Below are 57671 nucleotides of genomic sequence, written 5' to 3' on the forward strand. Positions count from 1 at the left end.
CGATAAACCATGGATAAAACCTCCGAGTGAATTTCGTAAATGCACGGGAAATGTCTGAAAACCGGAATTTCGTATGCATTTATTATATGACAGTAATGACCTAAAATCACTAGTATCAAATGCTACACGTTTTTGAACAGCCACTAATTATTTTTAAAAACAAGGAGCGATTCTCAATGAAAGCAGCAATTCTTCAACCAAATGCCAATGCGCCCGTCTATGCAACCAGTCCAGAGGTGCAGGCACAACCGGGCGAAACGGTGGTGTCCGTCTTGGCCAGCGCCGTCAGCACAGTCACGCGTGCCCGGGCGGCCGGCACGCATTATTCGACCAGCGCGCCGACTGCGCCGCTAATTCCCGGAATGGACGGGGTCGGCCGCACGCCAGATGGCCAGCTGGTGTATTTCATGAGTGAAAATGGGGCCTTGGCTGAACAGGTCGCGGTGCCGGCGCAACGGTTGATCGCCCTGCCCGCCCAAGCCGACACAACGCGCATTGCCGCGAGCATGAATCCCGCTATGGCCAGTTGGATGGCGTTGACCACCCGGCTGGACCAGTCCATTGAAGGCGCCAGCGTGTTGATTCTCGGCGCCACAGGGCAAGCCGGCCGCGCCGCCATTCAGATCTCCCGACACTTCGGAGCACAATCGATACTCGCAGCTGGCCGCAATGCCGACGTACTCGCCACGCTACCTGCGCTTGGTGCCACGCAGACGCTTCAGCTGGAAACACCGGTCAGCGATGAGGTACAGGAGACGCTGTCGCAGGTCGATGTGGTCCTCGATTTTCTCTGGGGGACGCCTGCCCAAACGCTGATGTCGACGTTGCTCACCCACCGCGCGAGCCACGCGCCGCTGACCTGGCTCGAGATCGGCAGCATCGCCGGCCAGACGCTGGCCTTACCTGCCGTCGCCTTGCGCAGTCGCGACTTCACGGTGCGGGGCAGCGGCATCGGCTCTGTCGGCTTGCGCGATTATCTGAAGGAATTGCCGCGCCTTGCCGCCTACCTGACCAGTGGCGAGTTTTTGCCAGGCGAGGTCAATGTGCAGCCGCTCAACGACGTGCAGGCCACCTGGCAGGACACAACACACGGCCGGCTGGTCTACCTGCCGGAAAAATAAATAGTGGCTCCCCCACACGCAGCCGCCTGCCCCAATGCGCAGTCGGGCGCCGCCGAGTAGAGGTGGGAAATGTCGTCGTCCTTCGCACTTAATGGCCAAGTGCGCCATCAACCACTCAGGCCGCGCTACCTGGCCACCCCTAAACGCTCGGGCGCTGCACCCGACAAAAAAGGCCCGACGCTGCCGCCGGGCCCGATCACATTCAGCTCATTACTTCAGAAGTCGTTCGATATCCAAGGTGGTATCCACCCAGCTGTCGTCATAGAACCCAGCTTCATGGGACACCAGCAAGATTGCGCCGGGGTAGGCCTGCAGGGCCTCCGCCAGCGCATTTTTTGTATCCTCATCCAAGTGATTGGTCGGCTCATCCATGATCAGCACGTTGGTCTGTTGCAACATGAGGTCCGCGAGCTTCACTTTGCTTTGCTCACCACCTGACAACATGACCAGCGGCTTGTCCATTTCCTCGCGGGTCAGCGCCGTGCGCGCCATCACCTGACGAAGCGGGCGCTGAGACAGGGCCGGATACTTGGCCATCAAAAATTGCAGCGGGGTCTGTTTTGGCACGGGCCAGTTCAACTCCTGCTCAAAGTAGCCGAACACGACATTTTCGTTGATGGCCACATCCCCAGCCAAGGGCGGCAGCTGACCGAGAATGCTTTTCAGCAGGGTCGACTTACCGATTCCGTTGAATCCTTCAAGCGCGATGACTTGATCCTTGCTGACGGAAAAATTGATTGCGGGTAAAAGCGGCTTCTCATACCCGACCACCAGATCGTTGACGTCGATCAGGATGCGGCTTTGCACATCGAGATACGGAAACTCGAGATGGGCATGCGCCCGGTTGCCCGGCGGCGTGAGTTTGGTCATCCGCGCGAGCTGTTTTTCCCGGCTCTTGGCCATTGTGGAGCGCGTGCCGGCCTTGAACTTACGGATAAAGGCCTCCTGCTTCTTGATCTCGGTCTGCTGCTTTTCGTAGGCCTTCATGTAGGTGTCGTGATCCGCCTGTTTTTGCCGCATCGCCTGCTTGAGCGTGCCAGTGTACTTGGTGATCGTGCCGAATTCGATGTCGAGAATCGCGTTGGTCACGTCTTGGAGAAAATCGTAATCATGGGAAATGACAATGAACGCGCCATCGAAATCCTGCAGCCAGCCGGTCAGCCATTCGATGTGACTGACATCGAGGTAGTTGGTTGGCTCATCCAGCAGGAGCATCGCCGGTTTTTCCAGCAACAGCTTGGCCAAAATAATTTTCGACCGCTGGCCACCTGAAAGCGCGTCGACCGGATGATCGAGGCCGATCGCATCGATGCCCAGGCCACTGGCGACGGTCTCGATCTTGGTATCTACGTCGTAAAACTCGGCGGCTTCGAGTTGTTCCTGCAACTCGCCGGCCTTGGCCAGCAGCTCGTCATCCGGCGTTTCGGCGTAATCGTTGTAGATCTGCGTCATCTTCGCATTTTTCGCGTAGAGGTCCGCGTAGGCCGTGCGCAAAAATTCCATGATCGTCTGGCCCGGCTTGAGGTTCACATATTGATCGAGGTAGCCCACGTGCAGGTGCTTTTGCCAAACGATCGTCCCGGCGTCGGGCTCCAGCGCGCCGGTCAGGATCTTGATCAGGGTACTTTTACCCACCCCATTTTGGCCGATCACCCCCAAGTGGTCTTCGATATTCACTTGAAAACTGGCATCCTGGTAAAGCTGTTTGTCCAGGAACCGCTGGGAAAGACCCGTTACGGTCAGCACACTCATCGGGGCTGCCTCCTTCGTTTATTTTCTGAAAATCAATGATATTAAGGCTAGCACAGCGAGGCGGTTTTTGCAATGAAGGCGCCCGGCTACAGCTGAACAACGTCATAAGCGATCCTACGGCCGGGTGGGCGCCGACCAGGAATTGGCTGGAACGCTCCCAAGCAACTTTGAGCCCGCACAGGTCGCGGTCTCAAAGCTTGCTTTCGGTGTAAGCGGCACAGCCGCTAACACCGACGAGGGGGCTGAGCCATTCCTGGCCGGCGCCCACCCTCACATCCAGCACTCGAGTCATAAATATGCTGACCCAAGCTTAATCAATTCAACAGCCCAACAAAGCAGAGCTGTCAACCCCAGCTTCCCCAAAGCGCAGCGTGTAGTCTTAACTAGTCCTCCTCTAACTGTGCCTTCCAGGCCATTCATTCTGTGGTTCTGCTTCCACCGCGTCTATCGAAGCCTTGGTCAGTATCTGGGGAGGATGCCATAAACAAACACCTAAAAAAACCGAAAATCGTAAAGTCCGTGCTCTTTGTTGAACAAGAGACATCACAGAATAGAACGCAAGCCCACCCACGGGGCCGACACATCGTTGCTCCTGAGCCAAGTCAAATTCCTTGCGTTTTTCCCTGAAGCAAGTACGCTTAAGATAACAAATCAAAGGAGTTGATCTGAATGGCGATCATCGATTCACGACTCACGCATGGCCTGATCGGGTTTGCGATCGGCGACGCACTTGGATTGCCGGTCAAGGGGCAGTCCCTGGCGGCGCTTGCGGCGGATCCCGTGGCGACGATGCGGGGGTATGGCCACTTCGATCTGCCGGCCGGGTATTATTCGGATGAGACCTCGCTCATGCGGGCCAGTCTGGCGTCGTTGAGCCGCGGCTTTGACCCGGCCGACCTGTTGGCGACGTATCAGCATTGGTATCACGACCGCGAGTACGCACCTTATACCGGACCAGTTTTTGAAGTGTGGCCCAGTGTCCGCGCCGCTGTTGAAAATGGGGCGCCGCAGGTCAACACGGCGGCGGATCCGGGTGGGCTGGTGCGCGTGCTGCCACTGGCGTATTTTCTCTATCAGGAAAATGGGCCGGATCTTTTCGGCAACGCGGACGCCATGCAAAAATTACAGGCGTTCTTGGCCGTGACCAGTCCGGACCCCGCCAACCTCATCGCCGCAAGTATCTATGCCCAGGCAGCGCTGTATCTGCTGAGCGACATGACGATCGCCGCTGCTTTGCCGCAAGCCTTGCAGCGGGCGCTGACCTATTTTGCCGATGTCCCCGAGGCGCTCGATTTTCAAGTGCTGACCCAACTTGATGCCCGGCGTGCGCAAACGATGGCCGAGGCGGCACCCACCCCGCGCAATGTGTTGGGCGTCGTCTGGTTTGCGCTGGGCAGCACCAGTGATTACCGCGAGGCGACGCTGACTGCGGTCAATTTGGGCGGCACCACAGATGCGACGGGCGCGCTGACTGGCGGGCTCGCGGGGCTCGGCTATGGCTACACGAAGATTCCGCATCGCTGGTGCCTGACGCTGGTCAAATACAGTGAGATCGTCGATGACATTAATGAGGCCGAAGCCAGCGGGCATTTTCCGACTTACGGCGACGACTGAAGGCGGCGACCACTGATCGCAGCAACGCGCAAAAACGGCAGGACACCGGCCTTCTCACGCGACAAAGGCTGACGCACGGGCCTTCTCACGCGAAAACGCCAGTCGCGGCCCCCGCGACAGCACCCGCCGGATCCCCGCGCACATCGCGGTCCGACCCCCGCAGGACTGCCGCCTGCCGCAGCCGCCTCATCGCACACGTGACTATATAATAGAAGAAATATCAGCACCCACTGTCTATTTTTCCCGTCATCCTTGCTGTGATGCTAGTCGCGGAGCCCTTGCTTGTGTTATGCTAGGGAAAATTAGATGCAAGAAGGTGTGACCGTGGCGGATCGACCAACAGGGGATACACGCGCGACCAATTCGCACAAAAAAGCTTCAAAGATGAACGAAACAGTGAAATGGTTGCTCGAGATGGTCGTGATCATCTTGGTGGTGCTGGTGGGCACCAAGCTGCTCATGAATCACGTGGTCTCAAAAGATGTGGTGCAGGGCACCTCGATGCAGCCGACGCTGGAAAATGGCGACCGCCTGTACTCGTTGCGCAACAAGAGCATCCATCGCAATGATATCGTGGTCATCGATGCCCCGGATCAGCCGGGCCAGCTGTACATCAAGCGCGTGATCGGGATGCCGGGCGACACGGTGGCGGTCCAGGACGACAAGCTGTACATCAACGGCAAGGAGACCAAGGAGCCCTACCTCAAGGCGAGCTTCATGAAACAGGAGATGAAGACCTATGCCGCGCAACAGGGCATCGATCTCAATTCGCTGAAGTTCACGTATGACTTTGACATCGCGACGCTGCCGAGCACCAAGTCGAAAACGGTCCCCAAGGGCTCCTACTTCGTGATGGGCGATAATCGTCTGGTGTCGCATGACGGGCGCGATTTTGGCTTTATCAAAAAGAGTAAGGTCCAATCGGTCGTGGTCTGGCGCTACTGGCCGCTGAATAAAATGAAGATCTTCTGATTGTTACCAAAGAGCTGAGGCATGCGAGTCTCGGCTCTTTTTTTGTACGTTGGCCGCCGCCACGTTTTTGTTTGCCCCCCTAACAATTTTGTCAGCTCGGCGCAAAATCTGTGGACATCCCTGTTGCCTCTGTCATACTTGAGGCATCTATGAAGGAGGCATCAGGGTATGCAACCAGCCATCAAGTTGTCACATGTGCAAAAATCTTTCGGGGCCAAAACGGTCCTCAAAGATGTCAGTTTTGCGATCGATCCGGGCACCATTGTGGGGTACATTGGGCCAAACGGAGCCGGCAAAAGCACCACGGTCAAGATCATCTTGGGGCTGCTTCGCCAAGACGCCGGCACGATCGAGATCAACGGCCAGCCGCTGCGCGAGGACGACAACGACTACAAGCGCCACATCGGTTACGTCCCGGAAGCCGTCGATGTGTTCGATGCCCTGACCGCCCGGGAATACCTCACGCTGATCGGCCAGCTGTACGGCCTCGACGAAGCGGTCGCCGGGGAAAAAGCGGAACAGCTGGCCGCGATCGTCGGCCTCGCCCCGGCCTTTGACCGCCGCATCACCTCGTATTCCAAGGGCATGCGCCAGCTGGTGTTGATCATTGCCAGCCTGTTGCATGACCCCGACATCCTGTTTTGGGACGAGCCGCTTAACGGCCTGGACGCCAACACGGTGCTGGTGATCGAGGAGATTCTGCACGAGTTGAAGAATCGCGGGAAGACGATTTTCTATTCCAGTCACATCATGGACGTGGTTCAAAAGCTCTCCGACCGGATCATTTTGCTCAATGATGGCGAGGTGCAGGCGGACGGACCGTTCAAGGAGATCACCCGCGGCGCCGACACCAACTTGCAGGAGCTGTTCAACGAGCTGACCGGCTTTGCGGAACACGGGGAAAAGGCCAAGGCGTTCGTCGATATCGTGACAGGAGGCGACCGCTGATGGCGGACATTGAGATGCCCAAAGCCTTGCAGTGGGTCCGCCTCCTTCGCCCATTGCTTGAAAAAAACGGAGTGGATTACCGCCAGTATTGCTTGGTCGTCCGCACCAAATATGAAATGGCCGCGCGCAGCCAAAACGGCATCGGCCTGACGATGCAGACTAACGGCCCAAAAAAGCCCAGCGCCCATCCCATGCGCAACAGTTTTCTGGTCAACCTGCTGATCGGTGGCGTGATCGCCCTGCTGATGGCGCTGTATGCCCGGACCTCGCTGATGACCCAGCTGACCACCCTCTTTTCGACGCTGTTCATCATGTTTTTCCTGACAATGCTGACCAGCTACTCGAGCCTCATTCTCGATCCGCGCGACCGCCAGATCTTCACGGTGCGCGGGGTGTCCGGCCGCACCTTAAACCTCGCGCGTCTGTCGATCGTCGGAATGTTTTTGCTGCTGACGATTTTGTCGCTGGGCGGGCCTTCTTTGATTGTGATCGCGATGAGCCAGCAGAATATCCCGCTGGTGCTCGGCACGCTACTGGGCGCCTTGCTCTTGGCGCTATTTTGCTTCGTGCTCTCCCTCTTTTTATACTTGCTGGTCCTTCGCTTCTTTGACGGCGAGCGGCTGAAAAACATCCTGAACATCCTGCAGATCGTGATCGCCATCGGGTTTTACATCTCCGCCCAACTGCCGAATCTGCTCGGCGCCGATGTGTTGGCCAGGTTCAACTTCACCATCCCTAACGACGTCTTTTTCTGGTGGTACCTGCCGACTGTGCCCGTGTGGTTCGCCGGCCCCGGGCTGCTGACGGCGGGCGTGTTTGCGCTAAGCGCCTGGCTGTTGACCGCGCTGGCCGTCCTGGTGCCAGCCGTTCTGCTGGTGATCTACCTCAAGCACGCGGACCGCTTCGAGCAATATTTGGAAAAGCTCGAGCAAAGCGACGCCACCTCCCGGAAAAATGGCTGGTGGTTCACCCTGTCGCGCCGCGTCTTGACCGCCAATTCCGAAGAGGCCACTTACTACACGCTGGGGTGGCGGATGCTGCAATATGAGCGCGAATACAAATTGCGCGTGTATCCGCAGCTCGCTTATGGCCTGATCATTCCCCTGATTATGGGCAGCGCGTTTTTGCGGAACATGTCTTGGGGCATGGCGAAAAATTTTGCGCCGTATTTGTCGGCGGGCCTGATCTTGGCCATTCCGACGGCGTTGATGATGTTGCGGTACGCCTCGCAGCCCGAGGCGATGGGCATTTTCCGCTTCGTGCCGTTTGCCACGCAAGGCCTGCTGCTGCGCGGCATTGTGCTGGCGATGTTCGCCCGGCTCTTTTTGCCGCTTCTGCTCCTCTATCCGCTGGCGATGCTGGCGGTGGCCCCGGCGACCGCGCTGACGTCGGGGCTCCTCGTGCTCACCTTGTCGCTGGCGGTCACCTTCCTGTTTGGCCGCTTCATGGTTGGCAAGGTCCTGCCATTTTCCGCTGAATTCAGCCCGGCAAAAGGCATGCAAAATGGGACCATCGGCTGCGTGACCGTCGGCTTGGCGATGCTGTTGATCTTCGCTGTGATCATGGTCGGCGGCCTGGTCCACGCGTGGTGGCTCGACTTGATCGGCGCGGCCATCTTCGGGGCGATCGCCTGGCTGAGTTGGCGGAGTTATCCGCGCAGCATCATGTACGACCTGCACCTGCAGGAAACTGATTCAGATCAAGACTGACCACGTGCCTGGTATATGCAAAAAAGGACTGCGGAAGTTTTTTCCCCAGTCCTTTTTTGCATGCCGTGGCAGCGCGCCCACCCGGCGTTTTATTCTTGTGCGCGCGCAATGATGAAGTTGCGCAGATTGTCGTAGTACGCCGCCTTCACCAACTGCAGATACGGCTCGATCAACAGGTCGGCTAGATGCAGCGTCACATTTTCCAAAAGACGCCAGCCGATGATCGACAATTCCAGCAGCAAGAAGTCCGTCTTGAAGCCGCGCATCATGGCCCAGGAGCCGACCAGCGCGCGCATCGACCCAAAATGCGGATCCTGCTCACGGCCGTCATAATACAGGTACTCGCCTTGCGCCAGGCCCAAGCTGAGCATCAGCCCCGGAATGACGAAAAGCGAGGTGCCAAACGCCGTCAGCATCGTTGAGACGATGACCAGCAGCAACAACCCGAAAAAGTAGCGGCTATTAAAGGTACGCATCAAGGCTTGAAGTGGCGACACGCGGGTCAGCTTGCCGCGGGTCACATCCAGCGCGGTAAAGTTCAGGCCGGCGCCAAACCACAGCAACAATAGCGATTGTAGCGCCGTACGCGCGGTCGTGTTCCCGCTGTGGCCGAGATAGTAGTCGATGAAGCCATCGGGGTCGCGCAACCAGTTGTCAAAGCCGTATGCCTGAAGCAACTGCAGGAAGACCAGCACCATGGCCACCGCGAAAAACACGTTGATCAGCCATGGCACGATATTTGCTTTGATCAGATCGCCGTACAGGCCCGGCTGGCGCAGCTGTTGCTTTGCCGTTTTTTTCAATTCTCGGCGCGTCTTATAGGCAGTTTCCATTCAGTGGTCTCCTTTTTGTGATCACAGATCAGAGCCCATCTGTTTGATCACATCTTCTGCGGCACGTTCTCCTTCAGTATGGCGAACGCGGATCAGTTTTTGAATCAGCCAAAGGGCGTGGATCTCCTGCGGCAAAAGGCCGAGGGTACCAAGCGACTGGGTCACCGAATCCGCCCGCATGACATAATGGTAATGCGGCGTCCCGGTGTATGTAAAGCGGTGGCCCTCCAGCACGTACTGGACATTGAACAGCGCGTCTTCCATGATCGCGACATGCTCATTGAAAGACAAGTCATGCGCCGTGATCAGCGCGCGGCGATACATTTTATTCCAAGTGTACCCGCGCACCGTCCCCACCGGTGCCAGCAGCCCGCGCAACAACTGGCTTTGCGTCAGCGGGCGAGCCAGCCGATCCGCCGGTTGGTGACTGCGTTCGTTGGTATCGTCGAGAAAATAGGGCGCGATGGCCATATCGGCGCCGCGTTCCATTGCCGCAACCAACGTGGCCACATGGGCAGGCAGCGCCCAGTCGTCGCCATCAAAAAAGGTGACGTATTTACCTCGAGCTTGGGTGAGACCAGCATTGCGCGCCGCCGACACCCCGCCATTTAGCGGGAGGTAGACCGGTTCGACGCGGGCATCGCGTGCGGCATAGGCCGCGATCAGGTCGGTCGTGTCATCCGTCGACGCATCGTCGATCACCAGCACCTGCAGCGCGGGATACGTTTGATGCAGCACACTGTCGAGGCTGCGCTTGAGATACGGCCGAAGATTGAAGATCGGCATGATCACTGAGACTAATGGCGTCAAACCACTGTCACCATCCCTTCCTTATCCGTAGTATACCCGACTTTTCTGTCAGGAAAGTGACAGCGCCAAACAAAACGGCATCTGCGCTCAATTTTCCGCGTCAAGCAACTCGGTCACCGGATCGAACCAGGCGCGCTCGGTGCTGGCAAGCGGCCGTTCCGTGATCAGGGTGTCGATGGCATTCAGCGCAAACCCGCGATACGGCGCCTGAATGTGGAATTTTTCCGTCTCGGAGACCACGACGACCTGCCGTGCACTCTCCGCCAGGACCGCCTTCACCTCGGCATCATTGGCATAGGGAAAATACACCCCGTCCTTGGCGATCGCGGTGGCCCCGATAAACGCCGCATCAAACGCAATGCGGCTGAGCGTGTTGAGATTGGCCGGCGAAAAGAAAAAGCGGCCGTGATGGTTGAGCTCCCCGCCCAGCATGTGAAGCGCCACGCCGCTTTTGACAGAAAGTGCGATCGCGTTGTCCAGCGAATGGGTGTAGATGGTCACGCCATCGGTCACGCTTTGGGACAGCTTCAACAGTGTCGTGGAATCATCGATGAAATACACGCCGCCGGGATGAATCAGCTGCAAGGCGCGCTGGGCCATCGCCGTCTTTTCCTTGGAAAAATGCTTGAGCCGCTCGGTGTAACTGGGCACGGAATGGCCGAATGTCAGCGCTACGATGCCACCGCGGGTGCGACGAGCTTGGCCGGCCGCCACCAGGGCCACGATGTCGCGGCGCGCGGTGTCGCGCGAGACGCCGACTGCGTGCATGATGTCCTCGACGCTGAGTTCTTTGCGCTCGGCGAGCAGCTGGCGGATCTCCTCGAAGCGTTTTTCCCGATACATGGCCATGTGTGGCTGCCTCCTGAATAACCTATTGCTTCTATTATAACTGAAACTTTCGGAAATTGGGCTCAACCTGCAAAACGCGGGGGTTGGGCGAAATGCCCGGTTGAGCGCCGGCCGAAAATTGGCTGGCGACCGAAGTAGAGCGGACAAGCAACTTTGAGCCTGCAAAAACCGCGGTCTCAAAGCTTGCTTTCGGCGTAAGCGGCTTTGCCGCTAACGCCGACGAGGGGGCTTGCTCTGGGCGTTAGGCATTTATGCCTTACGCCCAGACATGTGAAGCGAGCCATTTCTGCCCTCCGCCCACCCTCATATCTAGCTTTGATCTGATAACCGCTTAGACCGTAAAACCAAAACCTTTCCGAAAGTTTCAGAGAAGTTGACGCAATAGATTCTTCTTGGCCACGCCCTATGGCTTCTGGACCAGCAACCAACTGAAAGCCGATGAACAGGCGCCTTCCATGTCCCAGTCCCTCGGTTCTCACCGCCTCACGCCCCTTCCCACAAGCATTTTCTACTGAGCAAGCCGTTTTTTCCGCGTGCCGCCCCGCCTCGCTTTGAAACGTAGCTTGCGATCTGTTGCAATTTTACTAGGACAACAGTTTCCAGATGGCGGTCCACTTCGGCCATCTTGTGTGTCTCATCGTTTCCGCATTCTGTATCTATTTTCACTTTGATACGAAACTACGTGAACGTTATCTAGAGGTTTTGGAAAGCGGTTTACGGCGCGGTTGCTTACGGTTTTTCACAGTGTTTCGTTTGTTTCTGAAGGTTTCGTTAGTTGGAAAATGTTCACGGATTCACAATTGCACGGTAAGGTGAAGACGTTGTTGAGTTCAATTCATGAAAGGTGGAAATACTATGGGTTTGTTAGACGCGATCAAGGCGACATTCACGAACAGTGCCATTATTAGTGCCATTACGTCTGTGATCTTTATCATCCTGCTTGGGTTCTACATGCGAAAGAAAGGGACTTTTGCCGAGAACTTTGGGAAGGTCTTGTCCAAAGTCGTTCTGTCTGTCGCATTGCCGGCATTGGCTTTCAATTCATTCATGGCCGACATCGACTCCAAGACGCTTGCGCAAGGGATGAACGTGCTGATCTGGGGGATCATCATCTATGTGATTCTGATCTTCGTGACCCCGCTGCCGTACCTGGAGTACAAGGGCGATAAGCGGACCACGCTGTCTGTTTTGACCATTTTCGGGTCGACGACGTTCTTCGGGATTCCGATCGTCGGCGCCGTTCTTGGGCCAAAGGGGATCATGTACAGCTCGATCTTCAACATTGGCTACCGAATCTTCCTTTATAGCTATGGCTACATCCGGATGTCTGGGCTGAAGATGGACAAGGACAATATTAAGAAAATGTTCCTCAATCCAGTCGTCATCGCGACGTTTGCCGGCTTGATTCTGTGGCTGATCCAGGGCTCCATGCCGCAAGTCACCGTTGCCGCTGCTACTGGTGGCACCGCAACCGTTGCCTTTTACCGCATCGACCAGACGGCAAAATGGCTCTTCCAGCCGCTGTCTTATCTGGCGAACCTGACCTCCCCGCTGGCCTGGTTGTCCATCGGGATCACGCTTGGCTCCATCTCCTTCAAGGAAGCGGCGTCCGATAAGACTTCCTGGTATTACAGCTTCAACAAGGTCATCTTGGTACCGCTGCTCAACTTGGTCCTGCTGCTGATCTTGAATGCGACGCACATCATGCCCGTCGACTACACGGCGATCGCCACAATGTGCATTATGATGGCCACGCCGACAGCCGCTGTCACCTCTGCATACGCGATCAGTTTTGATCATGAAGCAGTCATGGCCTCGGATGCCTCGCTGCTTTCGACCATTGTTGCCGTTGTCGCCATGCCATTTTGGATCGCGATTCTGCAGATTCTCAATGCCGCAGGACTGTTTTAACACGCGGCACTATATGAACCGGCAGACTTATTTTTAAAAAATAGCGAGCTTATGCCGCTACATAACTGAGTGAATAGAAAGGGTGCGTGTCTGATATGTTTAAGATCGTTGCTTATGGCGTACGAGACAATGAGGTGCCGTATTTCAAGGCCCTCAACAAATACAATTATGAGCTGAAGCTGGTGCCGGAATTCTTGACCCACGACAATGTCGAAACGGCCAAAGGGGCAGATGGGGTGATGCTGCGGGCGAATTGTGTCGCCGATGCGCAGAACCTGGCGAAGTTTAACGAATGGGGCATTCAATATGTGATGACCCGCACCGTGGGCTTCAACCACATCGACTTGAACGCGATCAAGCAATATGGCATGAAGTGCGCGCGCGTGCCTGCCTATTCGCCATATGCGGTCGCGGAGCTTGCGATGACCTTGGGCATGATGCTGTACCGGCACACGGCCCTGGCCACCAGCAATACCAACGCTGGCAAGTTTGCCGTTGATCCGAACACTTTTTCCAAGGAGATTCATTCCAGCACCGTCGGCATTATCGGCGCCGGGAAAATTGGCGCGACTGAGGCCAGCTTGTATCATGGTATGGGCGCGACCGTCCTGGCATATGATCCGTACCCAAGCGACTATGCCCGCCAGTTCGTGACCTTCGTCGAGCAAGACGAACTGCTGGCAAAATCCGACATCATCTCGATTCACACGCCTTATTTCAAGGGCCAAAACGATGATTTCGTCAACGCCGACTTGATCGCCAAGATGAAAGATGGCGTCATGCTGGTCAACACCGCGCGCGGCGAGCTGAATGACTACAAGGCGGTTCTTGCCGCATTGAAGTCCGGCAAGCTCGACGGGTTTGCCACCGACGTTTACAAAAACGAGACCGAACTGCTCGGCCACACGTTTGACGGGGCCTTGGCGCAGGCCGACATGGAAGCCTTGCGCGACCTTTATCCAAAGGTCCTGATGACGCCGCATATCGGCTCTTACACGGAGCCAGCCTTGCACGACATGATTGCCGTTTCCTATGACAACTTCGAGCAAGCGCAGCAGACCGGCCATACCGATAACGATATTCCATTGCCAAAAGACTGATCACGAGTCCATAGAACGCGCAAAGGGCACCGAGGAAAAAACCTCGGTGCCCTTTTGTGTCTCCTCGTACTCATTTTGGGGCTTGAGTTGGCCCCTCTGCTTGCGTTGGCCCCTCATTGTCCGTTAAGCGGTACACGGTGACCGGGCGGCCCACTTTCAGGTACTTGACCGCCCCGCTGACCTCGCCCTGCGCCAGCAGGTAATCTAAGTATTTTTTGGTCGAAATACGCGACAGCTTCACGACCTTGGCGACCTCCTGATTGGAAAAAGGCTGCGCCATTTCCTGCAATTGCTGGCGAATGCGGCCGAGGGTATAGGCGGACAGGCCCTTGGGCAGTGTCGGCTCCGGCGCCGTTTCGGTCGGCGTCTCGGCGACAAATAGCTGGTCGAGGTCGGTCTGGGAAACGGAGCCGTCTCCGCTGGTCATTTTCTGCACCGTCTGGAAGCGCTGAATCGCCGTTTGAAACCGCGCAAAGGAAAATGGTTTGACGAGATAATCCAGCACCCCGTAATCCAGCGCCTCTCGCACATGTCCGAGGTCGCTGGCGGCGGTCAGCATGATGACTTGCGGATGCCAGTTGCGGGCCGTCAATTCCTGAAGCATCTCGGCGCCTGACAGGGTCGGCATGTAGACATCCAGCAAGATCAGGTCCGCCGGCTGACTCTGATAGGCGTCCAGCGCCGACTGGGCATCGCCGAATTCGCGCAAGGTGAGATCCGCGCCCAGCACCCGCCGCAAATATTGGCCATTCAATTCCCGTACCATCGGGTCATCTTCAACGATCATCACTTGGGTCATCTGCATCCTCCTTATCCACCAGTGGCAGCTCCACGGTCATCACGGTGCCGGCCGGGTCGTTGTCCTCGATTGCCAGAAAGCCGTGATGGGCCTTGATCACATCATTCACCAGTGCCAGCCCGTAACCGCGATCCGAGCCTTTCGTGGAAAAATGCTTGGCCAGGATCTTGTCTTTCAGCGCCGGTGCAACGCCTTGTCCATTATCCGCCACTTCCAGCAAAATGGTGCGGCTTTCTTCATCATAATTCAGACTGACAGCGACCGTGCCTGTTTTCACCGAAACAGCATCCAAGGCGTTGTCGATCAGATTGCCTAGGACCTTGATCAATTCGGCCTCAATCTTCGTATCCGTCTCATTCAGCGCCGGCAGCTGGCTGTCCTCGCTGACGGTGAAGGTCTTGCCCTGCTCATGAGCTTCGTTGGCCTTCGCCAGCAAAAATCCTGTCACGGCCGGCAACTTGATGCGACTGTTGAGACTGCCAAACTCGCTTTGATAATCGTGATGAAAATCAAAGACCAGCGTCTGCAGGCGATCGTATTGCTTGAGCTCGACCAGCCCGGAGATCACCTGCAACTTGTTCATGAACTCGTGCTGCTGGGCGCGCAGGGCTTCGATGTACTGCTTGGTGCCAGCCAGCTGGGCGACGAGCTGCTGGTAATCGGATTGGTCATGGACCAGGGCCAACTGCCCCAAGTTGCGCTTGCCGGCCATCAGAGGCGTGGTCGAGACGATCAGTTCCTTGCCCCTGACCGCCACCGGTCGATTCATCGCCTTGGCTTCATGAAAAAGCGCGTCATATAGATCCGTCGTCAGCGCATTGCCGGGCGTCAACGCCGGAAACAGCTGACTGGCCTGGGCGTTGAGCTGAATGATCACGTGCTGGTCATCGATCGCGATCAGGCCATCTGACATACTTTCCCGCAGCGCGGTCAATTCAGTGACCTGGGCCGTGATCTGATCAGGCGTCATGCCCAGCAGCCGCTTGCGCAGATACAAAGAGACCCACGCCGCCCCGAACACCCCGAGCAACAGCCCGATGAGGCCACCGATCAGAATCGGTTTTTGCACCGCGAGAATCTCCGCTTGAACCGTCTTGACGGTGACAGTGATGCAGACGATGCCGATCTGCTGGCCATCTTTGATCACCGGGGTGAAGTAGCGATATTCGGGACCAAGCACGCCGACTGTTTTCGAATAGTGGGGCTTGCCGTTCAACGACTTGGCCGCATCGTCTCTTAATAGGAAGGAACGACCGATCTGATCTTTCACCGGATGCGACCAGCGGATGAGGTCCATGTTCATCACGACCACCGCGTCGACCTGCATCGTGGTCTGAATGCGGTGCGTGTAGCGCTCGATGGCATTATCCGCCGACTCGGGCGCCTGATACGCCTTGAGGTGCTGGAGCACGACCGGATTTTTGCGCACCGCCTCGCCGATATTATGAATGGTCTGATTAGTCCGGGTCTCTTCATTGGTCGCGGTCTGCCCGGCGACGAATAGCCCGGAAATGATCAGCGCAATGGCGACCGTGATCACGATCACCAGCATGATCACCGCGCGAAAAGAGATCCGGCGATGAATTTTGGTCAGCTGTTTCAACATATTTTCTCTGCCTGAGTTCCGTTGGGATACGTCTATCTTACCATGACTGGATTTGTTGTAGGGTGCGTCGGTCCGCGGGATGGTGGAATAGCTAGGTCGGCTCAAACACTTGATGGCGTCCTTTGCCGTCGAGTACTTGAGCCGCCGCATGTTGCCACCATGCGGGCCGGAGCCCAACTGTTACGTCAGGATTGTAAGATGAAGGCTCTGGTGAAAATTTGCACGCACAACGATTTTTGTAAAGTGGGGCGCTGGCCCACGCGAGCCGCCGCTTTTCGGCAAAAAAGCCCACTGTGTGAACGCTTGCACGGAAATATGACAAGTGAAGTGGGAATGTGCCAATATTACAGGAGCATGACATTGTGACAGTCCACTGCGTATTTGTAAACTTGCTGGCACTATCATGACACACCAGCTCGATATACTACTCTCAGATTTAAGTTGAAAAACCGCGAATCACACTTTTGGGAGTGACTTTTATTTTAATGAAGCGAATCAAAATGATGGCAGTCGCGATGTTCACAGTTCTTGGGGGACTGCTCGCGTTCTACTCATCTGACAAACCTGTTGAAGCGATCGCGCGCCCGGCTACCGGGACCCAGATCGTTCAAGCCGATCAAGTAACCTCAATCTCAGACAACGCTGCTGCAAGCATGGCCGCCAACATCGTGGCCACCAACGACTTGCGCAATCAACCGAATAAGATCGTCATCACCGTTGGCGTGAACCCATACGCCGTCGCTGAAGAAAAACGCGAAGCGAAGATCGCAGCCGCCAAGAAAGCCGCTGCGGCCCGCAAAGCTGCGGCTGCCAAGAAGGCTGCGGCTGAAAAGCTCGCCGCACAAAAGGCTGCCGCTGCAAAAGCTGCGGCAGCCCTCGCGGCACAAAAAGCGGCAGCTGCCAAGGCAGCTGCTGCAAAGGCGGCGGCCGCCAAAGCCGCTGCGGCTAGCCAGGCTGCAACGACCACGACTGTTTCCAACACGACTGGTAGCAACAAAGGCACCTTCAAGCTCAGCTTCTACGATCCGGCCGCCATGGGCTCAAGCCTGGGTTATGGTGGTGTTGCCGCTAACCTGTCCGTGTTCCCTCGTGGCACGCAACTGAAGATCGTCCTTTCCAACGGCACAGTTTGGTACCGCACCGTCAACGACACCGGCGGCTTCGCCTATGCGAACCCCAACCAGCTGGATGTCGCAATGCCAAACAGCCAAATTCCATCAGCCGGGATCCTTTACGCAACGGTCTACGTTGTTGGCTGATCACAACTGAATAGCACGATCGAAGCCGGGAGCGCGTCTCCTGGCTTTTTTGATGCGCCGGTGTGATTGGCCCTGGGGTGGTGGTGCGCCCGTCTGGCCTCACCGAACGCAAAAAGGCGTTTCAGCTCCGACCAAATGTGGGCCGTCGAGTTGAAACGTCTTTGCTTTTTCCAGTTTGTCAATGTGCCCAAAATTCGGCCGAATTTTTGTGCATGTTTAGATTTTTTGTCGATTCTCACTTTTTTGAAAAAAGGTCAGAATCGAAAAAAAAGATTCTGGCCCCTATGTACAACAAACACACCGGTCGAGGTGTCGTTTTAAGCATTGCCAGTGTGTTTGCGTGATTATTAGATTAGGATACTGCGGGCGCCTTGCTTGTGGGGCTTGGCGCGATCAGATTTCAACGGCGACAGCGTGATCAAAAGTCGATGCTTACTGCCGGACAACGGTGGTACTGGTAAAACGATGGAACTGTGGAACTGACCCACTCCCCTAATTTATGACACCACTGACTCGGATGCCCTTCATAGCAGCCACTCTAGGTTTGCGTACGGTATCCCCCGCACTGGGTCCGCCTGCCTCGGGGGAAACCGTTCCGTGTGGCCACACCAGAAGCCCCTTCTGCTGTCGATTAATATAGCACCTCGAAAACGCTTTTGTCAACTTTTTATGGCGGCAAGAGTCGTGCCGATAATCCCCATATATTAGGCGTTTTGGCCAATGTCTTGTCAGCCCGTGATATATTTATTTAAAATAACTTTTCCCACCCTCGATCATCAGCTTATCGGTCCCCAAAATCACCGAGGCTTGGCCCAGCGCTCGCTTTCATCGCACCCACCGATCTCTCATCTGATTTTCACTATTGACCCATCTGGCTGGTTGGGCTAGGATTAGCGCAAGCGTAGAAAAGATGAGTACGCTGCCTGCGGACGCCTAGCGAGTCGGACCTGGTGCAAGCCGATCGCCGCATGTAGCTGAAGATGGTCTTGAAGCTGCCCGGGCGAAGTGGTTCGCCAAACTCGGGCCGGGTCCGCCCGTTACCGCGCTGAAGCAGTTTGCTTCATGAGCGGCTGGCGGTGACGTCAGCTGAAAACCGGGTGGCACCGCGAAGTCCATCGTCCCGCAGTTCATTTTGAACTGCGGTTTTTTAGTCTAGGAGGAAAAACAGATGACAAAATTAGCAACGACTCTGATTCAAGGATCCAACGGCAGTGATGACGCCAACACTGGCGCCGTTTCTGCCCCACTGTATTTTTCGACCGCCTTCCGCCATCCCGGTCTGGGGGCCTCGACGGGGTTTGACTATTCCCGCCTGACCGAGCCGACGCGTGCCCTGCTTGAGCAGCAGCTCGCCACGATCGAGCACGGCAGTCAGGCCCTGGCCACCTCATCCGGCATGGCGGCAATCGATCTGGTCTTCAGCACGTTCACCAAAACAGGCGACCAGATCATTGCTAGCGACGATCTGTACGGCGGGACGTTCCGCTATTTTGACACGCGCAAGGCCAATTATCAGATCGACTACACCACTTGGGACGGCCAGGCGATCGAGAACCTGGTGGCCAAGATCACGCCCGCGACGAAGCTGATCTGGTTGGAGACCCCGTCAAACCCGACGATGAAGATCATCGACATTCAGGCCGTTGCGACGGCGGTCCATGCAGTGCGCGACGACATTTTGCTGGCGGTCGACAACACATTTTTGACCCCGGTCTACCAGACCCCGCTGACTGAAGGCGCAGATCTGGTCGTGCATTCGGCGACCAAATACCTCGGCGGGCATAACGACATTCTCGCCGGGGCGGTGATTGCCAAGTCCGACGCACTGGCCGAGGCGTTGCGCGCGCAACTGACCACGACCGGCCAAGTGCTCGACCCGTTCGACTCATGGCTGTTGTTGCGGTCGCTGAAGACCCTGAGCGTCCGGATGCATGCGCACACCGCTAACGCTCAGTTTCTGGCGAAAGGGCTTGCGACCCTGCCCGCTGTCAGCAAGGTGCTTTACGCGGGACAAGGCGGCATGATCAGCTTCTATCTGACGGAAAATACGGACGTGAACGCCTTTTTGCAGCACCTTGCCGTCTGTTCATTCGCCGAAAGTCTCGGCGGGGTCGAAAGCCTCGTCACCGTCCCGGATGTGCAGACGCACCACGACATGCCGATCGCCCAGCGCCGCGCCCTCGGCATCACGCCAAACCTCATTCGCCTCAGTGTGGGTTTGGAGGACAAAGAGGATCTGCTCGCCGACCTGACCCAGGCCCTCGATGCGGCGGGGAAGTAACCACCCGGTGCGCGAAACACCACCACAAAAATAGCGCCTCGCCTCTCCACACAGAAGAAGCGAGGCGCTATTTATTTATGTCCGCTTACTGTCCCACGTTGTACAAGGTATAAGACGGATTGGCCCCAGAGTTCCAATCAAAGCCATATTGCGTGTTCAGGGCATTTTCCTTGGTGATCATATTATTCAGGGTCGTTTTGCTCAGGCCCAGCTCGGTGCGGATGGTGTCCGACGCGGCCTGAAGATTGGCGGTGCTGGCCACTTGGAAGGCCGCATCCCCGATGTAGGCGCCGATTGCCTTGAGCTGCTTGCGCTGCACGGTTTTGGCGCAAGCCCGATAATTTTGGACGATGGCGACAAGGTCATCAAAGGTAAAATTCGTCCGCATACTGCTGGAAAGTGAGTCCATCAGATTTGAGTAGTTGCTGAGCGAGCCGGCAGACAGGGCATTCTTCACGATCGACATGATCACTTCCTGTTGCCGTTTTTGCCGGCCGTTGTCGCCTTCCGGATCCTCGTCGCGCATCCGGGCATATGCCAAGGCGTGCGCGCCATCCAGGTGGGCCGGCCCCTTGGTGAAGGTCTGGCCGCCGGTGTTGGCGTCGGTCCAGGTGAACGGCACGTTGACATCGACGCCGCCGACCGCGTCCACGATCTTGACGAGCCCCGCCATGTTAACGGTGACATAGTAATCAATCGGGATGTTCAACAGATTTTCCACCGTCTTGATTGCGGCCGTGGAATCACCGTATGCATAGGCGGAATTGATTTTATCGATGCCGGTAACGCTGCCTGTGTCGATCATTTCGGCGGCGGTGTCGCGCGGAATGCTAAGCATCGTGGTGCGCTTGGCGGTCGGATTGATGGTCACGACAATGATCGTATCCGAGCGGCCGCGGTCGCTTCGACCAAAGGCGCCGGTATCCGTGCCCAGCAGCAGGATGCTCAGCGGCTTTTTTCCATCAAACGTGGTGTTGATCGGCTTCTCCACCTTGCCTGACTTGGTCTTGACCGGCACATAGGTCTTGGCGACCGCATCTTTCGTTTGGGTAAAAATACGCGCCGCGTAGCCGCCAACCAGCATGACTGCCGTCAAAACAAACAGTGTGATCAATTTGCCGATCAAGTTGGCATTGCGGTGTGGCTTGCGCGTGCGGTTCAATTTGTCATCGTCCATGGGCGGACCTCCGTCTAAAATGGCATAAAATTATTTTACCCGATTTCCCCGCAAATTGCGCTGGGTCGGAAAAATTCGCTGGCGAGTCAAAAGCGGCGAATGCCGTGGTGCAACGGGCGAGCGGCAATGTTACAATTAGATTATTATTAGAAATAGAGGAGATGTCTTTATGCAACAACTACCCACCCGCGATGCTGTCCCAACCGATTCGACTTGGGACCTGACCACGATTTTTCCTACTGATGAGGCTTGGGAGCAAGCCCTCGCCGACGTGCAGGCAAGCGGCAAAAAAGCCAGTGCGCTGGCCGGCACGCTTGCGACCGACGCCGACGCCCTTGCCAGTGGCATCACAACCATTCTTGGCGTGTATCGCCAGCTGGAGACCGTCTATGTCTATGCCAGCCTGAAAAGCGACCAGGATACTGGCAACGCCGTCTATCAGGCCATGAAGGCACGCGCGGCTTCTACGCTGGCTTCTGTGAACAGCGAGCTCGCCTTCATGGAGCCTGAGATCTTGGCGATTCCAGCCGCCGACCTGACCGCTTGGCTGGGTGCCAACGAAACGCTGGCCGGCTACCGTCATTTCATCGATGGCATCACCGCCAATCGCGCCCACATCCGCACCAGTTCCGAGGAGGCCTTGCTTTCCGCCGCGGCCGATGCGCTTGGCGCAAGCAGTGCCACCTTCAACATTTTGAACAACTCAGACATCGAATTCGGGACGATCACCGATAAGGATGGCAACGAGGTCCAGCTGTCGCATGGCAAATACGGCGAATTGATCAGCTCGACTGACCGCCGCGTGCGCAAGGATGTTTTCCAGACCCTGTACAAGTCATACGGCCAATTGGAAAATACGTTTGCGCAGACCCTCACCGGCTCCGTGAAAGCCGACAACTTCCGCGCCAGCGCCCATCATTACGATAGCGCGCGCCAGGCTGCAATGAGCGGCAATCACATTCCGGAAGCCGTCTACGAGACGCTGGTCAATGAAGTGGAGGCCCACCTGCCACTGCTACATCGTTATGTCGCGTTGCGCAAACGCCTGCTCAAGGTGGACGACCTGCACATGTACGACATGTATGTGCCGCTAACTGGCGAGCCGCCGTTGACCTACACGATCGACGAGGCCAAGGCCGAAGCGAAAAAGGCCCTGGCACCACTGGGCGAGGATTATCAGGCCCATTTGACTGAGATCTATGACAACCGCTACATCGATGTCGTGGAAAATCAGGGCAAGCGCTCCGGTGCCTATTCCGGTGGGGCTTACGATACGAACCCATTCATGCTGCTGAACTGGCACGACTCACTGGATGAGCTGTTCACGCTGGTCCACGAAAGCGGCCATTCCGTGCACAGCTGGTACACGCGCCACAACCAGCCTTATGTTTATGGGGATTACCCGATCTTCGTGGCGGAGATCGCTTCGACCACGAATGAAAACCTGCTGACGGACTATTTCCTCAAAACGCAAACGGATCCGAAAGTCCGTGCGTACATCCTGAACCACTATCTGGACGGCTTTAAGGGCACCATTTTCCGCCAGACCCAGTTCACCGAGTTCGAGCACTGGATCCACCAGCAGGATCAGCACCAACGCCCACTCACCGGCAAGTCCATGTCCGCCTTTTACGGGGAGCTCAACGCCCGCTATTACGGCCCAGACGTGGAAAAGGACCCGGAGATCGCCCTGGAATGGGCCCGCATCCCGCATTTTTATCGCCAGTATTACGTCTATCAATACGCGACCGGATTCGCGGCGGCCTCGACCCTGGCCGGCCGCATCAACGATGGCGTCCCAGGCGCCGTTGACCAGTACCTCGGCTACCTCAAATCAGGTAGCTCAAAATACGCGATCGACACCATGCAGGCAGCCGGCGTTGACATGACCAAGCCAGACTACCTCGAAAACGCCTTCGCACTATTTGAAAGCCGCCTCAACGAACTCGAAGGCTTGATCGGGTAACCTAGCCGCAACCAATCTCAATGTACGTAAAAAGCCGTTCAGCGCGCGAAAACGCTGAACGGCTTTTACTTTAGAAAAATTACGTAGTCGCGTGTCCATGAGTGGGGAGTCGATGAGACAATTCGAGGCTCAAACTGAGGGGCGACCATCTTCCGCTGCCCCGCAACAATTGAGCTACCTCAGTCCCGCAGCCGATGAACCCCAAGCGCGATGAAGTAGAAGACGAACTCGATCGCCGCGATGAAGAACGTCACCGGCCAGTTGGTGAGGTACCCCAGCGCCAGGCCGGCCCACACCCCGATCAGCCCCGCCGCAACGGAGATCACGAGCATCTGCGGCAGCGTGCGGCCCAGGTACTTGGCCACAGACGGCGGCAGCGTCAGAAGGATGAACACCAGCAAGGACCCGACGATCTGCGCCCCGATCGACACAGAGATCGCGAGGATCAGGAGAAAATAGATCGAGATCCAGTTGCCGCGAACGCCTTGGGCCCGCGCGCCCACTGCATCAAATGAATCGAAGGCCAATTTTCGGTAGCCAAAGCCCATTGTCAGAAGCACCCCGGCGGCCAAGGCGACCAGCTGCCACACATCCTGGCGCGAAATGCCGATGATGCTACCGAACAGAATCGTCGTCGCGTAACTTGAGCTTTCGTTGGACAGCGAGAGAAACAGGATGCCTAGGCCGATGAAGACGCTTGAGACTGCCGAGATCGAGGCCTCCCGCCGCGACTGCTTGACGGATAATTTGCCCACGGTCAGGCTGGCCAAAATCGTGAACAGCAGCATGCCATCCAGCGGCCTGATCGCCACAAAGACGGCAAAGGCGGCGCCGGCAAAGCCGACTTCCGACAGCGTGTGGGCGAGAAACGACATCCCCCGCGCCGTGACAAAGACCCCGACAATACCGGTCGTGATCGCGATGAAGGTGGCCGCCAGCCACGCATTTTGCATAAAGTCATACGTGAACATCAGTGGGCCGCCTCCTCTTCCTCGCCGCTTTTAAGCTCGTCTGGCATCGTCGCGATATCCATCTGATCGGTGGCCCGCATCTCGTAATGCCCCGGCGTCAGCAGCAGATATTGGTCGGTGTAGGCTTTGGCCAAGCCGAGGTCATGCGTGACAAATAGCACGGTGAGACCTAGCGTTTCGTTGAGCTCCTTGACCAGCCCCATCAATTCCTCTTTCGTGTTGACGTCCAGGCTGGCCGTCGCCTCGTCGAGAATCAAAAAGTTTGGCTGCGTCAACAACGCCTGGGCCAGATACGCCTTTTGCTTTTCCCCACCGGACGCCCGGCCCATGGCGAGATTCCGCCGCTCGAGCAAGTGGGTCTGCGCCAGCGCCTGATGCAACGCCACCTTTTCCCGCTTGGTGTGCCATGGAAACCCGTGCCCCAGCTGATTGAGTTGCACGAAACTGGCAATCGTCAGCGGAAATTCGCTATCGATGTTGCGAAATTGCGGCACGTAGCCCAGCTTCATGTCCGCCGTGAAAGTGATGGTCCCGGCATTTGGCTGCAGCTCACCCATCAAAAGGCGCACCAGCGTGGTCTTGCCCACCCCGTTGGCCCCGATGAGACTGGTCATCGAGCCCCGCGGCAGGGTAAAACTGAGATCTTCATAAAGCGGCCGATCGCGGAAGCCGAAGCTCAGGTGGTCGACGGTCAATAATGGCGCCGTCATATCATCCCTCCAAAACAGTAACAGTTACGATTAATAATTCTATCTTACCCGAGGTTTGCTGAAAATGCCAGTGCCCCACCCGTTTTTTTTCAGCGCGGCGAGGCGGCCCACCGGCGCAAAGCCCGAAAAAAAAGCCGCGCACCGAGGCACGCAGCGTTTCATTTAGTTCTGCTTCAGCTGACTGAGATCGTTGGCCTCACTGAAGTCCAGGTAGATCGTCTTTGGCTTGTCCTTGGCGATCAGAATGTAGCCATGGCCGAGAAACGGCTTGTCGCCACTGTAAGTCAGCGGAAATTCCTGGGCCGGCGCCAAGTCGCCCTGAACGATCATCGCGTACATCTCGTCCTCATCATGATCATCGGAGAAGAACACCGCAACCGGCGCCGTGACCAGCTGATCGGCTTTGCTCATGAGGTGAAGGACGTCAAACAACTGATCGGTCACTTCTTTGGGAAAAACGGCAGCCACTGCCTCGCTCACATGCGAGCGCTTTGAAGACTCATACATCATGTCCCTGCTTTCTGAAAATTGATAGGCTCAGCATACCATATCCGCGCCTACTACAACAGCGGCTGACGCTGAATCGCCGCCAGGGCCGCCGCGGTCGCCTCGTTTTGCCGGCTGGCCTGATGCCACAGATGAAATAATTGGCGATACGCGGCATGGCGCGCCGAATCCGGCTGAACCGCGGCACCCGTGATCGGCGGGACCACGTCTTCGGCTGCCACGACCCAATTCAAGGCCTGCATGCCAATCGCCGCCGCACCCAGGGCCGCCGCCTGCCCGCCTGCTTGAACCGCAAGTGGCAGGCCAAAGATGTCGGCGACGATCTGCCGCCACAGCGGGCTTTGGGTAAAGCCGCCGGTGGCTGTGATCAGATCCATTTCGCCGATCAATGGCCACATCAATTCGGCGACATCCAGCAGCGCAAACCCGATGCCTTCCATCACGGCGCGGGCCATATCCGCCTGTGTGTGTTGCCGCGCAAGGCCCAAGAAGGCGCCGCGCGCTTCGGCCGTCCACAACGGCGCCCGGGCCCCGGCCAGATAAGGTAAAAATAGTAGCCCATTGGCCCCAACTGGACGAGTTCCGGCGGCTTCGGTCAACGCTTCGACGCTGGGTGCCCCGACCAGGTCACGCAGCCACACCAAGGCATTGGCACCATTATTGAGCGGGCCGCCCAGCACCCATTGATCCGGTCCCAGATAATAAGTAAAAAGTCGGCCGCCGAGATCCTGCACTGACTTTTCCGTCATCACGCGCACCGCACCGGACGTTCCGACTGAAAGTGCGAGGCGCCCGGCTGTCGCGGCCCCCGCCCCGAGCGTACTCAAACAGCCGTCACTCGCGCCCGCAAACAACGGCAGTCCCGCCGGCAAGCCAGTCTCCTCAGCCACGTTCGCCGCCAGCCGTCCCACTTCTGCGGTGGGCTCGACCAGCTGTGGCAACTGGGCGCGCGAAATGCCCGCCAGCGCCACCAGATCATCCGCCCAGTCCATCGTGTGCAGGTCAAATAGCGCCGTCGCATTGGCCAGCGAGCGGTCGATCACATAGTCGCCGCCCAACGCCAATAGCACATAGGACTTGATGCCGCACACGCGAACGGCCTGCGTCACCAGCGCCGGTTGCGTCTGCCGAAGCCACACCAATTTGCTAAGGGGCGCCATCGGATGCAACGGCACCCCGGTCCGGGCGAAGATCGTCGCCGCATCCGGCCGGGCCTTGAGCGTTTCCGTTGCCTCGGCGGGCCGATTGTCCGCCCAGGTCATCAGCGGGGCCAATGGGTGGCCCGCCTGGTCAAGAAGCAAGAGACTATGCATCGCTGCGGAAAAACTGAGCCCGCTGATCCGGGCTGGGGCAATTTTCCCCGACATATCGCGCAGGCCGGCCACGACCGCCGCAACGATCGCATCCGCGTCCTGTTCGGCTTTGCCTGTGGCATCTTCTACCATTGGGTAACCGTGTTCCGTTTCAGCAAAAAGCGTTCCATCGGCGCCAAATGCGGCCACCTTCGTGCTGGTCGTGCCGATATCCACGCCTAAGACCACCTGCGGCTCAAGCATGACGTGCCTCCGCCACCGCGACCAGAGCGCTGAGGGGCGCGACGGTCAGGGTGGTCGTTGACTGAGGCTGGGGCGCGTTGATCACCGTCGTATCATCGACCAGGACCGAATACTCGCCGGCGGGAACGGTCAGTTGTTGCGGCTGGTCGCTGGCGTTGACGGCGATGATCATGGTCTCGTTGCCACTCGTCGTTTGGTAGGCGACAAGCGACGCCGCGGCCACCAATGGCGCCACATTTTCCAATAAGGCGTTGGCATCGGGCTGGCGCAGTGCCGGGTGGGCGCGCCGCAACTCAATCAGCGCATGGACATAAGCGACGGTGGCGGGGTATTGCAGCTGGCGGTCCCAGTCGATCGCATTGACCGCGTCGCCGGCGCGATAAGAGTTGTCGTCGCCGTTCTTGGTGCGCATGAAGGCCTGGCCGAGCTGCAAAAATGGCACGCCCTGCGCAAGGAGCACGATGCTGATGGCCAACAGCGCCCGCCGCACCCGGGTCGCATCCGGCTCATCCGGTGCAACCGCGGTCAGTTTATCGTAAAGGGTCAAATTGTCGTGGGCTTCCACATACTGGATGACCTGGTCGGGGCCAAGATACTGGCCTTTCAACGCAGGCACCGCCACCCGCCCGGTCATCTGTGGCGCAAGGGTCGCCCCATTGCCAGCGCCGCTGACAAAGCCAGGGTTGCTTGCGATAAACACATCCCCCTTGGCCAAGTCGCGCAAGTCATCATTGAAAAACGCGATGTGCGGCAATTGACTGGCGTTGGCCTGAATCGCCTTTTGCGCAGCCGGCAGCGGCGTGGCCATGGCCCAGCCCTCGCCGAGCACAATGATGCTGGGGTCGATCTCGTCTAGCGCCGCGCGCACCGCCTGCATGGTCGCCACGTCCAGGATACCCATCAGATCGAAGCGAAACCCGTCGAGCTGGTAGTCTTTTGCCCAATCGCGCACGCTGTCGACGATGTATTTGCGGGCCATCACGCGCTCTGAGGCAAAATCGTTTCCGGTCCCGGTGCCATCGGAAAGGCTGCCGTCTGCGTCGTGGCGGAAAAAGTAACCAGGTTCGACTTTCCCCAGCGCGTGGGTCGCCGCATCAAAGACGTGGTTGTACACGACGTCCATGATCACGCGCAACCCGTTGTCGTGAAGCGTCTGAATCATTGTCTTGAGTTCCTTGATGCGGGTCGCCGGAGTCGTGGCATCCGTCGCATAACTGCCTTCCGGAACGCTGTGATTCAGCGGATCATAGCCCCAATTTTGCTGGGGTACGTCCGGCTTGGTCTCGTCGACGGTGGCAAAATCATAAATCGGCATCAACTGCACATGCGTCGCGCCGCTTGTCTTCAAATAGGCGAGACCACTGACGGCGCCACGCGGGGTATGGGTGTTCGCTTCTGTCAGGCCGAGGTACTGCCCGCGGTGCTGAATCCCACTATTTTCAGCGATGGAAAAATCGCGGATGTCCGCCTCCACGATCACGGCATCCACTGGACTGGAAAAAGCCGGTAGCCGCTCGCCCCAGTTGGCCGGCACCGTGTCTTCGGGCGCTAGCACCACCGAGCGCTCGCCGTTGACGATCGCCGCCTTAGCATACGGGTCAAATAGGTCGTCGCGCGTTTCGTCGGCATGCACCACGGAAAATGTGTAGACCGTGCCGCGCATATCGCCGACAATATCGACCGTCCACACGCCTTGATCCCCGCGCATCATGGATATCGTCTCTTCCAGCACACTGTCCGGCGTCGCGTCGGCATAGCGCTTCAGGGTCACGGCGCGGGCAGTCGGTGCCCACAGCCGAAAACGGGTGAAGGTCTTGCGGTACGTTGGCCCCAGCGGCCCATAGTAGGCATATTGGGCGTCGATCTGCTCTGGTGTCAATTCAGTCATGGTGGTTTGCCTCATTTTCCTTGCGGTGCGTCGCGGCGCGTTCGGCGGCCGGAATCTGGTAGCGGCTAGGCTTGAAGATCCGGCCATCCAAGGCGTCGAGCACCTGCATGTCTTGAAAACTCAATTCGAAATCAAATATTGCGGTGGCCTGCGCCGGGGTAAGCCACTGGCTATCCACGACCGGCAGGAGCCCGCGCTCCAAAGCCCAGCGAAGCGCGAGTTGCTCAGGCAACTTCTGGAACCGCGCCGCCATTTTGCGCAGCGGCTTGAGCTGGTTCAGCTGCCCGTTGAAAAATAGGTCGGTCACCAAGGTCACTTGGCCGGCGTCGCGATCGTGCGCGCGCCCGGCTGCATCCTGGTGTAGCAGGTCGAGCTGGCGCCACACAACAGGCGCGGCGGCCGATGCGGGCGTGTTCGGTGCGGTCGGCGCTGGAATGGTCAGCGTTGGGGTCAGCGTCGCAACTTGGGTCACCGCTTCGCCCAGCACAGTGCGAGTCGCGGTGGGTGCGGCGGGCACCAGGTCATCTGGTCCTGTGATCACAAAATGGGTGAAGCCTGCCGTCTGTGCTTGTCTCAGCGTTTCATCATCTGTGGCACGAAACGCCATGATGGGAATCTGCGTCCCGTTTTTCAGTTGGTACGTATCTGTCGGTCCGGTCAAATGGGCCACTGGAACCACTTCCTTTGGGGTCTATTTTAGCATACACCGCGGGGCTCACGAGACGGGCAACAAAAAACACGCGACCCAATGAAGCAGTCGCGTGTCTGAATCTGATTTACTTGGGTAACCCCCCGCCATCCCGGCCGAAACCAGTCAGCGACGAAAGCGCTACTTCATCAATTCTGCCAACATCTTATCCCCGGCATCCTTGCTGGTGCGAAAGGCGCGGCCGAGTGCCAGTGTTTCATCGGCGATGATGCTTTGGGCGTCCACCACGTGATACGGGTGATCCGGCGCCTTTTCCTGAGCGAAGGAGAGCTCGGTGCAGCCTAGCACGATCACGTTGACGCCGAATTGGTCGTGCATCGTCTTCAAAATCTGATGATACAGCGGCGCGTTGACTTCGCCCTTGGCCTTGACGTAATTGTAGATCAGGTCCGTGACCATCGCCTGCAGGGCTTCATCGCCCAATTCGACGGCGCGGCCGGCTTCCTGAAGTTCATGCGCATAGATGCCATCGGCGATGGTGCCTTGCGTTGCGATCAGGCCAATTTTCTGCTCATCGGGATACTGCTTGTACAAGGTCCGCACGGCTTGGCGCGGCATGTGCAGCAGGGGCACGGTCGTCGCGGCCTGAAGCTCATCGTAAAAATAATGCGCGGTGTTACAGACCATCACCATGAAATCGGGCTTTAAAAGACTCTGCTGCTGAATGTCCGACAACAGGTCCGGGTAAAAGCTCGGCTGGCTGTGATCGAGGATGTAGGTGGTGCGATCCGGCACCGTGGCGTGGTTGACCAAGATGTAATCCATGTAATCCTGATCCTTGGTCGCGTGGGTCCGCTCGGTGAGCAGGCGCAGATAGCTATTGGTGGCTGGGGTCCCCATACCGCCGATCACGGTGAAAAATCGCTTCATCTACTCGCCTTCTTTCAGCGTGTCTGCGACCTGCCCGACCACGACGAGATCCATCGGCCATGGGGTATCGACGCCGCGCACTTTTTGATACGGGTCCGCCCCTTTAGCCGCGACCACGACGACATCCTCTGGCCCACTGGCTTCGATGGCCTCGCGAATCGCTTTGGCCCGGTCAAGTTCGATGTGGACCGTGACTTTGTCATGATCGATTCCGGCATCGATCTCGCTGGCAATTTTCGCCGGATCCTCATAGCCTGGATCATCGGTGGTCAAATACGCCTCGGTGGCATATTCACTGAGCACTTTTGAAAAATCGGCGCGACGGGAGACCCCTTTGTCGCCAGGCGCTCCGATGACCACGCGAATGGCCGGGTCGTGGTACTCCGCCTTGAGAAAATGCAGCAAGGCCTGCACACTCGCATAGTTATGCGCGTAATCGACATAGGTGACCCCGTGGCCCGGGATCTCCTGGTGCTCCATGCGGCCGGGAATGGTGACGTCGGCAATACCAGGCACGGCACTGCGGTTATCGACACCAGCCAGTCCGGCGCCGATGATCGCGGCTGTGGCGTTGCTTTCGTTGAAGTCGCCAATGAGACTCAGATGATACTGGCCGCCGACATTCAGGGCCGCGGCTTTGTCGGAGGCCGGCACCAGGGTGAACTGACTGCGGGTCGTCGACAAGGTCTGGCTCTCGAAGCGAAAATCGATATCAAGATCATCGCGTTTTGGCGTAAAGCCGGCCGACGCAAACAGATAGATACTGTCCGGATAGGTCGTCGTCATCGCCGCGGCGTAGACCTCATCGAAATGTTCAGTCTCCGCGTTGATCACGACTTTGCGCGAGTTGACCAGCAGCTGCATCTTGTTGTGCAGATAATTGGCGAAGGTCGGGTGCTCGTTGGGACCAATGTGATCCGGCGTGATGTTGAGGAAAAAGCCAACGTCATACGTCAGACCAAACACGCGGTTGCGCAGATACGCCTGGCTGGAGACCTCCATCACCAGGTGTGTCATGCCGTTGTCGACCGCTTGGCGCATGTCGTGGAACAAATCCATGCTTTCCGGCGTGGTCAGATCCGACTTGAACCGCTGATCCGGATTCGGGCCGATGATCCGGTCGATCGTGGAAAACAGGGCGACGCGCTTGGGATGGGCCTGTTCCAAAATGCCGCGTGTGAAATAAGCCGAGGTCGTTTTACCCTTGGTGCCGGTATACGCAATGACGAACAGGTCGTCCTGCGGAAAATCATAAAAGGCCGCACTCAAGATTGCCATTGCCTTGGTGATATTGACGACGATCAGGGCGTTCATGCCATTGCCTTCCACGTATGGCTTTTCAGCGACATAGGTGATGGCCCCGTTGTCTTTGGCCATCGAGAGGTAGATCGGCCGAAACTTCGCGCCTTTGCAGAAGAACAGGCTCGGGCCGGAGACTTTGCGTGAGTCATACGCGATGCCGGTCATTTCGGTGTTGATGTCGTTTTGGACTGCACTGCTTTTCAGCAGGTGATGTTCTTTGAGTAAAAGAATGCACGCGTTCAAAGAGATTGCCATATGAAGGCTCCTTATCTACGTAATTGAGTTTCAAACTACTGCGTCGATTATACCATAGCAGGCTGGGCGAAAATTCTTTGGCTCGGGCTTTGGCGTGTCGTTGGTTTGAATAAAACACCCGGGTGGTCTCCAGCCAGAAACTGGCTGGAACGCTCCCAAGTGACTTTAAGCCCGCGAAGTGCGCGGTCTTAAAGCTCACTTTCGGCGTAAGCGGCTTTGCCGCTAACGCCGACGAGGGGGCTGAGCCGTTTCTGGCCGAAGCCCACCCTCACATCACACATTAAAGATACTGCTCGCTATGCCGAAATATTCGACAACCTGCTATTGCGCACAGTCTGGTTTCACTCAGACTCTGTGAGATTGAAGCTCCCGTGTATGCGTACGCCTCATCCGTTGAGACGCTTGCTTCCGTAAACACCGGCATTCAACGCCACGACCCCACAGGCCCTTCCCCACCCGTCGTCACGCTTCCAGTTTTACCACGGTCACTTGGTAGGCGCCGCTTGGGGCTTCTACTGTGACGGTGTCGCCTACTTTGCGGGCTGCGATGGCGCGGCCTAGTGGGGAGTTGATGGCGATGTTGCCTGGGGCCATGCTGGCTTCGGCTTGGCCGACTAGGTGATAGACTTCTAGTTCATCGTCATCTTCAAATCTGAGGGTGACGTGCATGCCCAGGCCTGCAATGTCGGTTGGGCCGGCTGTGACGACTTGGGCGTACCTGATCAATTTGTCTAGGTATCGCAGCCGACTTTCCAGGTGGCGCAGGTCGCGTTTGGCGGCGCTGTAGTCCGCGTTTTCCGAGAGGTCGCCGAGTGCGCGGGCGTCTGCCAGTGCCTTGATGCGCCGAGGTCGCTCCGCTTGTAAGAGGATCACTTCCGCCTTCAACTCTTTGAGGCCATCGGGTGTGATGTCATGATAGGTGACCATATTCAACCTTCCTTTACAGCGGCGCAGTCAATGCGGCAAGGCCACACTCGCGGTTCAGCCCTAAGCGCCCCGCGCCGCACTCTAGAAAAAAAGCGCGCCGTGTGATCGGCACGCTTCTTGCTAAAAGAGATTACTGAAGAAATCGCCGATGCCGCGGAACAAAAGCACAAAGAAGTTTGCCTTTGCGGTGCCGTGGGCCAATTTGACGGAAGCCGTTTCAGTCTTTCCGCCGTTCACATAACCTAGCGTATCGCCTTTAACGGTGATGGTCAAACCGGCAACCGTGGTCCCTTTCTTGACTGGGGCCTCGAGTTCATTCTTTTTGCCAACAATGGCTGTCTTTTTAGTCGCGATGGTGATGTCCTGGGCCGTTGTGGACTTTGGCACCCACAGCGTGATGGTCTTATCGGCCGCAGCCTTCAAAGAGGTCGTGTTCCCCTTTGGCACCGTGAAATCGGTCGCGCCTTTGATCGCCTGTCCCTTTTTCAAGACCGTCATTTGTTTCCAGTTATTCAGCGCGTAGGACATGAGCTTGGTGGTCTCGTCAAAACGCCGGGTCGTCTTACTGCCATTGGCGTGCATGACCACCGTGATGATGCGGTGGCCATCTTTTTTCACCGTGCCGGTAAAACAGTCGCCAGCCGCATCGGTGGTGCCGGTCTTAAGGCCATCAACGGGCAGCTCGGTGCGCGCGGAGATCAGGCCTTTGAGCATCCAATCGAAGCTGTCCATGCGCGTCGCATCACTGGTGCCTGCGCGGAAGGTCATGGTCGGAATGCTGGTCGTGTCGAGGACTTCGGGAAAATCCTTTAGCAGGTGCTGGGCCACTTGCGCCAAGTCCTTGGCCGTCATGGTGTTCTGATCATTTTCGCCGGTGCCGGGATAGCGGTCGGCGGTCAAGGCGTTGTTGGTCAGGCCGGTCGCGTTGACGATGGTCGCGTCGTTGATACGCCACTTCTTGAGCTGGTCGCGCATCATGTCGACGAATTTCACCTGGGTGCCGGCCACGCCGTTCCCCAGCAGCATCATGGCGGCATTGGCGGAGTAGATCAAACTCGCTTGATACAGCTCCTTGACAGTGTATTTGCCGTCTGCCCGCAACGGGACGTTTGAAAGCGAGGTGTCCTGGGAGATCTTGTAGATCCCGCTGTCTGGTGTCAACGTGTCTGTCCATTTCAGGTCGCCGTTCTTGATTGCCTGCAGAACCAGATAGATCGAGATCATTTTGGTCATTGAAGCGATCGGCAGTGGCGTGTCGGCATTTTTCGCGTAAAGCACCTTGCCGCTTGCTTCATCGATGGCAAGGGCAGCCTTTGCGTTGATGGCCACGCTTGTTTCGGCGGCCGCGACCGGCGCCGCTGCGCTGGTGGTGGCGATGCCGCCAAAGCCAAGAAGAACTGCTGCGGCCAAAGTGGCCAGGTGACGCCAGAATTTTTTACTCAAGATCATAACTCCTTCTGTGGGTTGGCCGGCGCCGACTTTTTTTCAAGCGGCTGGCCGACTTTAAGCGGTAAATGCATGACAAACGAGGTGAGTTCGGGGGTGGAGTCGGCGTAAATGTACCCGCCGTGCAGGGTGACGATGCTTTGCGCGATTGCCAGGCCCAGGCCGGTGCCGCCGGTCTCCTGGGAGCGCGATTCCTCGACGCGATAGAAGCGGTCGAATAATTGACTTAGTGAATCATTTGGAATCTGGGCGCCATCATTGGACACTTTCACGACAACTTCGGAACCGATTCGTTCGGCGGTGAGGAAAATATGCTTGGCACCTTGCCCGTATTTCAGCGCATTGACGATCAGGTTGTTGAAAACACGGCCGAGTTTTTCCGTGTCGGCTTCCATCATCAGCGGATCCGGTTTGCCCGATACCGAGATCGCGATCTGCTTTTTTTGCGCCTCAAGCTCAAAACTGGCGGCGAGCTGCTCGAGCATCGCGACCATGTTGAATTCGGTGGTGTTCAGCGGCGTCGTGGTCTGGCGGACCTTGGTGTATTCAAAAAGGTCGTCGGTCAGGACTTTCATCTGCTTGGCCTTGAGATACGCGACGTGGGTGTATTTCAACAGTTCCTCGTCGCTGCGGTACTGGCGATCCTCGATCAGACCGAGATAGCCGATGATCGAGGTCAAAGGCGTGCGAATGTCATGCGAGACATTGGTGATCAGCTCGTCTTTGCTTTGCTCCATGCGCCGCTCTTCTTCCATGGAACCCACGGTCGACTCGACCAGCGCGTTGATCGAATTGATCACCTTTTGCAGATCGGTGTTGACGGCAAAGCGAATCCGGTGATCCAAATGGCCATCCGCGATGTAATGCAACTCGCGAATGACATGGCGCATCTGAATTTGGCGGTACCGCCTGATCAGGCGCCAATACACAACAATGGCATCGGCCAGCAGCATCAGCCAGATGAATAGATACCGCCAGCTCCAAATGTGCTCGCCGTCGCCAAAGGTCAGGACATTTTTGATGCCCCAGATCGAGTTTTGCAGATTCTGATTCATCGCGATGACCTGCTTGAGCAGGACTAGCACCGCAAAGTTCAGCATCAGCAGTAAGATCACCGTGACGACCCCTTCGATCCACAGCTCGGATTTTTCCTTGCCGGTCAGGCGCACTTTCTCGCCCATGATCAGGCCTCGACTTTATAGCCGACGCCCCAGACGGTCTCGATCACTTTTTCGCCGTCTGTGGCTTCTTCGATCTTATCGCGCAAGTGCGAGACATGGACCATGACGGTTTTCGCCGACACGATCGACTCCTGTTGCCAGACACGCTCGAAGATCTCGTCGGCCGAGAAAACACGGTTCGGATGGCTGGCCAGCAGGTATAAAATGCCGAATTCCAGCGCGGTCAGCTGAATCTGTTTGCCTGTCAGGGTGGTCACTTCATGGCTGTCTTTTTTAATGGTCAGCGGGCCGACTTCCAGCACATCGGGCTCGTCGTTAGTTACCTTGCCCTCGGTGCGCCGCAGCAGGCTCTTCACCCGCGCCATCACTTCAAGCGGATTGAACGGCTTCGTCACGTAATCATCCGCGCCGGTAATGAGGCCGCGAATCTTGTCCATGTCGCCGGTCTTCGCCGACACGATGATGATCGGCAGTTCGCTGTCTTTGCGGACCTGCTTGACCACATCGATGCCCGACATATTCGGCATCATGATGTCCAAGATCATCAGCGCGATGTCCGGATTGGTAGCGAGCTTGGTGATCGCCTCTTTGCCGCTGTACGCGAGGACTGGGTCATACCCTTCATTTTGCACATAGATACTCAATAATTCGACGATCTCTTTGTCGTCATCAACGATCAGAATTTTCATTAGCACGATCTCCTTGGAAAAATGGGTGTGCGTTGCAAGTTCATTGTACCAGACCGCACCACAAAAACCGCGGCGCCGCTGGATTCAGTGAAAACTTTCCAGAAAATTTAAAAAGGCCAGCCGTCATTGCGGATAGCGCTCGGCTAATTGCGTCACCAGTAGGCTGAGGCGTTGCTGAAGCTTGGGTTTGCTGAGCGCCTTGGCCGCTTTGTCCGTCCCGACCAGCGCCACGAGTTGGAGCTGAAGCAAGCCCGTAAGCGCCTCGCGCACCGCATCGCCGCCAAACCGCGGATCAGCGAGCAGGTCCCCGACCCCAGCCTTAAGCACGCGGAGCAGCAAGACCGGGTCGATGGCTTGCAGGCGGCCCTTGTTGATGCCGGCCTGCAGTTCATCAGCCAGTTGCGCCTGCCACTCATTCAACACGCGATTGAGGCGCGCGGCCAGCCGCGGATATTGCTGCATCAGGTCACTGAGGAAAAGAGGGCTCCCCGCCGTCAAAACCGTCAGTTCGTCCACCAGGCGAAGCGCCAGCGCCTCATCTCTACCTGCACTGGCCGCCTCGATGATTGCGCTCTGCTGCGCAACGACGGCCTCGATCACCGCTTCCTTCGACTCAAAATACAAATAGAGCTTGCCCCGACTGACGCCCACGCGTTTGGCCAGCGTGCCCATGGCCAACCCATTAAGGCCATCGCGCACCAGCACCTGATCGATGCGCGTCAATAGATCATCTTTGCGTTCGTCCTCTGAAAGCATCGCGCCCCTCCTTGTCTGTTATTGATAGGATAGCGGTTTTAAACAAAATAGACAAGTTGTTGTGTTTTTGTTTAATCAGTTCATTTTCGCTCTTGTGCCGGTCTTCTCGGTGGCCACCGCACTCAGGCGCAAGGTCAAAAAACGCCGAGACCGGGGACCCCAGCTTCGGCGTTTTTAATGATCGATCACTTGATCGAGTAATTTGGTGCTTCCTTAGTGATCTGCACGTCATGCGGATGGCTTTCGCGCAGGCCGGCGTTTGAGATCTGAATGAACTGGGCGTTGTCCTGAAGCGCCTGGATGTTTGGCGCGCCGACATAACCCATGCCCGAGCGAAGGCCGCCATCCATTTGATAGATGACATCGGCCAAGGCGCCCTTGTATTCCACGCGCCCTTCGATGCCTTCTGGAACGAGCTTCTTGGCTTCGTTGACGCCGCTTTGGAAGTAGCGGTCCTTGGAGCCATGCGCCTGCTCCATCGCACCGAGGCTGCCCATGCCGCGATAGGTCTTGAAGCGGCGGCCTTGGTAGATCTCCATGTCGCCAGGGGCTTCGGTCGTGCCCGCCAGCATGGAGCCCAGCATCACGGCGGAACCGCCGGCAGCCAGCGCCTTCACGATATCGCCGGAATACTTGATCCCGCCATCTGCGATGATGGCCTTGCCGCGCTTGCGGGCTTCGGTGGCCGCGTCATAAACGGCGGTCAATTGAGGGACGCCGACACCGGCGACGATGCGGGTCGTGCAGATCGAGCCAGGGCCGATGCCGACTTTAACGACATCGACGCCCGCGTCATACAAGGCCGCGGCGCCTTCTGCGGTCGCCACGTTGCCGGCAATCAGGGTCGCATGCGGGAAGTGGGCGCGGATCTCAGCAATCTTCCGTAAAACGCCCGCGGAGTGGCCATGGGCGGTATCAATGACGATCGCATCGGCACCGGCATCAAGCAGGGCCTGGGCGCGTTCAAAGGTATCTGAGGTGACCCCAACGGCGGCGGCGACCAGCAAGCGGCCATGTTCGTCCTTGGCCGCATTCGGGAACTCCACGACTTTTTCGATATCCTTGATCGTGATCAGCCCGGACAAGCGGCCCTGAGGATCGACGAGTGGCAGCTTTTCGATCTTGTATTTTTGCAGGATTGCTTCGGCTTCCTTGAGGCTCGTGCCGGTCGGGGCGGTGATCAGGTGGTCCTTGGTCATCACGGTGCCGATCGCAACGCTGTGGTCTTCCACATAGCGCAGGTCGCGGTTGGTGATGATGCCGGTGAGCAGGCGCGAGTCCTTGTCATCGACGATCGGTACGCCGGAAATGCGGTACTTGATCATCAGTTCCGTGGCCGCCGTGACAGGATCGCTGGCCGTCAGGAAAAATGGATTGGCGATGACCCCATTTTCAGAGCGCTTCACGGTCAACACCTCGTCCGCCTGCTCTTCAATGGTGGTGTTCTTGTGGATGACGCCCAGGCCGCCTTGACGCGCCATTGCGATCGCCATGTCGGCTTCCGTGACAGTATCCATGCCCGCGGAAATGATCGGGATATTCAGTTTCAAGTTGTCTGCAAGTTGGACAGAAAGATCGACATCCTGCGGTAAAACATGACTCTCAGCCGGTATCAATAAGACATCATCAAACGTAAATCCGCGACGTGCAAACTTCGTATCCCAATTAGACAAGTGGAAGGCCCTCTTTCGATTTTGTTGTTGACCATCGTAGCATTTTCGCCAAAACCCGTCAATTTTTTCTGACGAACAGTGATAAAAAGCCGCTGCGACGGCCTTTTAAAATGATAAAGCCCTCATTTTCGTGGAAAAAGGCCGAACGAGGTCCCGCAGATCCGCCGAAAATTCGAAACTCGTTCGGTTTTTATTCAAGCAATAATTTTTCGACACAAAAAGCGTTCGGAAAAATTCCGAACGCTTTCAGTCATTAGTTGGCGTTTCTGTTGGTGGCGGCTAAGGCCCCACCGACCAAGCCTGGCAGGTGATAGCGACGCTTGAGCAGGTAGTGGATCCCGTATGACAGCGCGGCGGCGATCAGGTAACCCCAGAACGGCATGCCGTGGGTCAGCGGTCCAGGAAGCAGGGCCGACACACCGGAGATGATGGAGCCGACCATGAAGACCACGATGCCCGCCAAGATCAGCAGCCAGAACTTTGGCCGTTGATCCTTGGGGCGAATGCTCCAGTCGTTGTAATAGGCGAAGATCACGCCGGCTGTGATGGACATCATCAAAAGCGGAATGATGCCCTGGGTCGTGCCAGCATCTTTGGATTTCACGAAGTACATCATCACCCCGTTGACCAGGGCCAAGATCGCCATGAAGATCAGCGAGATATCGATCATGGAAAGCCACAGAGGCGCCTTTTTGATCGGCTTTGGCGCATAGATCAATGCAGACGCCTTGGCGGAAACGGGGCCGTACAGCGCCGTTGCCGGCTGGCCCTTGCGCTGGGCGGTCAGGATCTCAGGCAAAATATCCTTGAGAATCTGTTCCTGGCGCTCATCGGAAAGGGCACTGTCGGTCATCTGCCGGCGCAGTTTGAAGACGTACTCGTCATTTTTGCGGGTCAATTGGCCCAACATCTCGGACACAGAGGCCTCAGCAAGGGCGGCGTCTGCGACTTCCGCTTCCTTGGCTGCGGCATGCTTTTCCGCCTGTTTCTGGGCGCGGCTGGCATTGCGGCCCGCTGGCTTGGCAGCGTCTTCGTGCTCAGCCAATTGGGCGCGCACCTCCGCCGTTGTTTGCGGGGCGTCCGTTTCAGTGTCAGTCTCGGTTGCCGGCGCGTCTTGAGTCGCGGCGTCCGAAGGTGTGGCCTGGGTCGCAGTCTGCGAGGCGGTGTCTTCAGGCGCGGCGTCCGGCGTCGTTTTTGGTTCCTCTTGGTTCAAGTCTTTCTCTGCCAATTTTGTTCCCCCTATACATTGAAGCGGAATTCGATGATGTCGCCGTCTTGCACGACGTATTCCTTGCCTTCGGAGCGCAGGCGCCCAGCTTCGCGGACCGCCTGCATCGAGCCGAATTTATCGAGATCTGCGAAGGACACAGTCTCGGCGCGAATAAAGCCGCGCTCAAAATCGGAATGGATAACGCCCGCTACTTGCGGCGCCTTCATCCCCTGCTTGAACGTCCAGGCCCGAGTCTCAGGGCCGCCAGCCGTGAAGAAGGTGGCCAGCCCCAGCAGATGATAGCTGGCGCGAATCAATTTGTCCAGACCAGGTTCGGTGACACCTTCTGCTTCCAGAAAATCGGCCTTTTCGTCGTCATCGAGCTCGGCGATCTCTTCTTCGGTCTTCGCGGAAATGGCCAGTGCCTCGGCGCCATCCTCAGCCGCGTAGTCCTCGATCTGCTTGACGTAAGGCGACTGCTCTGGGTCGGCCATGTCGTCTTCGGCAATGTTGGCCACATACAGCACGGGCTTAGAGGTCAACAGGAAGAGCCCCTTCACGATCTTTTGCTCATCTTCATTGAAGTCCAGCGAGCGCACCGGCTTGCCTTCTTCAAGAGCCGGTTTGATCTTCTGCAGGACCGCAAATTCGGCCAGCGCCGCCTTGTCCTTGGTGCGGGCGACTTTTTCCACCTTGGCGTAGCGCTTATTGATGGCGTCAAGATCGGCGATGGCCAGCTCCAAGTTGATGGTCTCGATATCGTCGATTGGGTCGACTTTGCCGGTGACGCTGGTGATTTCGTCGTCATCAAACGCCCGGACGACATGGACGATCGCATCGACTTGGCGAATATTTTCCAAAAACTTGTTGCCGAGGCCTTCCCCTTTCGAGGCGCCCTTGACGATGCCGGCAATGTCTGTGAACTCGAAGGTCGTGTGGACGATCTTCTTGGCCGGAATCAATTCATCGATGCGCGTCAGCCGTGCGTCCGGCACTTCGACCATGCCGACATTCGGGTCGATCGTAGCAAATGGGTAGTTTGCCATTTCCGCGCCCGCTTTGGTGATCGCGTTGAACAAGGTGGATTTACCGACGTTGGGCAAGCCCACGATACCTGCTGTTAAAGCCATAAGTGATCTTCACGCTTTCTGTTTGGTTTAGCCTTCTGCCTCGGCAGCGTGGCTCAGGATCTTTTTCATTTTCCGGTCAAAATCATGGCGACTCATCATCACGATGTGGCCGCAGCCCGAACACCGGATCTTGATGTCCATGCCCAGCCGGATGATCTCCCAATCATTCGTCCCGCAGGCATGCGCCTTTTTCATCAGGACGTGGTCGTGTAAGTCATACATCGCGTGGTCCCTCCTTCTAATAGAAGCAAGTTAATTCAAGTCGACATCCAGCAGTTCGAGAATGCGGGTCAGGTCGCTGTTGTCGGTAAAATCGATCTCGATTTTCCCTTTACCGCGCTGGGTCTGCGCGATATTGACCTTGGTGCCAAAGCGCCCGGCCAGCTGGTTCTCGCTGGCGCGCAAATACGGCGACTTCTTCTTTTCGGTGTGCTGCTGCCGCGCCTCGCCGGCATTCATCTGATTGATCAGCCGTTCAAGCTGACGCACGGTCAGACCATCCGCCACCGTTTTTTTCGCGACGGCATTGATCTTCTTCTTATCCTTCAGCGAAAGCAAGGTGCGCGCCTGGCCCATCGAAAGCTTGTTGGTGTTGAGCAGCTTCTTCACTTCCGGCGGCAGCGTCAACAGGCGCAAGTAATTGGCGATATATGGCCGACTCTTACCGAGGCGCTTGGAGACTTCCGCCTGGGTCAGCTTGAGTTTCTTGATCAAAGTGTCATAGGCCTGCGCCTCATCCAGCGGCGTGAGATCCTCGCGCTGTAGATTTTCCAGCACAGCGATCTCCATCATGGCCGGATCATCGAAGGTGCGGATGATTGCCGGAATGGTTTCCTTACCAGCCATTTTGGATGCCCGGAAGCGCCGCTCGCCGGTGATGATCTCATAGCCAGAAACGCTTTGGCGCACAATGATCGGCTGAAAAACACCGGTGTTTTTGATCGACGCGGCGAGCTCTTCCAGCGCCTCTTCGTCAAACGTCTTCCGCGGCTGGTAAGGATTCGGCCGAATGTCCTTCAGCGGCAGCTCCTCCACATTGGAGAAGCTGAGATCCGGGCTTTCGAAATCCTTGAAAATGGCATCGATGCCGCGACCGAGGCCTTTGCTATTCTTATTCGCCATGGGCCTTCAACACTTCCTTTGCAAGCGCGTTGTAAACGTCTGCGCCCTTTGACTTTGGATCATAATCCACGATTGGCTGGCCATAACTGGGTGCCTCGGCCAGGCGAGTGATGCGCGGAATGACGACTTCATAAACTTTGTCGCCAAAATACTTCCGCACCTCCTGAATCACTTGCGCGCCCAAGTTCGTGCGGGCGTCGTACATCGTGAGCAGGACCCCTTCGATCGCGAGTTTTGGATTGAAATGCTTTTGCACCAAACGTACGGTGTTGAGCAATTGGCTCAGCCCTTCCAGCGCGTAGTATTCGCTTTGCACCGGAATCAAGATGGAATGCGCCGCGGTAAAAGCATTGATGGAGAGCTGGCCGAGCGACGGCGGGCAGTCGATCAAGACGTAATCGTATTGGTCTTCCACCGGATCAAGGCCGAGCTTAAGCCGCATTTCGCGGGCCATCTGGGAGGTCAGTTCGATCTCGGCGCCGGCCAACTGAATCGTGGCCGGCACGATCCACAGATTTTTGTGACTGGTCGGCAAGATTGCTTCGGTGATCGGATCTTCGTTGACCAAAACGTCATAGATATCCTTGACCACCTGGGATTTTTGAATGCCCACGCCGCTGGTCGCATTGCCCTGCGCATCGGCATCGATAAGCAGGACCTTTTTGCCGGCGTTGGCGAGACACGCGCCCAGATTGATGGTGGTCGTCGTTTTGCCGACGCCGCCTTTTTGGTTGGCTACCGCAATGATATGTGCCATGGTGCCTCCTACTTCTTGTCTTTCTTGATCGCGATGGTGAAGAGCAGCTCGTCGTCGGTTTCCGTTTGCTTGACGGTGGCCTTGAAACCGGAGTCACGTATCATCTCGACCGACTGTTTTAGAGTATTTACCGCCATGCGAGCATCCCGCCCGCCAATCTGGTGGCGGTTGGGATTTTTCGGTTTGCGGCCGCGGGTCGACTTGACCGGTTCCGCAGACGACGCAGCGGCTTCTGCCGAGTCGCCGGAGTCCGCGTCGCTCGGGGCACTTGGTTGGGCCGTGGCCTGTGAGTCAGCCGTAGCGGTTGGGGCCTGCGTGGCGGCGGCCGGATTCAGAATTTTTTCCACGGCCTGGTGTGTGTCTTGGACGGTCAGGTCATTGGCCAAGATCTCGTGCAAAAGCAGTTCCTGATGATAATCATCCAGCCGCAACAGTTCGCGGCCATGGCGCTCGGACAGCTCGCCGTTCATGATGGCCTGCTGGGCGCCTTCAGACAGCTTGAGCAGGCGCAACTTGTTGGCGACAAAGGACTGACTCTTGCCGAGCTGCTGGGCCAACGCCTGCTGGGTCATGTGATTCAGCGTCATCAACTCGGTATAGGCTTCGGCTTCCTCGATGGCGGACAGGCCCTCGCGCTGGAGGTTCTCGATCAGCGCCATTGCGGCACTTTCCTCGTCGCTCATCTTCTGGACCAAAGCCGGCGCCGTGTCGAATTTCAGGCTCTGCATAGCCCGAAACCGCCGTTCGCCTGCGATGATCTCATATTTGCCTGGCTCGTATTCGCGCACGACGATCGGCTGAAGCAAGCCATGTGCCTTGATCGTTTCAGCCAGCTCCGCGATTGCCTCTTTAGAAAAGACTTTGCGGGGCTGAAACCGGTTCGGCACGATATCGGCGAGCGGAATCTCAGTTACGCTCGGCCGTTCTGGTTCCTGTTTTTTACGCCCAAAAAACGAAAGTGCCACGTCTTTTTCCTCCTTGCCTATTTCCCACCCAACGGTTGCTTTGCCGGCGTACCAGGCTTACGCGGATATTTGCCCGGCGTTTTAGCGACCTTTGTGATGACCACGAGGCTTCGCGCGTCCCCAGTTTCAGGCAACGTCACATCAAGCTCGGCCGTCACCTCGCCGCCAAGTAGATCGAGTGCGGTTTGCGCCGCATCGACTTCGCGCTCCGCCCGGCTGCCCTTCATCGCGATGAACCGCCCGCCGATTTTCACCAGCGGCAGGCACAGCTCGGCCAGCACATTCAGTGGGGCCACAGCGCGCGCGGTGACGACATCGAAGCTCGCCCGATAGCCGCTTGTCTTGGCGCCAAACTCTTCGGCCCGCGCATGCACCAGCTGAACACCATCCACGCCCAATTGCTCGGTGAGTCTGGCCAGAAAATCGATCCGTTTTTGAAGCGCATCGACGATGGTCACATGCAGCTGCGGATTCAGAATTTTCACTGGCAGGGACGGAAAACCCGCGCCAGCGCCGACATCACACAAGGCGAGATCGGCGAGCTTGAGGTCCGGGGCCGCCTGCAAAAGCGTGAGCGAGTCGTAAAAATGCTTCAGGTACACGTCGGCTTCGGCAGTCAGCGCCGTCAGGTTCATCTTCTCGTTTTCCGCGACCAGATAGCGATAATACGTCGCAAACTGTGCGAGTTGCGCTGGGTCATGCGGCCAGTCTGCCGCCGCCAGTGCCGCCTTGAATTGTTCTGGATCCATCTTGCACCAGCCCTTTATCTCAGCGTTTCAACGCCGGTTTTTGTGAAACAGAGGCGCCGTTTCACGTACCCGTCTAGTGTACCGTAAAACCGCCGGGCACTCAACCGTCGCCGGCGAGAAGTCAGGCGCGAAATAAGGCCGGTTTCTCGCGACTTGAGATTAATTTTCCCGCAACACGCGGCAACGAAAAAAGGCACCCCACCAGCGGAAGTGCCTGATGAGGGTGCCTTGAGTGCGTTACAGGGCGTGCGGCGTTGAGCCATTACGCCTCGTTTTGACCGTCATGCCTCCGCTTACCGGCAAAGCCGAACAAGAGACCGATCACGACCAGCCCTGCAATGACGCCGGCCGGACTTGTTTCGTCGCCGGTCTGCGGCAGACTATTTTGGCCATTCTTAGTCTTCGTCGTCTGCGCTGTTTTCGCTTGGCCGGTGGTCGTTTCTGACTTCGATGTGGCAGGCTGCTGAGTGCCTGTCGAGTCGGTGCCTGCACCTTGATCATCGGTCGAGGTGCCCGGGTTGGTGTCCGGGTTGCCCGTATTGGTATCCGGATCGCCAGTATTGGTATCATCCGGATCCGTGGTGTCATCGCTGGTCGAAGCGTCCTTGCTGATGAGGTGGATCTGGACAGTCTGGTCCGCAGCCCCCGTTAGCACATAAGCCACGCTTGCGGCCTGCCCGTTTGCCAGCACATAACCATCCGGCAAGCCAAGCGCCGCGGTGTCGATGGTCAGCTGCTGATCCGTGTAGCCGTTGAGGGTCTGCTGCTTCAGCACATTCCCATCGGCGTCGACGAACTCGACCGTCACCGTTTCGGGATCCGCTTCATAGGCAACCGTCTGCGTCTGATCCGCAGGCGTCTCGGTCGTGCTTGCTTGGGAAAAATCAGTGGTGGCCGTCGCCGCATGATAGCCGGTTACAGCGGGGTTGGTGACCGTATTTGTCTCGGTAGCTGGCGTCCAGGTCGTGATCCCGGTCACTTCATCGGTGTCGCCTTGCCATTGCACCGTCACGTTTTGCGTGGCAGGCAAGGCCGTGCGCTGGGCCGCAGGTAAAAAACCATCCGTTTCCGCGTAGGTGTAGGCCACCGAATTCGTGGTCGTCATGGTCGATTGCGTATGCTTGTGCGTCAGGTGAACCTGCACGACAGGCATGTCGCCATCTTCGTTGTAAGACAGCGTCAACGTTCCACTGGCGGCTTGGCCATCCGCAAGCTGGTAGCCATCCGGAACGGTCGCCGTCCAGTTGATGGTTTCGTCGGTCACACCAGAGAGATTCTCGAGCGTCCCGACTTGGTAGTGATTATTATCATCATCGATGTACTGGATATACGAGTATTGCGGGTCGGCCGTGTAATTGAACGTGATCGACGTATTCTGCGGCGCGCCATTCGTCAGCGTGTCGTAAGTCGTGACGGCAGGGTTCGCGCTGGCCTGCGTCGCGGTCGTCGAATAGCCCATCACAGTCGGCAGCGTCAGCCCGCTCAGTCCGGCATAGGTGTACACCACTTGGCCGGTCGCGTTGTTGATATCCGTATTCCAAGTATAGGTCGCATTTGTCGCATAGCTGGCGGCATTAGGAAGACCGGTGTAGCTGACGGCGAGAGTGGTTGTCGTGGTGTCATATGCGTGGACCTGTTTCATTGGGAATTGGACCACATATTCGCCGGTGGCATCTTCGGGGATAGAAAAGTTGATAATGTATTGGTCGGCATACTCATAGCGACTTGGCTGAGAGCCAAAATTTCCATAATCAAGCGGGGTCAGATTTGTGCCCACCGTATTATACGTACCGGTATTACCCGTCAGCTGGTTAGCGAAAATGTCGCGTTCCAACACCGCATCATTGTTATCAACGTCGACATATTCGATCACCAACGTCACAGGTTGTGGATTTGTCGCGGTATTGCCAGTCAGCTGTATCCGGCCAACCCCATTAAAGGTCGGAATCGTTCCGTCATCATCAGCCGCCTGTACTACTTGGACCGGCGACGTCATTGGCAACGTGACCGCAACCGCACTGCCGAGCGCCAGGACCGTCAATCCCATCGCGACCCATTGGCGGCCGCGCTTGTACAACTTCACACGATGTTTCGATTCATTTATCATTTTAGCCATTTATATAGAACCTCCTAGACACGATGTCAGTCGACAACAGCAACTCGCCACAGCGCGAGCCAATAACTCGTAAAAATTATTGGTGTTATCATTACTGTCTTAATTATAACCGAAATCTGTAACAATATCAAATTGGCCAAGACCGGCAAAATAATTAACCGTTATTACTTATACGGTGGGAGTTCTATCGCAAAAAGGCGGTGTGATGCGGTTGTGTTCTTTTGCCAGAAACACAGTTCCAAAATAACAATAGAATTTTACAAAAGATGAAATTGTTAATCCGGTATAACTATTTTTCTCGCAACATCAATATGCCGTCGTTTTTCTGGGAATCAAACAAGGCCCAGCAAATGGCCAGGCCCAGTTTTGATGAGATGATCGATTATTCGCGGCGCTGTTTGCGCATGCCGATCAGAAGTGCCGACGTTGCCAAAACCACAAGGCCCAAAACGGTCAGTGGTTCAGTCGCAGTCTCGCCAGTTTGCGGAAGCGATGCGGCAGAATCCTTTTTATCCGTTGACTTCTGATCAGACGTCTTCGTCGCGGCCGAGTTGTCCGCTTTCTTGGTCGTCGTCTCATCCGTTGTCGCAGGCTTCGACTCGGATTTTGTATCAGGCTTGGCGTCTGGTTTGGTGGTCGGATTCGTCGATGGGGTCACAGCATCCTTGGTGTAGACCAAGATCACAGTCTGCGCCTCAGCGGTCAGCCGCCCGGCCAGTGCTGCAGAGCCTGCGCCCAGCGACGTGTAGTGATAGCCCTTGATGCTGGTCAGCGCGATAGTATAGCCGTTGCCGATAGAGCCGGTATGGACCGCGTCGGGGGCGATCGCGTTGCCCTTCTCATCGACAAACTTGACGGTCAGATCACCGGCCTTGACCGGCGTCGTCACACCGCGTTTTGGCGTGTAGACAAAAGCGATCGTCTGCGCGTCAGCTTTGAGCGTACCCGTCAATGCGGCGGAACCGCTGGCAACCTTCTTGAAGGTATAGTTCGCCAGCTCCGGCGCCGTGACCGAATAACCGTTGCCAACATACCCCGACCGGACCGTAGCCGCTTTGATCGTGTTGCCGTAATCATCGACGTACTTCACAGTCAGATCACTGGCTTTGATTGGCGTCGTCTCACCACGTTTTGGCGTGTAGACCAGGGTGATCGTCTGCGCATCAGCCTTGAGTGTGCCGGTCAATGCAGCGGAACCCGAAGCTACCTTGTTGAAGGTATAATTCGCCAGCTCTGGCGCCGTGACCGAGTACCCATTACCAATATAACCAGACTTGATCGTATCCGCTTTGATCGTGTTGCCATAATCATCGACATACTTCACGGTCAGATCACCGGCCTTGACCGGCGTCGTCTCACCACGTTTTGGCGTGTAGACCAGGGTGATCGTCTGCGCGTCGGCCTTCAAAGTCCCTGTCAATGATGCGGAGCCACTGGCGACTTTATTGAAGGTATAATTCTCAAGCTCCGGTGCGGTTACCGAGTAGCCATTGCCCACATAGCCCGCGCGGACCGTATCCGCTTTGATCGTATTGCCATAATCATCGACGTACTTCACGGTCAGATCACCGGCTTTGACTGGTGTGGTCTCCACGTGAGACGGACGATAAACTAGGGTCACCAGCTGATTGCCAGCCGTGTAAGTGCCAGTCAGCGGGGAAGAGCCGGCCGCGGTCGGATCATAAATATAATTTTCGATGCTCGGGACCTCAACCGTGTAAGGCGTCCCTAGAAGTGCCTCGTCCAACTTCTTACTTGGGGCGATCGTGTTCCCATTTTCATCGACATAATTGACGGTGACATTACCATAGGTGACAAATGGCAGCTCAATATCATTTTGAGCCGTATCAGAAGACAAGGTGATGAACTGTGCGCCATCCAGCCGCGAATTGCCGATCGCGTTGACCGGATAAGCCGCTGTCACAGCATTACCGTCCTTATCCGTCGTCGGTGCCGCGGTCCCGGCAGGATAGAACGCAATCACGTCGCCAGGCAATCCCTTGAGTCCAGTCTGCGATGGCCCAGTGACACCCGCCGGCAGCCCAGTCGAAGCGATGTCTAGCGTTGTCTCAATTGGCGTATAGGAAAAATCGTTGAACGTGGCCGAATACGCCGCATGGGAACCCGCAGTGGCGCCGGTCAAAACAATGGAGAATGGTGTGCCGGCATATTGTTTCGCAGTGTAGTCATTTGTCCATTGTGCGACCTGAGTACCGCTATCATCATAGACCGTCGTGGTGATCGTCTGCGTAGCCGCATCATAGCTGAGGTCAAATGTGTATGTGAGCGCCCCTGCTTCGCTGTTAGATGGCACGATACCCGTGGAAACTGGCTTGTCCAACGCTATGCCGGGATTCAGGCCCGATGTGTAATACGTGATGCCAGGTGTGGTCCAAGATTGTATGTTCCCATCAGCGTCATAGTATTTAGACGGCGAAGCGCCCAATGCATTCGTGGACACATTGAAGCTAAGTAGCTTGGTCGCATCATAGCTGACACCCAATTGGCCACCAGTCTGAGCTGTGGTCGGTGCGTCCTCAGGTGAAACATCTTCAAAGAACAGCGCCGTCCCATCCCCACCCAACCAATCGCTCATGGACGGGTCCCATGCGATGTTTGTCGTAATGTTGATATGAAAATCAGTCGTGAAGTCGACCTGCCGTTTGGCGACGACCATCCCAATACCAGCCGGATAAGAATTTGGATTCTCTTCAGTTGGCTCAGTCTCATACCCAGTCGTCAGTTGTACCTGATTGCCGTTGATCGTCAGCGGATCCCCGTTTGTCGCGGAGCGCGCCGTGAAGTTTTGGGCCATCGTATCGCCGCTGACCGCGATTTCACGTCCAGTCTGCGCCAGATTGACCGACAGATCGCCATTGACATCTGTGGTCGTGACGATCGCCATGCTGGCTGCGACTTCGCTTTGTCCCGCAGGCTCACCCGCCGCAGCGACCGGCTGGGCAATTGACCAGCCGCCGACCACAAGCGTTGCGCCTAACACCAGGGCAAACAACCACGTCTTGCCCTTTTTGTACATCTTATAATGCTCTTTCATTGCTCCGAACCCTCCAGTCTGGTCTAGCCCGCCACGCCAGCCGCCCGGAAATAACCGATCGATCGCGTAGCAATGCCGAAAAGCCTTCAGCCGGTTGGTATTTTCACTGTCCCCACATGACCGTGGAAAAACCGTTCCCGTGCTGAATTGTTTATACCATATTCTAATTAGTGCAGATAGAAACCGTTTTCGAACACGTTGAGCGTAGCATTAAAAAAAACAAGTTCGTTGCCAATATTGACAAAATTCGTTTCGGAAATTGGACGCAAAGCGCAAAATTGGTCTAGTCGAAACGGCGAGTTTTCTTTAAAAAACCGGCGTTCTTTATATAGGAAAGGCCGTAACCACCACTTTCCGAGGCACTGGCATTCGCGATGTGAATGTCTCACTAATTTATTTATTAGAATCAATTACTGAGCACTTTCGAAAGTTGGCATGTGACATCATACTAGGTGTGTAAGTAATGCGGCGATGGGGATCGCCATCTGTTTTACAGTTTCTGGGGGAATTTTTTTGGTCAACAAGAAGCAGATCACGGCAGCAGTCGCGGCCCTGATCTTTGTCGTGTTTGGTGCGGGCTGCGGTCAACAAGCCGCAACGAGCCCGGCCGCAACGGAAGCGCTCGTCGTTTCGGCGCCTGCGCCTGTCGTCCCGGTGGTGAACCGAAGTGGCCGGCACCAGCCAGCCGTTTCCGTACCGTCTGTTCGTGTGCAAAAGCCGAAAGCGCGCGTCCAGGCCAGTCCAAAACCGGCCGGAACGCCTGCAAAATCGGCAGCGCACGCCCCAGCCAAGCAAGTCACAACCGCAAGAGCGGAAACCGCCTCTGCGAAAGCCGCGCCTGCGACCAACCGCGAGCCGGCCACGCCCGCAAAGCCGGTCAGCAAGGTCTCTGCGCAACAGGCCATCACGCCGGCAAAGTCGACTGTCAAAAAGTCGACCGTGCCCAAATCGGTGAGCGGTTTAACGATGGCGGGCCAAACGTTTGCCATTGGCACCTTCACCGGGCTCGGCCACGTGCCAGGCGACCGCGTCTACTCATGGACGGCGGTGGCCAACCATTATCTGGTCGAGGCCACCGGGGTCGCGCATGATGCCCTGCAACAACTCAGCATCGGTGCGCCAATCACCGTGAACGGTCATCTCTACCACCTAGTTGCGATCAAGCGCCACGTGGTCAATGACCAGGCGGCGATCACGACGTTGAAGACGCTGAAGGCGCAGTACGGCGGCATTTCTCTTCAGACCTGTGTCCAAACAGGTGGTAGCGGCGTTTCACCGCTTGATCTCTTCTTCGCGAATTGAGTGTCTGTTTTTGAAGCGGCATCTGCCGCCGGCCATGTGAATGCGCTGGGTCACATGGCTTTGTATCTACAGCAAGCCGGCTCACCCCACAGCAAGAGCGGTTGCTCACCAGCGTCTCCGAACTATCTAGCACGACGTCTGCTCAACCGAAAAAGCCATTTTCTCCGTGACCAACCACGACGGAGACAATGACTTTTTTGTTTTATATCAAAATGAATCCAGCGCTCAGTCCTCGGTTGCTTGGTCCCGCTGCGCCGCCACGAACCGGTCATACCGGTCGCTCAAAAAGCGCATGTAGATGTGCTCCAAAAACAGCTCCAGGTCGCCCATGTCCGGCGTGAAATCCGGTGACAGGACGATGAAGACGCGCGAATCCTCACGCTCGGCGGCACCGGTCGGGCGCGCCGTGATCACCGCATCATAATGATGGGCGGGGTGATAGGCTTCAAAATCGACCGTTACCGTGGTCCGCAGCGTGCGTCTGATCAATTCGATCTGCGCCTCGGTGAACATCCGGTCGCGCCCAAAATTACAGCCGACCACGATTTTATCCTGAATATTGGCGATCACTAAGTCCATTGCCATGCGGTAACGCAGGGAAAGCTCATCCAATTTTTCAGCTGAGATGCCGCCATGGGTCGCCATGATCGTGGCCGTCGCCTGGCGCATGCGCACAAGGACCTTGGTGACGCGCTCGCTTGGCACGCGGAACATGACCGGCATCGGAATGTAATTGGCGGGTACGTTGATGATGCCGTTGAAATACAGCACGCTGAAATAACTTTGCTGCAAGGAATAAGACAGCATGTCGAACACATCATCAGTGATCGTGAACGCGCCCAGCGATGTGCGCACCAGCTGGCCGATCGTGCGGTCCAACGCAGTGATCGCCGGGTCTTTTGCCGTCTCAGCCGCGATCGCGCGCCGCCCGCCTTCGCTGTCCGTGGAAAAGGCCATGTTCGCCATCATCATGCGTTCGAGCCACAGCTGTTCGCCGGCGGTCCAAGTCATGCCAGTCGCATGGGCGTGTGTCGCCACAACATCGCGAATCAGTGCGAGCTCAGGCGTCGCGTCATCCAGACACACCCCGCGGGGTAGATTCGCCGTGTGTTTTGCCGCCCGCGCCTTCATGATGGCAAAATACAGCTGCATTCGCACCGTCCCATCCCAGGAAAAAAGGCCCGGGCTGCGGCGCTCGATGCCTTCGATCACCGCCGTTCCAGAAGGGACCATGATCTGCGAGACGATCAGATCATACGGCACCGTTGCCCAGATCCACTGGACAAAAAGATGGCGAATCTGCGGCTCACTGCCAACCAGCCGGCCCGCCTTGATCTGCACCTGAAATTCTTCCAGATGGCCGTTAAGCTCGCGAATCCGTCGCGCTAACGTCGCCCGGCTGATATGCAGCATCTCCGCTCGTTGAACCAAACTCAGCTCCGGGTGAATCAACAGGTCGATCAAGAGCCGATAAGACAACGACCGCTCGAAAAAACAATAGTAGTCGATCTCCTGGGCTGACCACTGATGCGTCCCATGCAAGACGATCACATCATCCGTCAGATCTAGCGTCAGCCCGCCTTCCAGCCGGACCAGTCGATTGCACAAGGCGCTCAGGTCACTGTGAAGCGTGGCCGGCGACTGCGCAAGCTGTTGCGTGAGCGCACCAAAACTAAGCGGCTTACTCTGCCGCAATAAAAATTGTAATAATCGAAGCTGGCGCTGCTCATCTGCATCAAGAATCTCGAAGATCTCCATACAGGTTTCCTCCCAAAAATGCCCCCGAACGCTCGCACATCGTCCCCACGGCGATGTTGTTCCCTGGAAGATAAATTATACATAATTGGCGATTTTTTAACAAGAAGCTGGCCGCCGAATAACAGCGTCCCTGCGGCGTTCTCACCCCCGCGTCGGCTACCTCGAAAGCCGTCATCCAGCCGCGATCAGTCTGACAACAAGACAGGTCGGATCACCCATCGCCCGCGCCAGTATGGGCTTTGACAGATCAATCATGCCCGGTCCTGCTTGTGAAGTGCCTGAAACGCCCGGCCGAGCGCATCCTCTTTTTGGCGAGGTAGACCAATTGATTAAAGAACTCTGCCCTTGGGTATGAAAAACAGACAGTATAACAATTTTCAGCGCCATCAACCGTCCAGGCCGCACTCCCTGCCCACCCCTGAACGCTCGGCTCCGCACCCTGAAGTTGGGCTACGCGCGGCAGGTCTGAAACATCTAGTCGTCCCGGTCGCTCGATGGCCAAGGACGCCATCAACCACCCAGGCCGCACTAGCTGTTCAGACCTAAACGCCGCGCTTCGCACCCTGAAGTTGGGCTCCAGCCCGCATGGTGGGGACATCTAACTGTCTCGTGCACTCGAGGCGAAGTGCGTCTCAAGCACCCGAGCCAAGTTAGCTGCCCCACTATCCCGCGGGCCGGAGCACCCTGAATCAAAAAAACCCGCTGTCCTCGGACAACGGGGTCGCCGCAGCGTTGCACGCGTCGGCTATTACTTCTTGAGAACGGATTCCACAAGAGCTTTGACTTCATCATCGCTCTTGTCCAGGACCGGCTTCATTTCCTTTTCGGTCTTGATCGTATCCTTTCCGTTCTTCTCCATGTAGTAGTCCCACAATGCATCGCGAACCGGGGTCTCGGAATCGCTCCAATCAAACACCGCGTTCATCGGCTTATCAAGTACAAGCGTCTTTTCAACATCTGCCATGATCTTTACCTCCATCATTGTTTTCTTACCTTACGGACAACAACAGTATAACGCATTTGCCAGCGACCGGCGCACTTTTTTAGCACTTGAATGAAGATAGTGCTAATCCCGTGCGCCGTCCCCGTCTATCCGTATTGTACCAAGACCACCAGACAAAAGGGTGCGTCACGCCTCGCCGCACCATCGAATGCCCCACAAGCAATTTCGAGAGCAACACCCGCGTTGATATTGACATAGTGTAATTAAAGGCTATCGTAGAAGTTATCTTACCGTAAAGGATGCGGCCGCATTGAACGTCTTAGGCACCATGTTTTCCTCGCTTCGTGAAAAGAATTTCCGGTATTTCTGGATCGGCCAGTGTATCTCCGTCATGGGCACCTGGATCCAGCGCACCGCCCAGACCTGGCTCGTGTACCAAATGACCAAGTCGGCCTTTCTGGTGGGGTTGCTCTCCGCCTGCCAGTTTTTACCGATTCTCGGCCTGACGCTTGTCGCAGGCTCTTTGATCGACCGCCATCCCAAGCGCCGCATTTTGATGATCACGCAGGCCGGTTTTTTGGTGCTCGGCGTCATCATGACGGTGATTGTGATGACTGGCGTGGTCCAGTATTGGATGGTCCTTGCCATCGCCTTAGGTTACGGCGTCCTGCAGAGTTTTGACACACCGACGCGCCAGTCGTTCGTCGTCGAACTCGTTGGCCGCAAAAATCTGATGAACGGCATTTCACTGAACTCCACGATCTTCAACCTCGCCAAGATCGCCGGGCCATCACTGGCTGGCCTTTTGATGGTCAAATTCTCGGTCGGCATCTGTTTTCTCGTTGATGCGATCTCCTACTTAGCCGTTCTCGGCGGCCTGTTTTTGATCAAGCAGACCAAGGTCGTCGCCACCCCGTCGAAAAAACGGTTGTGGGCCGATGTCAAAGACGGCCTCAAATATGTTTGGTCGCATGCCGGCATCCGCATGAGTGCGGAATTGATGCTGATCGTGTCGACGCTCAACTTCAACAATAATGTCATCATCCCGATCTACGCGAACCAAGTGCTGGGCGGCGGCGCGGACATTTATGCCAACCTGCTGTCGGCCACCGGGATCGGCTCGCTTGCCGCAGCGTTTTTGATGAGCTACCTGTCGCGGTTTGGCCTGCAGCGCAACATTTATCTGTGGGTCGCAGTCGGCACCGCGGGCTTGCAGGCGGCCATGTTCTTCGTCCGCTCGTATCCACTCGCCATGGTGATGATGGTCCTGATCGGTTTTTGCAACATGATCTTCCTCAACCAGTCCAACGCCTCGTTCCAGTTCGACATTCCAAACGAATTGCGTGGCCGCATCATGAGTGTGTACGTGCTGCTCAACCAAGGCACCACCCCGGTCGGCTCGATCTATGTCGGCTCCGTGATGGACGCGTTGACCGGCCTGTGGGGCTTTCCGTCCTGCGGGATCCTCGCACTCGTGCTTCTCGTCCCTGTTTTACTGGCCAACCGCCAACTCGTCGGGCACTGGCTCCATCCGAATTTGAAGGAAAGCTGACCCCGCGCCGCGCGAGTCAGATTCGTTGCGTGGTTGCACGCCCCGTGCCTATAATGCAGGCGATAAGGAGGCGAGCGCCATGGATCTGGGATCTTATGACTATGTCCAGCGCGTCTATAATCGCAATATGGTTTTGCCTGATCACCGCTTGCCAAAAACAGCCGCAGATGGCGACCAGCGTTTGCTCAATGATGGGACGTTGACGCTGACCATGCACATCCGCGGCGGCCAGGTAACGGCGATCACCATTCACACAACTGCGCCGACCAGCCGCGTGTACATGCAGGTCTTCGAGGGCTTCGAGTTTGGCGTTGAGGCGGTCGGCATCTGGTTGGAAACCTACCACACCGCCCTGCAGAAGGGACAAGCAAATGGCATCGTCAAAGGCATCGAGGCGCGCTATACTTACGCCGAAGCAACCGGCCTTACCGTGACCCTGCGGCGCGTGGCGGATCTGGATCAGTAGAATAAGACGGAAAACTTCCCGTATACAAAAAAACTGGGCGCAACGGTTGCGTCCAGTTTTTATGTCTGCCCGGCGCCTTCACGTCGGGCCTATTTTTGAAAAAAGTTCTGACGGCACAGCAAACAGGCCGAAGTCTCCTCCGACCTGCCAAATTTTAGGTTGGATCCCTTTCCCTCTTCATTTTCGAGATTCCTCCCGTCGGTGTTTGGGAACTTATTCAGTTTGAAATGTGGGTGGTACATTTTTCCGGTACTTCCCAGTACCGGGTCCGTTTAAGCCCTTTGGGTTACCCCCTTACTGCAGGTAACCGTCATTGCGTCGCTCGGGGTAGGTCGCGGGTTGGTTCCCGCCGGACTGACCGACGCTGGGAGAGAACTCGTGGCCAGCTCCTCCACGCCTCTCAGTGTCGGGATTATAATAACTCCAGTAAGCGGATACGTCAACAGATAAAATTGTAAATTGTTTGTATCGCTTGCGCCTTATCTTGTGAATCAAGCACTCGCCGTTGAATCACCGAAAACCCTATGTCTGTTTGGGCTACTATCATGTTCAAGCGACGATGTCACAATCGCACCGTCTGCGAAATTACGTTGAATAATCGCCATTAAAATGTTCAATTAAAGAACACCAATCACGCCAGCCATAAGCCTTTTTCGTTTGTGTTCCCGCTCACAACACTTACTTAGCTTCGGCCGCGATGATCTGATAATCCAAGGCCGAGATCGGGGCCAAATGATCGAGCAACTGACTCGAAAGGCTAACTTCGGTGGCCAGGCCTGTCGCTTTTGCAAAAAGCAGGTACGCGCCATCCACCAACGCATCCCCTTGCGCATTCACCGCCGCCGTGGTCGTGATGTACAGTCCCGATCCCGGCATCAGGGTCACAGGCCGGCCGTCATCATCTTTTGTGTCGATCGTCTGAATCACCCGGTAATAACTTGTCTTCATTTGCTTACCTCTTTCGCGTTTCGCGGCTGCCACGGCATCTTCATGTAGACATTCCCGGCCGCCAGTTCCGTCAATAGTTGCGCCAGCCGAGCCTGCTGGGTCGCGGGCCGCTTTGCCTGACCGAGCCACCGCAGATAATCGTTTTGCTGATACGGTGGGCGTGCCTCGTAGGCTTCCCGCAGGCCATGCGCCGCCAGGGCCGCCGCGACCGCATCCGGCATGGTCTCCCGCTGGCGTGCGGTTGGCACGGCCGCCGTCGCCCCTTTATCTGTCATACGGGCGGCGCGCCATTGGGTCATCGCCCGCACCAATTTTGCCGGCAACGGCTGGTCATAAGGAAACTGAATCGCGCCTTTGCTCGTGTGAAAGGCCTGCAGTTCCTCGGAAAAATTGGTGATGGTCGCCGGCGTTGGGTAGAAGCCGACATGCTGGCGATTCGCGGCAAAATAGACAGCCGCCTTCCCCTGCAGATAAAAAGCTGGCATCCCATATGCGAGCCGCTCTTCCGCTTGCGGCAGGGCCTCGCGCAACAGCGTCGCCCATTCCTGAAGGCGTGGCTGCACCGATTCGGGTTGGTGGAAAATATAGTCGTCGATCACAGTCATTGTGTTGTCCTTCTTTCTTGGGTCATTCCGCCCTGCTCCGGCAATGTGAAGCGGCATATCCCTCTTCAAGTCGTCCGTCAGTTACCCCGCGGTTCGGTTCGCCACCCGCGCGCGGCGCTGCGACCAAATATGCAGCGCCCAGGCCGCGAGCATCAGGGCCAGCGACACCGTCATGATATTGTGCAGCCCGCCATGCAAGATCGTCCGCATTTCAGGTAGCAAACGTTGCGGCAAGCTGCCGACAGTGCTGGCGTCGCTGAGCTTGTTGAGCATCCCCATTGTGATGCGGCCGGCTGATGCGGCAACCCCCGCGGCCAGCGCGTGGTTCATCACGATGCCCGAAATGGCCGCGATGAACGTCTGACTCAGCATCCGTATCCAAAACGAGAACGATGTGGCGACCGGGACATCCGCGGCCGCGGCATCAGTCTGCACCTTGACCTGCAGTTCGGTGAAGCAGGCCCCGTTGCCGAAGCCCTCAAACACGCCAGCCACCAGCAAGATCCAGTATGGGGCGTGGACACCGGCGATGACTAGCGGGACGAAGGCGATGGTCAGGGTCAAAATGCCGATTGTGATCACCCGATATGGTGTCAGCCGCCGACGCATTGGAGCGACCGAAGCCGACCCAAAGAAATTCGCAAACGAGCTGGGAATCTGCGTCGCACCGCCGATCAGCGCCGATGTTCCCAGTAGGCCCTGCGCCCACATTGGACTATACGTGATGAAGCCCATGAACGCCGCCCAGATCAGCGCGAATAAGGCAAAATCGATGACCAGCGCCCGATTTTTGAAAAGCCGGCCCGGAATGATCGGATCCACCGCCCGTTTTTCCGCAAAAAGCAA

General features: G+C 56.8%; 49 protein-coding genes (1 of these 49 running past the window's edge). 13 read left to right on the forward strand and 36 right to left on the reverse strand.

The window, feature by feature from the left end:
- The first annotated feature begins 176 nt into the window (after positions 1–176).
- On the forward strand, positions 177–1121 hold the full coding sequence (locus tag EKM95_RS04260) for a quinone oxidoreductase family protein (protein WP_125696605.1): 945 nt from the start codon (positions 177–179) through the stop codon (positions 1119–1121).
- 210 nt (positions 1122–1331) lie between these two features.
- Here EKM95_RS04260 and EKM95_RS04265 read toward each other — a convergent pair whose 3' ends face one another.
- Positions 1332–2873, reverse strand: coding sequence for an ABC-F family ATP-binding cassette domain-containing protein (locus EKM95_RS04265; protein WP_125696606.1), 1542 nt, complete (start codon positions 2871–2873; stop codon positions 1332–1334).
- A gap of 669 nt (positions 2874–3542) precedes the next feature.
- On the opposite strand from EKM95_RS04265, the gene EKM95_RS04270 reads away from it, so the two are divergent.
- From EKM95_RS04270 to EKM95_RS04285, 4 genes are all read left to right on the forward strand, one after another.
- Positions 3543–4487, forward strand: a complete 945-nt coding sequence (locus EKM95_RS04270) for an ADP-ribosylglycohydrolase family protein (protein ID WP_125696607.1) — start codon at positions 3543–3545, stop codon at positions 4485–4487.
- Positions 4488–4871: 384 nt separating this feature from the next.
- Positions 4872–5459 carry a signal peptidase I gene (gene lepB / locus EKM95_RS04275; RefSeq protein WP_125696669.1) on the forward strand — a complete coding sequence of 196 codons (588 nt, stop codon included), beginning with the start codon at positions 4872–4874 and terminating at the stop codon, positions 5457–5459.
- Between the two features lie 168 nt (positions 5460–5627).
- Complete coding sequence (locus tag EKM95_RS04280; RefSeq protein ID WP_125696608.1) at positions 5628–6407, forward strand: ABC transporter ATP-binding protein; 780 nt, start codon at positions 5628–5630, stop codon at positions 6405–6407.
- Entirely contained in the window at positions 6407–8116 is a 1710-nt protein-coding gene (locus EKM95_RS04285) for an ABC transporter permease (RefSeq protein ID WP_125696609.1), read from the forward strand. Before EKM95_RS04280 ends, EKM95_RS04285 begins: the two co-directional genes overlap by 1 nt.
- A gap of 89 nt (positions 8117–8205) precedes the next feature.
- On the opposite strand, the gene EKM95_RS04290 is transcribed toward EKM95_RS04285, so the two are convergent.
- The 4 genes from EKM95_RS04290 to EKM95_RS11975 all read right to left on the reverse strand — a co-directional run bounded on the left by EKM95_RS04290 (position 8206) and on the right by EKM95_RS11975 (position 11543).
- Positions 8206–8949 (reverse strand): DUF975 family protein, encoded by a 744-nt coding sequence (locus EKM95_RS04290; RefSeq protein ID WP_125696610.1) that lies wholly within the window; start codon positions 8947–8949, stop codon positions 8206–8208.
- A gap of 21 nt (positions 8950–8970) precedes the next feature.
- Positions 8971–9759: a glycosyltransferase family 2 protein gene (locus tag EKM95_RS04295; RefSeq protein WP_125696611.1), complete on the reverse strand. Its 789-nt coding sequence runs from the start codon at positions 9757–9759 to the stop codon at positions 8971–8973.
- A gap of 87 nt (positions 9760–9846) precedes the next feature.
- Positions 9847–10608 (reverse strand): DeoR/GlpR family DNA-binding transcription regulator, encoded by a 762-nt coding sequence (locus EKM95_RS04300; protein ID WP_125696612.1) that lies wholly within the window; start codon positions 10606–10608, stop codon positions 9847–9849.
- A gap of 830 nt (positions 10609–11438) precedes the next feature.
- Positions 11439–11543, reverse strand: a complete 105-nt coding sequence (locus EKM95_RS11975; RefSeq protein WP_373300887.1) for a hypothetical protein — start codon at positions 11541–11543, stop codon at positions 11439–11441.
- Between EKM95_RS11975 and EKM95_RS04305 the strand changes: the two genes are divergently transcribed.
- Both EKM95_RS04305 and EKM95_RS04310 read left to right on the forward strand, forming a co-directional pair.
- Positions 11521–12519, forward strand: a complete 999-nt coding sequence (locus EKM95_RS04305) for an AEC family transporter (protein WP_379897244.1) — start codon at positions 11521–11523, stop codon at positions 12517–12519. The genes EKM95_RS11975 and EKM95_RS04305 overlap by 23 nt on opposite strands.
- Before the next feature lie 95 nt (positions 12520–12614).
- Entirely contained in the window at positions 12615–13619 is a 1005-nt protein-coding gene (locus EKM95_RS04310) for an NAD(P)-dependent oxidoreductase (RefSeq protein ID WP_125696614.1), read from the forward strand.
- A gap of 70 nt (positions 13620–13689) precedes the next feature.
- Here the strand turns inward: EKM95_RS04310 and EKM95_RS04315 are convergent, their stop codons facing one another.
- Both EKM95_RS04315 and EKM95_RS04320 read right to left on the reverse strand, forming a co-directional pair.
- Positions 13690–14418 (reverse strand): response regulator, encoded by a 729-nt coding sequence (locus tag EKM95_RS04315; protein ID WP_164510081.1) that lies wholly within the window; start codon positions 14416–14418, stop codon positions 13690–13692.
- Positions 14396–16024: an ATP-binding protein gene (locus tag EKM95_RS04320; protein WP_164510082.1), complete on the reverse strand. Its 1629-nt coding sequence runs from the start codon at positions 16022–16024 to the stop codon at positions 14396–14398. Before EKM95_RS04320 ends, EKM95_RS04315 begins: the two co-directional genes overlap by 23 nt.
- 653 nt (positions 16025–16677) lie before the next feature.
- On the opposite strand from EKM95_RS04320, the gene EKM95_RS11950 reads away from it, so the two are divergent.
- Together EKM95_RS11950 and EKM95_RS04330 are read left to right on the forward strand one after the other, a co-directional pair.
- Positions 16678–17283 (forward strand): hydrolase, encoded by a 606-nt coding sequence (locus tag EKM95_RS11950; protein WP_379897247.1) that lies wholly within the window; start codon positions 16678–16680, stop codon positions 17281–17283.
- 1168 nt (positions 17284–18451) lie between these two features.
- The gene (locus tag EKM95_RS04330; protein ID WP_125696617.1) at positions 18452–19564 is read left to right on the forward strand and encodes a trans-sulfuration enzyme family protein; all 1113 of its coding nucleotides are present in this window, start codon (positions 18452–18454) and stop codon (positions 19562–19564) included.
- Positions 19565–19649: 85 nt separating this feature from the next.
- On the opposite strand, the gene EKM95_RS04335 is transcribed toward EKM95_RS04330, so the two are convergent.
- Positions 19650–20741, reverse strand: coding sequence for an LCP family protein (locus EKM95_RS04335; protein ID WP_125696618.1), 1092 nt, complete (start codon positions 20739–20741; stop codon positions 19650–19652).
- A 169-nt stretch (positions 20742–20910) separates the two neighbouring features.
- On the opposite strand from EKM95_RS04335, the gene pepF reads away from it, so the two are divergent.
- Entirely contained in the window at positions 20911–22707 is a 1797-nt protein-coding gene (gene pepF, locus EKM95_RS04340) for an oligoendopeptidase F (protein WP_125696619.1), read from the forward strand.
- 179 nt (positions 22708–22886) lie between these two features.
- On the opposite strand, the gene EKM95_RS04345 is transcribed toward pepF, so the two are convergent.
- The 23 genes from EKM95_RS04345 to EKM95_RS04455 form a co-directional block, all read right to left on the reverse strand.
- Positions 22887–23678, reverse strand: coding sequence for a metal ABC transporter permease (locus tag EKM95_RS04345; RefSeq protein ID WP_125696620.1), 792 nt, complete (start codon positions 23676–23678; stop codon positions 22887–22889).
- Positions 23678–24388, reverse strand: coding sequence for a metal ABC transporter ATP-binding protein (locus EKM95_RS04350; RefSeq protein WP_125696621.1), 711 nt, complete (start codon positions 24386–24388; stop codon positions 23678–23680). The genes EKM95_RS04345 and EKM95_RS04350 overlap by 1 nt, the downstream gene beginning before the upstream one ends.
- Positions 24389–24550: 162 nt before the next feature.
- A complete protein-coding gene (locus EKM95_RS04355) occupies positions 24551–24895 on the reverse strand; it encodes a hypothetical protein (RefSeq protein WP_125696671.1) in 345 nt (114 codons plus the stop codon).
- Between the two features lie 53 nt (positions 24896–24948).
- The gene (locus tag EKM95_RS04360; RefSeq protein WP_125696622.1) at positions 24949–26451 is read right to left on the reverse strand and encodes a gluconokinase; all 1503 of its coding nucleotides are present in this window, start codon (positions 26449–26451) and stop codon (positions 24949–24951) included.
- Entirely contained in the window at positions 26444–28339 is a 1896-nt protein-coding gene (gene pulA / locus EKM95_RS04365) for a type I pullulanase (RefSeq protein ID WP_164510083.1), read from the reverse strand. The genes EKM95_RS04360 and pulA overlap by 8 nt, the downstream gene beginning before the upstream one ends.
- Positions 28332–29000 carry an aldo-keto reductase family protein gene (locus EKM95_RS04370; protein WP_225423176.1) on the reverse strand — a complete coding sequence of 223 codons (669 nt, stop codon included), beginning with the start codon at positions 28998–29000 and terminating at the stop codon, positions 28332–28334. Before EKM95_RS04370 ends, pulA begins: the two co-directional genes overlap by 8 nt.
- A 168-nt stretch (positions 29001–29168) precedes the next feature.
- Positions 29169–29918, reverse strand: coding sequence for an aspartate/glutamate racemase family protein (locus EKM95_RS04375; protein WP_125696625.1), 750 nt, complete (start codon positions 29916–29918; stop codon positions 29169–29171).
- Positions 29919–31475: a UDP-N-acetylmuramoyl-L-alanyl-D-glutamate--2,6-diaminopimelate ligase gene (locus EKM95_RS04380; protein ID WP_125696626.1), complete on the reverse strand. Its 1557-nt coding sequence runs from the start codon at positions 31473–31475 to the stop codon at positions 29919–29921.
- Between the two features lie 462 nt (positions 31476–31937).
- Positions 31938–32402, reverse strand: a complete 465-nt coding sequence (gene greA, locus EKM95_RS04385; RefSeq protein WP_125696627.1) for a transcription elongation factor GreA — start codon at positions 32400–32402, stop codon at positions 31938–31940.
- A gap of 120 nt (positions 32403–32522) precedes the next feature.
- On the reverse strand, positions 32523–33845 hold the full coding sequence (locus EKM95_RS04390; RefSeq protein ID WP_225423178.1) for a serine hydrolase: 1323 nt from the start codon (positions 33843–33845) through the stop codon (positions 32523–32525).
- 2 nt (positions 33846–33847) lie between these two features.
- A complete protein-coding gene (locus EKM95_RS04395) occupies positions 33848–35029 on the reverse strand; it encodes a sensor histidine kinase (protein WP_125696629.1) in 1182 nt (393 codons plus the stop codon).
- Between the two features lie 2 nt (positions 35030–35031).
- Positions 35032–35718, reverse strand: a complete 687-nt coding sequence (locus EKM95_RS04400; RefSeq protein ID WP_125696630.1) for a response regulator transcription factor — start codon at positions 35716–35718, stop codon at positions 35032–35034.
- Between the two features lie 123 nt (positions 35719–35841).
- The gene (locus tag EKM95_RS04405) at positions 35842–36474 is read right to left on the reverse strand and encodes a TetR/AcrR family transcriptional regulator (RefSeq protein WP_125696631.1); all 633 of its coding nucleotides are present in this window, start codon (positions 36472–36474) and stop codon (positions 35842–35844) included.
- Positions 36475–36659: 185 nt separating this feature from the next.
- The gene (gene guaB / locus EKM95_RS04410) at positions 36660–38147 is read right to left on the reverse strand and encodes an IMP dehydrogenase (RefSeq protein WP_125696632.1); all 1488 of its coding nucleotides are present in this window, start codon (positions 38145–38147) and stop codon (positions 36660–36662) included.
- A gap of 253 nt (positions 38148–38400) precedes the next feature.
- On the reverse strand, positions 38401–39375 hold the full coding sequence (locus EKM95_RS04415) for a DUF1129 family protein (RefSeq protein WP_125696633.1): 975 nt from the start codon (positions 39373–39375) through the stop codon (positions 38401–38403).
- A gap of 11 nt (positions 39376–39386) precedes the next feature.
- Positions 39387–40487, reverse strand: coding sequence for a redox-regulated ATPase YchF (gene ychF, locus EKM95_RS04420; protein WP_125696634.1), 1101 nt, complete (start codon positions 40485–40487; stop codon positions 39387–39389).
- Positions 40488–40514: 27 nt separating this feature from the next.
- Positions 40515–40709 (reverse strand): DUF951 domain-containing protein, encoded by a 195-nt coding sequence (locus EKM95_RS04425; protein ID WP_125696635.1) that lies wholly within the window; start codon positions 40707–40709, stop codon positions 40515–40517.
- 30 nt (positions 40710–40739) lie between these two features.
- Positions 40740–41609, reverse strand: coding sequence for a ParB/RepB/Spo0J family partition protein (locus EKM95_RS04430; RefSeq protein WP_125696636.1), 870 nt, complete (start codon positions 41607–41609; stop codon positions 40740–40742).
- Positions 41599–42366: a ParA family protein gene (locus tag EKM95_RS04435; RefSeq protein WP_125696637.1), complete on the reverse strand. Its 768-nt coding sequence runs from the start codon at positions 42364–42366 to the stop codon at positions 41599–41601. Before EKM95_RS04435 ends, EKM95_RS04430 begins: the two co-directional genes overlap by 11 nt.
- Before the next feature lie 8 nt (positions 42367–42374).
- Positions 42375–43331: a nucleoid occlusion protein gene (locus tag EKM95_RS04440; RefSeq protein WP_125696638.1), complete on the reverse strand. Its 957-nt coding sequence runs from the start codon at positions 43329–43331 to the stop codon at positions 42375–42377.
- A 17-nt stretch (positions 43332–43348) separates the two neighbouring features.
- Entirely contained in the window at positions 43349–44080 is a 732-nt protein-coding gene (gene rsmG / locus EKM95_RS04445) for a 16S rRNA (guanine(527)-N(7))-methyltransferase RsmG (RefSeq protein ID WP_125696639.1), read from the reverse strand.
- Between the two features lie 262 nt (positions 44081–44342).
- The gene (locus EKM95_RS04450) at positions 44343–46196 is read right to left on the reverse strand and encodes a KxYKxGKxW signal peptide domain-containing protein (RefSeq protein ID WP_125696640.1); all 1854 of its coding nucleotides are present in this window, start codon (positions 46194–46196) and stop codon (positions 44343–44345) included.
- Positions 46197–46578: 382 nt separating this feature from the next.
- Positions 46579–49251 (reverse strand): MucBP domain-containing protein, encoded by a 2673-nt coding sequence (locus tag EKM95_RS04455; protein ID WP_125696641.1) that lies wholly within the window; start codon positions 49249–49251, stop codon positions 46579–46581.
- Positions 49252–49764: 513 nt separating this feature from the next.
- Here EKM95_RS04455 and EKM95_RS04460 point away from each other — a divergent pair.
- Positions 49765–50553, forward strand: coding sequence for a hypothetical protein (locus EKM95_RS04460; RefSeq protein WP_125696642.1), 789 nt, complete (start codon positions 49765–49767; stop codon positions 50551–50553).
- A 225-nt stretch (positions 50554–50778) separates the two neighbouring features.
- On the opposite strand, the gene EKM95_RS04465 is transcribed toward EKM95_RS04460, so the two are convergent.
- Positions 50779–52311: a helix-turn-helix domain-containing protein gene (locus tag EKM95_RS04465; protein ID WP_125696643.1), complete on the reverse strand. Its 1533-nt coding sequence runs from the start codon at positions 52309–52311 to the stop codon at positions 50779–50781.
- A 748-nt stretch (positions 52312–53059) separates the two neighbouring features.
- Entirely contained in the window at positions 53060–53275 is a 216-nt protein-coding gene (locus tag EKM95_RS04470) for a P8 family protein (protein WP_125696644.1), read from the reverse strand.
- Positions 53276–53582: 307 nt separating this feature from the next.
- On the opposite strand from EKM95_RS04470, the gene EKM95_RS04475 reads away from it, so the two are divergent.
- Together EKM95_RS04475 and EKM95_RS04480 are read left to right on the forward strand one after the other, a co-directional pair.
- The gene (locus tag EKM95_RS04475) at positions 53583–54806 is read left to right on the forward strand and encodes an MFS transporter (RefSeq protein ID WP_125696672.1); all 1224 of its coding nucleotides are present in this window, start codon (positions 53583–53585) and stop codon (positions 54804–54806) included.
- A gap of 79 nt (positions 54807–54885) precedes the next feature.
- Entirely contained in the window at positions 54886–55272 is a 387-nt protein-coding gene (locus EKM95_RS04480; protein WP_125696645.1) for a hypothetical protein, read from the forward strand.
- Between the two features lie 678 nt (positions 55273–55950).
- Here the strand turns inward: EKM95_RS04480 and EKM95_RS04485 are convergent.
- The 3 genes from EKM95_RS04485 to EKM95_RS04495 all read right to left on the reverse strand — a co-directional run.
- The gene (locus EKM95_RS04485; protein WP_125696646.1) at positions 55951–56220 is read right to left on the reverse strand and encodes a hypothetical protein; all 270 of its coding nucleotides are present in this window, start codon (positions 56218–56220) and stop codon (positions 55951–55953) included.
- Positions 56217–56825 carry a YdeI/OmpD-associated family protein gene (locus tag EKM95_RS04490; RefSeq protein WP_125696647.1) on the reverse strand — a complete coding sequence of 203 codons (609 nt, stop codon included), beginning with the start codon at positions 56823–56825 and terminating at the stop codon, positions 56217–56219. The genes EKM95_RS04485 and EKM95_RS04490 overlap by 4 nt, the downstream gene beginning before the upstream one ends.
- 81 nt (positions 56826–56906) lie before the next feature.
- Positions 56907–57671, reverse strand: the 3' portion of a protein-coding gene (locus EKM95_RS04495) for an MFS transporter (RefSeq protein WP_125696648.1). Its footprint extends 714 nt past the window's final position; 765 of the gene's 1479 nt are visible here — the last part of the coding sequence; the start codon falls outside the window, past its right edge; its stop codon occupies positions 56907–56909.

This window comes from Lacticaseibacillus yichunensis, from assembly GCF_003946405.1.
In the GTDB taxonomy this organism is placed as follows: domain Bacteria; phylum Bacillota; class Bacilli; order Lactobacillales; family Lactobacillaceae; genus Lacticaseibacillus; species Lacticaseibacillus yichunensis.

Bases quoted from the DNA above. Each gene is read 5' to 3' on its own strand.
- EKM95_RS04270 (WP_125696607.1), top strand. From the start codon at position 3,543: ATGGCGATCATCGATTCACGACTCACGCATGGCCTGATCGGGTTTGCG.
- EKM95_RS04300 (WP_125696612.1), bottom strand. From the start codon at position 10,608: ATGGCCATGTATCGGGAAAAACGCTTCGAGGAGATCCGCCAGCTGCTC.
- pulA (WP_164510083.1), bottom strand. From the start codon at position 28,339: ATGACTGAATTGACACCAGAGCAGATCGACGCCCAATATGCCTACTAT.
- EKM95_RS04375 (WP_125696625.1), bottom strand. From the start codon at position 29,918: ATGAAGCGATTTTTCACCGTGATCGGCGGTATGGGGACCCCAGCCACC.
- lepB (WP_125696669.1), top strand. From the start codon at position 4,872: ATGAACGAAACAGTGAAATGGTTGCTCGAGATGGTCGTGATCATCTTG.
- EKM95_RS04395 (WP_125696629.1), bottom strand. From the start codon at position 35,029: ATGGGCGAGAAAGTGCGCCTGACCGGCAAGGAAAAATCCGAGCTGTGG.
- EKM95_RS04450 (WP_125696640.1), bottom strand. From the start codon at position 46,196: ATGGCTAAAATGATAAATGAATCGAAACATCGTGTGAAGTTGTACAAG.
- EKM95_RS04280 (WP_125696608.1), top strand. From the start codon at position 5,628: ATGCAACCAGCCATCAAGTTGTCACATGTGCAAAAATCTTTCGGGGCC.
- EKM95_RS04485 (WP_125696646.1), bottom strand. From the start codon at position 56,220: ATGAAGACAAGTTATTACCGGGTGATTCAGACGATCGACACAAAAGAT.
- EKM95_RS04455 (WP_125696641.1), bottom strand. From the start codon at position 49,251: ATGAAAGAGCATTATAAGATGTACAAAAAGGGCAAGACGTGGTTGTTT.
- EKM95_RS04400 (WP_125696630.1), bottom strand. From the start codon at position 35,718: ATGAAAATTCTGATCGTTGATGACGACAAAGAGATCGTCGAATTATTG.
- EKM95_RS04435 (WP_125696637.1), bottom strand. From the start codon at position 42,366: ATGGCACATATCATTGCGGTAGCCAACCAAAAAGGCGGCGTCGGCAAA.
- EKM95_RS04405 (WP_125696631.1), bottom strand. From the start codon at position 36,474: ATGCTTTCAGAGGACGAACGCAAAGATGATCTATTGACGCGCATCGAT.
- EKM95_RS04480 (WP_125696645.1), top strand. From the start codon at position 54,886: ATGGATCTGGGATCTTATGACTATGTCCAGCGCGTCTATAATCGCAAT.
- EKM95_RS04330 (WP_125696617.1), top strand. From the start codon at position 18,452: ATGACAAAATTAGCAACGACTCTGATTCAAGGATCCAACGGCAGTGAT.
- rsmG (WP_125696639.1), bottom strand. From the start codon at position 44,080: ATGGATCCAGAACAATTCAAGGCGGCACTGGCGGCGGCAGACTGGCCG.
- EKM95_RS04350 (WP_125696621.1), bottom strand. From the start codon at position 24,388: ATGACGGCGCCATTATTGACCGTCGACCACCTGAGCTTCGGCTTCCGC.
- EKM95_RS04360 (WP_125696622.1), bottom strand. From the start codon at position 26,451: ATGCTTGAGCCGCAGGTGGTCTTAGGCGTGGATATCGGCACGACCAGC.
- EKM95_RS04310 (WP_125696614.1), top strand. From the start codon at position 12,615: ATGTTTAAGATCGTTGCTTATGGCGTACGAGACAATGAGGTGCCGTAT.
- EKM95_RS04475 (WP_125696672.1), top strand. From the start codon at position 53,583: ATGTTTTCCTCGCTTCGTGAAAAGAATTTCCGGTATTTCTGGATCGGC.
- EKM95_RS04265 (WP_125696606.1), bottom strand. From the start codon at position 2,873: ATGAGTGTGCTGACCGTAACGGGTCTTTCCCAGCGGTTCCTGGACAAA.
- EKM95_RS04285 (WP_125696609.1), top strand. From the start codon at position 6,407: ATGGCGGACATTGAGATGCCCAAAGCCTTGCAGTGGGTCCGCCTCCTT.
- EKM95_RS04260 (WP_125696605.1), top strand. From the start codon at position 177: ATGAAAGCAGCAATTCTTCAACCAAATGCCAATGCGCCCGTCTATGCA.
- EKM95_RS11975 (WP_373300887.1), bottom strand. From the start codon at position 11,543: ATGATAAAGATCACAGACGTAATGGCACTAATAATGGCACTGTTCGTG.
- EKM95_RS04335 (WP_125696618.1), bottom strand. From the start codon at position 20,741: ATGGACGATGACAAATTGAACCGCACGCGCAAGCCACACCGCAATGCC.
- greA (WP_125696627.1), bottom strand. From the start codon at position 32,402: ATGGTCACCTATCATGACATCACACCCGATGGCCTCAAAGAGTTGAAG.
- EKM95_RS04430 (WP_125696636.1), bottom strand. From the start codon at position 41,609: ATGGCGAATAAGAATAGCAAAGGCCTCGGTCGCGGCATCGATGCCATT.
- EKM95_RS04315 (WP_164510081.1), bottom strand. From the start codon at position 14,418: ATGACCCAAGTGATGATCGTTGAAGATGACCCGATGGTACGGGAATTG.
- pepF (WP_125696619.1), top strand. From the start codon at position 20,911: ATGCAACAACTACCCACCCGCGATGCTGTCCCAACCGATTCGACTTGG.
- EKM95_RS04465 (WP_125696643.1), bottom strand. From the start codon at position 52,311: ATGGAGATCTTCGAGATTCTTGATGCAGATGAGCAGCGCCAGCTTCGA.
- EKM95_RS04320 (WP_164510082.1), bottom strand. From the start codon at position 16,024: ATGTTGAAACAGCTGACCAAAATTCATCGCCGGATCTCTTTTCGCGCG.
- EKM95_RS04380 (WP_125696626.1), bottom strand. From the start codon at position 31,475: ATGGCAATCTCTTTGAACGCGTGCATTCTTTTACTCAAAGAACATCAC.
- ychF (WP_125696634.1), bottom strand. From the start codon at position 40,487: ATGGCTTTAACAGCAGGTATCGTGGGCTTGCCCAACGTCGGTAAATCC.
- EKM95_RS04290 (WP_125696610.1), bottom strand. From the start codon at position 8,949: ATGGAAACTGCCTATAAGACGCGCCGAGAATTGAAAAAAACGGCAAAG.
- EKM95_RS04470 (WP_125696644.1), bottom strand. From the start codon at position 53,275: ATGGCAGATGTTGAAAAGACGCTTGTACTTGATAAGCCGATGAACGCG.
- EKM95_RS04345 (WP_125696620.1), bottom strand. From the start codon at position 23,678: ATGTTCACGTATGACTTTATGCAAAATGCGTGGCTGGCGGCCACCTTC.
- EKM95_RS11950 (WP_379897247.1), top strand. From the start codon at position 16,678: ATGGCCGCCAACATCGTGGCCACCAACGACTTGCGCAATCAACCGAAT.
- EKM95_RS04425 (WP_125696635.1), bottom strand. From the start codon at position 40,709: ATGTATGACTTACACGACCACGTCCTGATGAAAAAGGCGCATGCCTGC.
- EKM95_RS04355 (WP_125696671.1), bottom strand. From the start codon at position 24,895: ATGTATGAGTCTTCAAAGCGCTCGCATGTGAGCGAGGCAGTGGCTGCC.
- EKM95_RS04490 (WP_125696647.1), bottom strand. From the start codon at position 56,825: ATGACTGTGATCGACGACTATATTTTCCACCAACCCGAATCGGTGCAG.